Source organism: Mesorhizobium sp. M3A.F.Ca.ET.175.01.1.1, from assembly GCF_004791945.1.
GTDB lineage: Bacteria > Pseudomonadota > Alphaproteobacteria > Rhizobiales > Rhizobiaceae > Mesorhizobium.
In genome coordinates, this window is the sequence record NZ_SRTP01000003.1 from 114,178 (window position 1) to 171,720 (window position 57,543).

Consider the following 57,543-nt stretch of genomic DNA (forward strand, 5'->3'; position numbering starts at 1 on the left):
CGCGCCATTCGAGGTCTATCTGCCCGATGTCATCAGGCCGCTTGACAATCCTGTCGAGCCAGCCGGTGCCCTGGTCGTCCTGAAGGGCAGCCTGGCTCCCGACGGGGCGGTCATCAAGCGGACCGCCGCTGAGCCCCGGCTTCTGAAGCATCGTGGCCCAGCCTTGGTCTTCAAAGACTACAACGACATGACTGCGCGGATTGACGATCCGGGTCTCAATGTCGATGAGAATTCGGTGCTCGTGCTGCAAAACAGTGGCCCAAATGGCGGCCCCGGAATGCCCGAATGGGGGCAATTGCCCATTCCAAAAAAGCTTTTAGAAAAGGGCATTCGGGACATGATCCGCATCTCCGACGCCCGCATGAGCGGAACGAGCTATGGCGCCTGCGTGCTGCACGTTGCGCCGGAGTCTTTCGTCGGCGGACCGATCGGCCTGCTGCGCGACGGCGACATCATCGAGATGGACGTCGATGGGCGGCGCATCGATGTCCTAATATCGGCGCAGGAGATGGAGGCGCGCCGCAAGGCCTGGGTCGCTCCTATCCGCAGGTATGAACGTGGCTACGGCGTTATGTACAGCCGTCATGTCACACAGGCGAATCTTGGCTGCGACTTCGACTTCTTGACCGGTAACGCGCCGACGGCGGAGCCGGAGATCCATTAAGCTTCGTGGCACGTCTCCAATTCAGGTAGGATTGATAAGGGAGAACGAGATTGACGACCGTAGACCGCAGTCTGAGCACGCCCCTCCCGCTGGACGGTTTTCTTCCTCCGATTTCACAAATTGCCTATGTGGTGGATAATCTGGAGCAATCAGTGCTGTTCTGGGCCAGACACATGCGTGTTGGCCCGTTCCGCTTGATCCCGCACATCCGTTTCGTGGAGAGCGAATATCGGGGGGCGTTCACGGAGTTCGATCTGAGCGTCGCGCTTGCGTGGCGGGAAGGGGTCGAGATCGAGCTGATGCAGTTGCACTCAAAGGCCCCCAGCATCATCGATCACGCGCCACTTTCTGGAGGCGTGCATCATGTCGGCATGCGGACTTCGAACATCCTCGACGACGAGCGCAGGCTCGTTGCAGCGGGGATGCGTCGGCTGCAGCGGAATGTCTCGTCAACTGGGACCGAGACGATGTTCTTCGAGGGCCCGCTCGGCCTGGTCGAACTGATCGCGGTACCCGAAGGAAGCCCTCACGCTGAGAGGCTCAAGCAGGCCGCCCTGATATGGGACGGCAACGATCCGATCCTTCCGTGACATATTTGTCCTCCTCTTCATTTGAGCTTGCCCACGCCGGCTCCTGGGTGTAATTGGAATTAAAGTTCGATCCTGCCGCGTCGGTGATCTTTGTGCTATTCCTGCAGAGTAAGCCTTTTCCGACTTTGGCAGCACGGTTGGTGATTCTTTGAAGAAGGCGGCATGCTCCCATGACGGTGACGATCGAGAAATACTTCTTTGAAGGAAATGGGCGCGTTCCGAATTCCCGCCTTCCGCTTCTCATATACCGGAACGTCATCCGCTGGGATGTCCCGACGATGGAAGCCATTATGCGGCAGAACAAGTGGATCCCTGCTTGGCACGCTCACGATGGAATGTGGCCGCGACATCATTTCCACACTGAGGCCCACGAATTCATTTGTGTGACCAAGGGAGTGCACATCGGAAAATTCGGAGGCCACAATGGTATTAAATCGCAGCTCAATGCAGGCGACGTCATCGTTATTCCCGCTGGCGTCGGACATTGCGGCTTCGAATTCAGCGACGACCTTGATCTAACGGGCGGTTTTCACGAAGGCTTTGGCGTAGTCGATTTCCGGATGGGTTTCCCGGACGAGTATTACGAACTCTGCCAGCGCGCGCGCGAAATACCAGTGATCGATTACGACCCATTCTTCGGCGTAGCGGGGCCTCTTGCTCAGATATGGAAACGCGCCGACATCGGTATTCGCAATACCGAGCCAGAGACCTACTCGGCGGACTTGCTGTCGACGCTTCTTTAACACTCAAGATGATCGGAACTTACAAATGGCAATGAAGAGGGCAAATCCCGAGGATCTCGACACTCTCGCCCATCAGGCCGAATACGCCAAGGCAAGCGGAGGAGGGGAGCATCCCAACCACGCCGAAAACCTGCGCAACCTTCATTCCAAGCTCGTCCAGAGGAGACGAAATCTCGCGCAAGACGCGATGCATTATCCAATCGCCTATCTGGGACGTGGACTTGATATCGGCAAGTTGCAGCCGGTCATCGAAGCTGTCGAGCGCGCCATTGCCGACGAAGAGCGTCGCGCCGCGAACTGATCTTCTTCGAGAGCTGCCGCGGCCAAGCTTCGGTTGCATGCGCCGGAGCTGTCGCGCTGACGCCTGCTTCATCCTGCGATTCTGAAACTGATTGCGCGATATCGGCTAGCGCTTGCGACGCGCTGCCAGAACGGGACACAAAGCAATGGAACAATCATTCACGGTAACGGAAAATCATTTCGACGTCGGCGGTGGGATGAGTGTTTTCTATAAGGATTACGCACCCCGCACGCACTCGGACGCCGTTCCTCTTGTCTATCTCCCGGGTCTGATGCGCACAGCACGCGATTTCGATCGCGTTGCACCGCGGCTTGCCGCCGAAAGGCGGATCATCACCATCGATACGCGGGGCCGGGGAAAAGGTGGACGGTCTACGAATCCTGCTGACTATCGCTTCGACGCGCTCGTCGGTGATGTTTGGAGGCTGACCGAGGCTCTCGGTATCCAGCAAATGGTGCTGGCGGGCTTAGCAATTGGCGTTTTCATGTCCTGGCGCATGGCGGCGAGCCGACCAGGGCGCATCAGAGGCATCATTGCGAACGACACGGGAACCGAGACATTCAACCCGCTTGGCAAGAAGATGGTCGCCCTTGCCGATCATGACGAGTACAGCCTCGACGAAGCTGCGGAGAAACTGCGGGTACCGAATGAGAAGGGATTTCCGGACTTCGGTCTCGACGATTGGCGGATGTACGCGCGGCTGGTCTACGGGGAAATCTCCCCCGGCAAATGGGTGCGCGACTTCGATCCCGGAATTCACGTGGAGTGGGAGCGGGTCAAGACGGAGACTCCGAGCTTATGGGATGAGTTCGTGAAGGTCGGCGACATTCCAGTGGCGATTTGCCGGGGTGAGAACTCACGGTTCCTGACCCGCGAACACGCCGAGAAAATGGCGGCGGCGCTGCCGTCATCCTGGCTCGTGAACGTGCAGGGCCGCGCTCATCCGCTACTTCTCGACGAACCTGCTTCTCTCGCCGCCATCCGCAAAGTTCTCGCGCTGGCGGACGGCCGCTCGGCATAATCGGAGAGGTCAAATGCGCGTTCTCGTAACCGGTGCGGCCGGCATGCTTGGAAGCAGGTTAGTGAAGCGGCTCCTCGACCAGGGGGGCCTCGCTGGCCGTCCCGTGACGGCGATAGATCTTTTCGACGCCTTTCCCTGCACGCCGCCCGACGCTCCGGGGGTGGAGATCGGCACGTTCCAGGGTGACATCGCCGACGCTGCAATCTTAGACCGTCTCGCCGCGGCGAAGCCTGATTTCGTGTTCCACTTAGCGAGCATCGTTTCCGGCGAGGCGGAAACCAATTTCGATCTCGGCTATCGCGTCAATCTTCATGGCGGGCTCGCGCTTCTGGAAGCATTGCGGACCCAGGGCAATCGACCGCGCTTCGTCTTCTCCTCTTCGGGTGCGGTTTTCGGCGGGCCGGTACCGGACCTCATTGATGATGACTTCGCGCCGACGCCCCTGACATCCTACGGGTCGCAAAAGCTGATCGTTGAGGCTCTGGTCCAGGATTATACCCGTAAGGGCTTTATTGATGGCGTTTCGATCCGCCTCCCGGCGATCTGCATCCGTCCGGGCAAGCCCAACAAAGCTGCGTCCGGGTTTTACTCCGGCATCATCCGGGAGCCGCTCAACGGAGTCGAGGCTGTCGTTCCGGTACCACGGGACATTGTGCACAGCAGCGCCAGTCCGCGGTCGGCTGTGGGGTTTCTAATTCATGCGGCAGAAATTGACAGCGACCGCGTCGGCCATCGACGCAGCCTTAATATGCCTGGCGTCTTCTGCACCGTCGGCGAACAGATCGAGGCGATGGCGCGCGTCGCCGGACCTCAGTATCTGCGCTTGCTGCGCGACGAGATCGATCCCGCGATCGAGCGCATCGTGAGCACATGGCCGAAGGGTTACCAGGCCACGCGTGCCAAGGAGCTCGGGTTTACCGCGGAGGCGGACTTCGATGAGATCATTCGCATCTACATCGAGGAGGAAATGCCGAATGGTCTGGCGCCGGTGGGCAATCGGTAGAGAGACAGTCATGGCTACAGGCACTGCAATTGTTACTGGCGCGGGAACCGGGATCGGAAAGGCAGTCGCGCATGCCCTCCTCGGCGAGGGATGGAACGTCACCTTTTGCGGCCGGCGGCTTGATCGGCTGAACGCCGCGATCGCGGAATCTGGCGTGCCTCCTGGGAGAGCGCTTGCAAAGACGTGCGACGTCTCGAATTCGGCCGAGGTCGCAGAGCTGTTCGCTACCACGGTCGAGACCTTCGCGCGCGTCGACCTGCTCTTCAACAATGCTGGATCAAGTCATCCCTACGCCATGATCGATGAGGTGCCTGTCGATGCGTGGGAGAGGATCGTGTCGGTAAATCTAACTGGAGCGTTCTTGTGCGCGCGAGAGGCGTTCCGCATCATGCGCAATCAGAGCCCGATGGGTGGCAGGATCATCAACAACGGCTCCATTTCGGCCCACGCGCCGAGGCCGGGCTCCGTGCCTTACACGGCAACGAAGCACGCTATCAGCGGACTCACCAAGTCGCTCGCGTTGGATGGGCGGGCCTATTCTATCGCCTGCGGACAAATCGACATTGGCAATGCCGAGACGGATATGACGCAACGGATGTCCAGTGGTGTGCGACAGGCCGACGGTCAAATGCGATCCGAGCCTGTTATGGACGTCCATAATGTTGCGAGAGGGGTGGCCTACATGGCCGGTATGAGCCTCGATGCAAACGTTCTGTTCATGACCGTGATGGCGAGTGGCATGCCGTTCGTCGGGCGAGGCTAATTCTATCTTCCGATGTTCCCCGTGGCGCAGGTGGCCGCGCGCCCCTCGCCGGGCGAGGGCTGACGGCCGCTAGAGGGATGGATCCATGGGAAACAAAAGCGGATCGATGCGCGGGGGGCGGGTTGCCCTCATTGTGGCTGGGCCTCTGCCTCAAAGCGTGAAGTCCACGCTCGAACCGCAATTCCACCTTTTCGTCCTGCCTCGGCCTGACGCCGGCTTGGTGACTCGCGAAATGGCTGCGCTGGCGCGGGGGGCCGCGGTGATGGGCGGGGCCGGAGCTCCGTTCATCGCGGCCCTGCCGCAGCTTGAAATCATTTCGAGCCTGGGTGTCGGCTACGACAAGGTCGACGTCGATGCGGCACTGTCGCAAAACATCATCGTTACGTATACGCCTGACATTCTGAATGAGGAGGTCGCAGATGCCGCGATCGGCCTGCTCCTCAACACGCTGCGGGAGCTGCCCCAAGCGGAGGCGTTCCTCCGGGCCGGTCAGTGGCTGGAGGGTCCGTTTCCATTGACTAGGGGAACATTGCGCGGCCGCAAGCTCGGAATATACGGGCTCGGGCGCATTGGTCGGGCAATTGCACGGCGTCTCGAGGCGTTCGGCGCCGCGGTATCCTACCACAATCGCAAGCCAGTCCCTGACGTCCCCTGGCATTGGCAGCCGACCCTGCTCGATCTGGCACGCAGCGTGGATACGCTCGTCTGCGTTGTTCCGGGGGGACCAGGCACTACACATGCCATCAACGCAGAGATCCTCTCCGCCCTCGGCACGAATGGTGTGCTGATCAACATCGGGCGAGGCTCGACAGTGGATGAGGCCGCATTGGCGCACGCACTTCGCCATGGTGTGATTCTGGCGGCCGGGCTCGATGTGTTCGAGCATGAGCCGCGCGTTCCGGCCGAACTGCTCGACCTGCCGAACGCTTGCCTGCTGCCCCACGTCGGATCGTCGACGATCCACACGCGACACCTGATGGGCGAATTGGTGGCGCGGAACCTGGTCAGCTGGTTCAGCGAGGGGAGGGCGGTGACGCCGATTCCGGAATGTGTCGGCTCTAGATGAACACGGCCGGCGCGGCCGCTGGTTCAGTCGCCCGTCAGACCCGCTCCAGTGCCAAGGCGATTCCCTGGCCGACACCAATGCACATCGTTGCGAGCGCGAGGCGCTCGTTCCGTTCGCGCAGTTCGAGCGCGGCCGTTCCCGTAATTCGCGCACCCGACATGCCGAGTGGGTGGCCTAGCGCGATGGCTCCGCCATTTGGATTCACATGCTCCGCGCCTTCGGCGATGCCGAGATCGCGCAGCACTGCGATACCCTGTGAGGCGAACGCTTCGTTGAGTTCAACGACGCCGAAGTCCGATGGCTTCAGGCCAAGTCGCGCGCACAGCTTGTGCGTAGCCGGGGCGGGGCCGAAGCCCATGATCCGGGGCGCGACGCCCGCGGTTGCGCCGCCCAAAATACGAGCGATCGGGGTCAGCCCGTTTCGGGTCGCTGCGGCCTCCGAAGCGATGATCAGGGCTGCAGCGCCGTCATTGACGCCGGACGCGTTCCCGGCCGTAACGGTCCCGTTCTCGCGGAACGGGGTAGCCAGCTTCGCAAGAACATCAACGGTGGTGTCGGCGCGTGGGTGCTCGTCTTTGGATATGATGATAGGCTCTCCCTTCTTCCGCTGGATCGTCACCGCAGCGATCTCCCGGGCAAGCCGTCCGCTCGCCTGCGCTGCGACGGCCTTCGCCTGGCTACGGGCCGCGAAAGCGTCCTGCGCGACACGGGTTATGTCGAACAGCTCCGCGACGTTCTCGGCGGTTTCCGGCATGGGGTCGACACCGTACTGCTTCTTCATCAGCGGGTTGATAAACCTCCAGCCAATTGTGGTGTCGTAGATTTCGGCGTTGCGTGAGAACGCAGCTTCGGCCTTCGGCATGACGAAGGGGGCCCGACTCATCGATTCGCAGCCACCGGCGATCATCAGCTCCGCCTCACCCCCCTTTATGGCGCGTGCCGCGGTGATCACGGCATCCATTCCCGAACCGCAAAGCCTGTTGATGGTCGAGCCGGGCACTTCCTGCGGCAGGCCGGCGAGCAGGAGCGCCATGCGGGCGAGGTTGCGATTGTCTTCGCCGGCCTGATTTGCGCAGCCGAACAAGGCGTCGTCCACAGCGGCCCAGTCGACCGACGGGTTGCGCGCCATCAGAGCTTTCAGCGGTACCGCGGCGAGGTCGTCGGCGCGCACAGAAGACAGGGACCCGGCGAAACGACCAATGGGAGTACGGACATATTCACAGATGAAAGCTTCAGCCATTTCTTCCTACGACATCTAATTCGGGCGGTGTGAGCGTGAATGACCGCGCTCGCAAGGGGGTAGTCAGGCGCTGCAGCAACAACCATTCCCGGGCGAATGGGCGACCTCCGACATGCATCCTAATCGAGCTCTGACGTCAAAAACAACATCTAGGCGACGAAAATCGGAAATTAATTTCGGTCTAAATTTGAACCCGTACCGCCGTTTCCTGGCGACGCACCGGTCGGGCTCCGTCGCGGATTTTTTGCTTTAGCAGCTGCGACAAGAAGGGCTCCCGCGGCGATCGTCGCGGATCCTAACACCGCACCCAGACCGGGGATTTCGCCAAACAGTACTAGACCTACGAGGCAAGACGCGGCCAGAAGGGTGTGATCGATCGGCGCCACAACCGAAAGCGGCGCGATCATGTACCCCTTGACGACCAGGTACTGACCTACAAGGGCGAGCGGCCCCAAGGCAACAAGCAGCGAAAAGCTGCCAACGGAAACGTCGCTCCACGACAATAAGCAAGGGATCAATGTCAACCCGAAGGCAAACACGTTCATATGCGCGAGTGTCACTAGGGGGCTATCGGTTCGCGAGGATATCTTGAGTAAGAACCCGTCGAACGCGAACAGGAATGCGGACGCCAAGGCAGCCAGCGCCGGAATAAGCACGTCGGAACCCTCCCTTGAGAACGCTCCGCCTGATATCATGACGATCGCGCCTCCTGCCGTCGACAGCGACGCGCCGCCGAGTACTCGAGCGGTCAGCGGCTCACCGAGTATAATCGTGGCCAGCGCGACCGAGCCGATCACATGGAGCATACTGATAGCAGTGGCATCTAGAATCGGCATCCTGGCCGAGGCGTAGATGACAGCACCAACTCCGCCGACCGAGCACAAGGTGCGCAAGAGGTGCAATCCCCACCGACGGCTTTGCAGCGCGATGGGCCACTGACCCCGTAAGTACACGTAAGCCACCAGGGCGAGAATGCTCCCGAGATATCTCAGGAACATAATCGGCCCCAACCCTACGGCGCCGCCGGTCAGCTTCGACGACGCGAACACCAGGGCAAAGACGAGGGTTCCCGAAAAAACGTAGCAGACCGCTCGAAGATGCGGAAAGGCTTTGGCGTTCAAAGTGGTCTCCCGGCAAACGTGCATGTGCGCCTCCGAGATGAACGGCCCATCGTCATGCATCAGAATGTTGGTCGATAGATTTTCTGGGCACGGGATAACACCGTGCAATTGCATCCCAGTACGATCCTATGCAATGGCTAGAGTCAATAATCGAAATAAAATTCCATTGCTCAACGCGGGTGGCGACGCTAAATGTCAATCGCTCAATAGTGGACGCCGCGCCAATGCCCAATCTCCTATCCAACCTCCCGATTGACCAGGCGCTGCGCAGCAGGGAGCCTTGCCTGTGGACTAACTCCTGCGTGGCGCCGACCAATCCGGAGGCAGGTCTTCTCCGCCAGGCCGACGACGCAGCCGACCGTTTGAGGCGCGCCGATCGGCTGTTATCGGCTAGGTTCGGTATTCGGGCGAGCGACGAGCCGGTGATATCATCCGCACTGCTTGACGCAGGCCCTTATGGGCAGTCGGTGGGCATTGCCGGCTCCTGGATGGTAAAGGCGGATCACGCTTTACCGGTTGCTGGTTCCGTCAAAGCGCGCGGCGGCTTCCACGAGGTGATCGCGCTAGCTGAGCGTCTTGCGATCGCGAACAATCTGACCAGTGAGGGCGCCGATCTCATCGCACTCGATACACCATCGGCAAGATCGCTTTTTTCATCATACACGGTCGCTGTGGGCAGCACAGGCAACCTTGGCCTGAGCATCGGTATGATGGCGTCCGCACTGGGGTTCCGCGCAGTCGTGCATATGTCGAGCGATGCGAAGGAGTGGAAGAAGAATAGGTTGCGCGACCGCGGCGTCGAGGTTGTTGAGCACTTGGGCGATTACGCGCAAGCGGTGGCGAAGGGCCGCGAACTCGCTGAGCGGGACCCGCGGGCTCATTTCGTAGATGACGAACGCTCGATCGATCTTTTTGTCGGGTATGCTGCCGCTGCGCGGGAGCTCGCGGACCAGCTCGAGACAGCTGCCATTGCCGTCGATTCGGATCACCCGCTGTTTGTCTATATCCCATGCGGGGTGGGCGGAGCACCGGGCGGGATTACCTTTGGCCTGAAGCGGATCTTTGGCCCACACGTGCATTGCTTTTTTGCGGAGCCGGTGGCATCGCCCTGCATGTTAGTGCAGCTGCTTTCAGGGTCCGAAGAGCCAGTTTCGGTGTATGACATTGGCCTGGACAATCGAACCGAGTTGGACGGCCTGGCAGTTGGTCAAGCTTCCATGTTGGTCGCGCCGCTGATGAAGACTCGGTTGAGCGGTATCTTTACCGTATCCGACGAGGAGGCGTTCCGCCTCCTCGGACGCGCCCATGATGTCCTGGGACTTGACGTCGAACCATCGGCAGTGTCGGCCTTTGCCGGCCCGGTACGGTTGACGCAGAGCAATGTGGGCCGCGATTATCTGTCCCGGCACGGGATAGAGCACAAGGTCTCTGCATCAACGCATGTGATCTGGACGACTGGCGGCGCCCTGGTTCCTGGGCCAGAGCGCGAGCGCTTTCTCGTCCGGGCACACGCGCTTACTGACTGAGTGTCTGAACTATCCGACACCCCCGCATTGCTTACACCGTGTCACGCGTCGAAGCGTCAGGCGATCTCGCGCTCAGTCGTTTGCGTGAAACCCGAAATCACCCCCGCGGCTTCAAGGGAAACGATTGTTTTGTCGGAATAGCCGAGCACATCCTTCAGGATCGCGCGCGTGTCTTGGCCCAGCAGTGGCGGCGCGAGATAGTCCGCATCTTTCTGAGCTGCCAGTCCATGGGCGGGGCGGATCAGCTTGACGGGGCCGAGGTGCGGATTTTGCAGCGTTTGCACCATCGATCTCTCTTGGACCCCCCTGCTATTCAGCGCTTCTTCAACTGTCTTGACAATCCCGGCAGGTACTTCTGCCGCACTGCACGCCTCCATCCAATGTTGCCGGCTTTCCGAGCGGAAGGCGTCCTCGAGAATCGGGATGAGGACTTCCCGATTCTTGGCTCTTGCATTGGCAGTTTGGAATCTCGAATCTTCTGAAAGGCCGGGATTGCCTATCACCGACTGGCAGAGCGCCTTGAATTGGCGGTCAGTGCCGACGGCGAGGGCAAACGACCCGTCGGCGCAGTCGAATATCTGGTATGGCACGACAGTTGGGTGGGCGTTTCCATAGCGCTCGATCTTCGTTTCGCTGTTAAGAAACCCACTTCCGACATTGATAAGAAGATTGAGAGCGCAATCCATCAACGAAACGTCGATGTGCTGTCCCTCTCCGGTGCGCTCCCGATGAAAAAGTGCACCGAGAATTGATTGTGTTGCCACCATCCCGCACGCAATATCCGTAATGGCAATGCCAAAGCGGAGAGGCTGACCGCCTTTTTCTCCAGTTATGGCCATGAGACCGCTTTCGGCCTGTGCTATGAAATCATAACCGGGGCGCCTTGCCTCGGAAGTGTCTCGTCCATATCCGGTAATCGAGCAATACACCAGGTCAGGCTTGATCGCTCGCAACTGCTCGTAGCCGACGCCAAGGCGCTCAGCTGTGCCAACCCGAAAATTCTCCACGACCACGTCGCACTGCTCTGCGAGACCGCGCACGATCTCCTGTCCCTGTTCTGATTTCAGGTCGAGCGCCAAAGATCTCTTCCCACGGTTGGCGCTGAGATAATATGTACTGACGCCCTTATAGCTAGGTACAGACCAAGCGCGCGTGTCGTCTCCTCCATCGACGTTCTCGATCTTCCAGACTTCGGCGCCCAGATCGGCAAGGCTCATGGTTGCCCAAGGGCCCGCCAGAACTCGCGAAAGATCGAGAATCTTGATGCCTTCCAATGGAAGGCGACCTTTCGGCTTGTCTTGCGTAGTCACGTGAGTCCTCCCGGGTCGGCGTTGCGCATGCGGTTCACTATTGAAATTAAATTCCGTTTTGCTACCAATATAAGCAATGGCCGGGCGGTTCAATAGGGTCCGTCATTCAATGGCAACTTTGTGGGCGCGTCCGCTCTTTGGGTGGGAGGACTGCTCAAGGCTCGTGCCCGGTCGCTGGCGGGAAGATTTAAAGGTCATCTGAACTTAGCACGGCACGCAGAAGGCGGTGAACCAGATGAGCTATTCCGGGTCCCGAAGCCCCAACGACTCACTCACAAAATGCCGGCTGTCGGAATTATGTTTCATTTTTGTGTTGTGAAACTGATTGCATGTTGTAAGATCGCCTAACGAAAGAGGATCAGGTGCGATGCCACGTGAAATGCATCTCGTTGGCTACTGCTGCGTGACGCCGACGTGGCACAACAACGGTGCTTGGCGACACTTCGAAAGTGATGGCATCGAGGCGCTAAATCCGGAGCGCTACGAGAACATCGCGCGCATACTCGAGCGCGGAAAATTCGACGGCATGTTCTTCGTGGACGTGCTGATGCTCAATGACATGCATGGCGGATCATTCGCGCCAAACCTGCGGCAGCCCGGTCAGACCTGGATGCTGGAGCCGATGCAACTGCTGTCTGCAATTGCAAGGGTCACCACCCATCTTGGCCTCTCAGCCACCATGTCAACGTCCTTTTATCACCCGTATCATATCGCCCGTTCCTTCGCGACTTTGGATCACATGAGTGGCGGGCGTGCCGCTTGGAACATTGTCACATCAACCAACGACAACGAGGCTCGCAATTTCGGGAAGGACGCGCTCCTCGATAAGGCGCTTCGTTATGATTTTGCGGACGAAGTCGTGGAGGCCTGCCAAGCGCTTTGGAGGAGCTGGGACGAAGGCGCACTCATTCACGATCGCGAGAACGGCATCTACGCGGATCCTTCAAAAGTCCACTACGTAAACTACGAAGGCAAGTTTGTCCGAACCCGCGGGCCCTTGACGACACCGCGCTCGCCTCAGACGTCTCCGGTGCTGATGCAGGCGGGCTCGTCCGACCGCGGACGCCAGTTTGCGGCGCGCTGGGCGGAAGTCGTCTTTACGCTGCATGCCAATAAAGCGCACATGAAGGCATTCTACGACGATTTGAAAGGCCGCGTGGTAAAGGCTGGCCGCGATCCCGGCCACTGTGCCATTTTGCCTGGTATCGACGTGGTCATCGGCGAGACGGAGTCGATTGCGAGGGAAAAGGCGGATTACATCAATTCCCTGGTGAGCGCCGAACTTGGCGTTGCTGAGATTTCCAACGCTATTGGCGTCGACCTTTCGCAATACCCTCTCGATAAACCGCTCCAGGACATGGAGATCACCCAAGGCGCGCGTGGTATGCTCGACCTCATTCTCCAAGGCGCCGGGGACAAGACGTTGCGCGACGCGGGCTACATCTGGGGGGTACGCCAAATGGCACCCCAGGTAATCGGCACGCCTGTCATGATCGCCGACTTCATGCAGGAGTATTTTGAGGCCGACGCCTGCGACGGTTTCATCATTTCCCCGTCGCTGAGCCCTACCGCCTATGCGCAATTCGTTACCGGAGTTGTCCCGGAGCTGCAAAGACGAGGCATCTTTCGCAACGACTATAGGGGCCGGACATTCCGGGAAAACCTTCGCGATCACGGCGGTGGCTGATGGCTCGCTGCACGACGACAGACGCAATGGAAAATGCATGCTGACCAAAGAGCATCCTTTGTCCGATGAGGCGATAGATCGACTGTTCCGGTGCGCGCGGACCGCGAACGGCTGGTTGGACGAGCCCGTGCCTGACTCTACCCTGCACGATCTCTACGACTTGCTCAAAATGGGTCCGACATCGGCCAATTGTTCGCCGGCGCGGTTCGTTTTCGTTCGCAGCATGGAAGCGAAAGAAAGGCTCCGCCCCGCGCTCTCTTCCGGCAATTTGGCTAAGACGATGAGCGCACCGGTCTGCGTCATCGTCGCATATGACGAGGCCTTCTACGATAAGCTGCCGGTCCTATTTCCTCATACCGACGCTAGACCCTGGTTCACCTCATCGCGTGCGACGGCTGAGGAAACGGCGTTTCGCAACGGGACCCTCCAGGGAGCTTATCTAATCATGGCAGCTCGCGCCGTGGGGCTGGATGCGGGGCCGATGTCGGGTTTCAAGCGGCCGATCGTAGACGAGGCATTCTTCTCGGGCACGAGCTGGCGATCGAATTTTCTGGTGAATCTCGGCCACGGTGATCGGTCGAAACTGTTTGCCCGGCTTCCGCGCCTTCCATTCGAGGAGGCTTGCCGAATAGAATAGAAGACGGAAATGATCTGGGGATAAGCACAAAATAATTCCAGATCGGACTAATTAATTCCGCCTCACGTTGGAAGTATAACAGGAAAGAATGGGAGTAATTCAATGGAAAGAACTGGAAAAAATCTACAGCTGTCTCGCAGGCAGCTGCTTCAAGTTGGTGCTGGCGCTGCCGCATTTGCCGTAACGGCGGGCAAATCAGCGTTGGCTCAATCCTCATCGCCGACCGAACTGCTTGTCACGGGCGGCGGCGGTGACTTCGGCGTCAAGCTACAAAAAGCCTATTACGATGGCTTCCAGGCTGCATCCGGCATTAAGATAGTTCCCCAACCGTATAAGGGCCTAGCCGAACTGAAGGCCATGGTGGAGGCCAAAGCGTGGGGGCAGGCCGACGTCCTTCTAACTTCGGCGGGTGAAGCGGCTATGGCCGAAAAGCTCGGTCTGTCGGAGCCTCTGGACTATTCTTTGGTCAAGAAGGACGACCTCATGAAGGGCTCGTTCGGCAAGAACTATTTCTTGACCGACGTGGCTTCAAGCGTTCTGGCTTGGAACACCGATGCAGTGAAGCCGGGATCAGAGCCGAAGAACTGGGTCGATTTCTTCAATCCGTCAAACCGGGCGCCGCGGGCCCTCTTCAAGAACTGGAATCAGACCTTCGAGATCGCTCTGCTCGGCGCGGGCGTTCCGATCGACAAGCTCTATCCCATGGATGCGGATCTGGCACTCAAGACCCTGACTGCCATCCGCGACACCATCCGCTGGTACGAGGGAGGAGCTCAGTCGCAGCAGATGCTCGGCGGCGGCGAAGTTGACATGGGCATGTTGTGGGTCAATCGCGCTGACGGTCTTGTCACAGACGGAAAACCGGTGAAGTACCTCAACACCAACACGGTTCTTGATGGCGATGCGATCGTCATCCCGGCCGGTCACCCGAACAAGGACAAGGCGATGAAGTTCGCCGCCTATATGGCGACGCCAGAACCGCAGGCGAGGCTGACGAACCTTACACCGCTGGGGCCAACCAACGTTAAGGCGATCCCCTTAATTGAGCCGGACAAGCTTGCGAAAACAGCGACCGCTCCTGAGTTTGCGGCGACGAACCGATTCCAGGATTTTGCCTGGCTGGCCGACAATGGCGACAAGCTGACCGAGATGTTCAATAAGTGGTTGCTCGGCTGAGCTAGCGCTAAGATGGCTAATATTCGGGAGTGCCGCATCCAGCGCCTGCTGGAGCGCGGCGCTTCCGGTCATGAGGTTTGTCACGGAGAATCAGCAATGAGTGGCGGCAGGGCTTGGACGCCCGAGTTTTCACTTAAGTTCCTGATCTTGCCGCCGCTTCTATTCCTGGTGCCGACATTTTTGTTGCCGCTCGGAATTGTGGTCTATCGGAGCGTTGATGGGGTGGCATTTGATCTGCGTCAGTTCGCGGAAATCTTTTCCAATTCCACCTATCTTTATGTCCTTTCGCAAACCTTCAAGACGGCGGTCATGAGCACCGTTCTGGCCCTGCTCATTGGTTTCCCAATCGCCCATGTCATTTGTAATGCACGCCGGTTCTGGGCCGGTATCGCCTTTGCCTGCGTAATGGTTCCACTTTGGACCAGTGTGGTTACCCGAACTTATGCGTGGATCGCCTTGCTCGGCCGGCACGGGCTTGTCAACCAGATGTTGATCGACACAGGCGTGATCGATCAGGCCCTCCCACTGATGTACAATCCGCTCGCCGTGCAAGTCGGAATGGTGCAGGTACTGCTTCCGATGATGATCCTCCCCATATTGAGTTCGATGCGCCAGATGGACCGGACGAAGCTGATGGCCTCAGCAATCTTAGGCGCCAATCCGGTGCGGACCTTCATCCACATCTACGTGCCTATGTGCCTGCCTGGGATAATGGCAGGTTCCGTCCTGGTGTTCATCACCGCACTCGGCTTCTATGTGACGCCAGCTCTACTCGGTGGAGACTCGAACATGATGATTGCCGTTTTGATTGAGCAACAGGTTACCAAGACACTGAACTGGCCTCTAGCTTCGGCGTTGGCGACGGTACTGCTGATGATGGTGCTTCTTACCCTGTTGCTAGTCTGGCAGCTTGCAAGGCTGCGCGGTGTGAGGCTGGGGGTGGCATGAACTGGCGCATCTTCGACCGCATGGCGACAGGTGTCGCGATCGGTTTTTCGTTTCTGGGGCTGCTTTATCTGCTGACTCCAATACTGGTGATCATGCCGATCTCGTTTAGCGCGGACCGCTTCTTCACGCTGCCCATCAAGGCGGTGTCCTACCAATGGTACGATCGCCTCTGGAACAATCCGGGTTATCTATTGGCATTTGGTAACACCGCAGCCGTCGGATTGGCGACAGCGCTGATCTCGGCGACCCTCGGTACTCTAGCGGCGCTGGCTGTCGTGCGGGGCAAAGTTGTCTTCGGCCGGCCGATTTCTGGCATTGTCATGGCGCCGCTTGTCATGCCGCAGATCATCCTTGCAATCGGCGTATTCCCGGTTGTCGCAAGCGTCGGCATGATTGGATCGAAGCTTGCCGTCGCGGCTGTGCACTCGGCGGTCGCAACTTCGCTTGTCTTTACCACAGTCTCGGCCGCGCTCCGCGGTTACAGCCCGAATATGGAACTCAGCGCGATGACACTCGGAGCGGGTCACGTGAATACCTTCCGGCACGTCACCTTCCCGATGATCCGGCTAGGCATCCTGATTGGTGCGATTTTCGCGTTCGCCTTTTCCTTCGACGAGATCATAATCGCGCTCTTCCTTACGGACGCATCCTCTGTGACGCTTCCCGTCTATATGTGGAACGAAATCAGGTTTCAGATGGATCCTACGATTGCGGCCGCATCGGCCGTCGCGATCGTCTTTTCACTCAGCCTTCTCAGTGCGGTGGCGCTGCTCCAACGGGTCGGCCACCAACAAAACACAAGCGCAGAGGCTACACGATGAACGCGGTGGTCAGCGAAATGTCCCGTCTCTCGTCCCGATCAATGGGCATCGACAACCCAGGCGAACTCCAGTCAAACGGGCAGCCGATCGATTACCTCGGGATTTGCAAGCGCTATGGCGCGGCGGTCGCGCTGAAGCCGACAAACCTTCACATCGAAGCGGGCGAATTCTTCTCAATCATCGGGCCCAGCGGCTCGGGGAAGACCACGCTGCTTGGATTGACGGCTGGGTTCGTTGCGGCCAGCGAGGGGCATATCAAGATTGGCGGCGTCAGCATCGAAGGCGTGCCGCCCTTCAAGCGAAACATCGGAATGGTCTTCCAGAATTATTCGCTGTTCCCGCACAAGACCGTTGGCCAGAATATCGCGTTCCCGCTGCAAATGCGCGGGGTTCCGAAGCGCGAGATTGCCGCCCGGGTCGAAAGCGCTCTGCGGCTGGTGCGGCTCGACAATGTGGCCGACCGCCATCCCAATGCGCTTTCCGGCGGCCAGCAGCAGCGTGTCGCGCTAGCCAGAGCCTCCGTGTACAACCCCTCCCTGCTGGTCATGGACGAACCGCTGAGCGCGCTCGATAAGAACCTACGGGAGGAAATGCAGTACGAGATAAAACAGCTTCACTCCAAACTCGGCTGCACGGTGCTCTACGTCACGCACGACCAGGGCGAGGCTGCATCAATGGCAGAGCGCATCGCCATCATGAACCTCGGCGAAATCGTCCAGATTGGGTCCGCGAGAGAGCTCTACCGCAATCCACAAAACCGGTTTGTCGCATCATTCCTTGGGCAGGCCAACCTGATCCCCGTCGCCGGGCTGGAACAAGCGTCCACGGGCGTGATTGCAGTCACCGAGTTTGGCGACCGGATTGCGTCTGCTCGCAATTTTGTCGGGAGCGGGGCCTGTTGGATTTGTGTGCGGCCAGAAGCAATGCGGATCACACCCACGAGGCCGGAGATGGACAATACCGTCAAGGGCGTCGTCGTCGATTCGACCTTCATGAATGGCGTACAACGGCATCGTATAAGCATTCAGGGCCGCTTGGTGGTCGAGCAGTTTGAGCAAATCATAAGCGCTTCGTACACGCCGGAGATTGGCAGCGAGGTGTACCTGGGATGGCGCGCGGCGGACACGCTGGTCATCAGCGACATCTGAGGTTGGTGCGTCAAGCTTGAAAGACGACCTGAGGCGCAGCACGTTTGCAGCGCGATAGGGCCATGACTGTGGCCAGCTGAATCCTACCCTTGTTACGCTCTAGAGCGAGTGAGTGACTATGGCGGAAGGCCTGGCTCGTATGCGAGCGGCTGCGCGACTTACGCCGGAGGTGCCATCAGATCCAAAAAGATCGAGAGCAGTCGCAAGGGACTGCCGTTCAAAGGAACTTGTATGGAAAGTCAGTCGCAGCCAGGCGATGCGGCTGAAAACGGGCTAACTCACGGGATCGTGTGGAACGCGCGCTTGAAGTGGACCAGGGCTTCACCACCGAAATGTTCGATATCGAGTACATCGCCAACGATGAGCTCGTGGTCTCCGCCGGGCATGATTGAGTGAACTTCGCAAGTGATGCTCGCGACCACCCCATCGAGGATGGGCAGTCCCCATTGGGAAACCCTATGCTTCACCGAGGCCAACTTGTCGGTTGACTTGCTGGCGAACTGCATCGCGATGTCCGCTTGAGAGCTGCTGAGGAAGTTGATGCAGAACCGGCCTCCATCCTTGATGATAGGCAAGGTTAGGGATCGCTTGTCGACGGAAATGAGGAACTGCATCGGTGATAAGGAGAGGGCGATGACCGCACTCATGGTGAGGCCATTCAGCTTTCCGTCGCTGTCGGCCGCTGTGATGACGGCGACGCCGGAAGGCCAGTGGCTAGCAACCTCCTTGTAGAGAGCGGGCTCGATGGTGACTGTGGCTCGGGTTCCTACAGGCGTGGCCGTGCTCGCGTACATATTTCGTGTCCTCTCGCCGTTGAGCCTATCTAGCTGCATTTGAGATGACTGGTAAACTTGCATAAAAATCGTGTTTGCATTACTTTTGATTATGTCAAGCTTCCGCAAGTCGATCCCGTCGATTGCTTCTCTAGTGGCCTTTGAATCGTCCGCGCGCCTGCTCAGTTTCACCCGCGCAGCGGAGGAGCTGGGCGTTACCCAGGCCGCGGTAAGTCGTCAAATACGCGAGCTCGAGGAATTCCTAGGCGTATCGCTCTTCAAGCGAACTTACCGCTCCATCGAATTGACAGCAGAGGGCTTGTTATTGAATGGGGGGCTGCCAACGCAGCTCCAAGCGGTTGCGGCACTTTGCGAACGCGTCCGCGCCACACAGGAGCCCCGGGCCGTAGTAGTAGGGATGACCAGTGCCTTTGGTACGAACTGGCTGACACCGCGTCTGCCAGAATTCCGCCAGCTATATCCGGAGGTCGAGCTGCGCCTAGCTGTCAACGACGAGATTGTTGATCTTGCGCGGCAGCGGATCGATATAAGCATACGTTACGGGAGCGGCCGCTGGCCGAATCTGAGATCGAAATTCCTCCTCGGCGCGTCCGACATGCCGGTGTGCAGTCCATCCTATTGGCAAGGACGTCAGCCGCCCACCCAGCCCGAAGCACTTCTCGACGAGGTTCTGATTTCGCTTGAAGGGGCACCGGTCTTCATGGGTAGCACTTGGGCGGACTGGTTCGCTGCCAATGGGGTGACGGTCAGCCGCGGTAAGCGCGGGTTCACAGTCAACCATTTCACCATGCTTATCCAGGCTGCGCTGGGAGGGCAGGGCATAGCACTGGCAGGTTTCCCGCTCATTGACGATCTGTTGGCGAGCGGACTTCTTGTTCCGGCCATCAACGCGGAGCCCCTTAAGGTTCCGGGTGGCTATTTCGTCGTCGAGCCCGACGGCGAACCAGCCAGGGAAAGCAGCGCTCTGTTTCGTAGCTGGCTGTTCGACCGCGTGCGGCGTGACGCTTTGGCCAAACAGAATGGCGGCAGGATTCAGTGACGCGCGCTGAGATGGTCGGCGACCCGCAAGGCGTTCGCGGCGATGGTTAGCGCCGGGTTGGTCCCGGAACTCGTGGGAAGGAAGGAGCCATCCACGACGTAAAGATTGTCAAGTTCGTGAGCGCGATTGAAACGGTCAAGAACGCTCGTACGCGGGTCGTCGCCGAAGCGGCAAGTACCGCAGACATGCCCCAGGGTCGCGTTCTGTTCTGCCCGAAAAATCGATCGATATCGGTGTTCCCCGATGAGGTCTGGAATTTGGCGGCGGAATTCACGAAGGCGCCGCTGGTCACACGGATTGATCCTGTAGAACAGGTCGACGCCGCCGCTTCTCGAAGGCGTCACCCTGTTGGATTTGAAGGGGAGATCTTCGAGGAAGGCAGCGAGAACATGCGCTCTGGAAAGCATCATACCGATCCTGAACTCAATAGCCGGTCGTATGAGAGGAAACAGGTAAGCGAGAGGCGGCCATAAGGTCCTCAACTCTTCCCTTAAGAATTTTGCGATGGTGGAAGCGGGTGGCAGGCGGCCGTTCGACTGCACCGTGCCAAACTTTTTGCCGTCGGCGAGGTAGAGATCATTGAACGCGATTTGTTTCAGGAGACCGCTGGATGGCGCCTTCGGGTAGACCAGGTAATAGTCCAGCAGATGTCGCATGAGGTTCCGGCCAACTTGGTCCGACCCATTAGCCAACCCCTTGTTCTTCTCGCCGGAGTTGAGAAGCAGCACCGCGGTTCGGATGGCTCCCGCGCCAAGAATGATTGTCTTCGCGGAAAGCTTGATCTCCTGGCCCCGCCATCGGGCGTTTACGGCCGTGATCTTGTTATTGGCTGAGTCCAGTGAATGGATCTCGCACCCCGTGATCATGTCGGCGCCGTGATCGCGAAGCGCCGGCTCAAGGCATGAGGTGGCGCTATCGCGCTTGCACCGCTTATCGCAGATGAAGCCAACGCACTCCCGGCAACCCTCGACATAGTTGCAGGCCATCGGCAGTCGATATGGATGAAGGCCTTTCGCCTCAAAGCGGTTCATCAACTCGCCGCTTGCTGGCGTCAGTGGCGGCGGCGGGACAATTCCACCTGGACGCTGGTCCGGATGCAGGGGATCCTTCGTTGCCTTAACGCCGTAAATCCTTTCGGCCTGGGTATAATAGGGTGCGAGTTCGTCGTAAGTGATGGGCCACTTCTCTGGAAGGTTGGCCTCGGGACAGTCCCGAAAATACTGTCCTGGTTCGAAGTCGGATGGAAAGAACCGCTCCATCACCATGCCATAAAGAGCGCTCGTGCCGCCGATTCCAGTTCCGAGAACTGGGCGCATGAGGATTGGCTTCCCCGAACTGATGTCGTAAATATCGGTTCGTGACCGTCCTGCCCTATCTAGTTGCTCAGGCGAGGGGACCTTTCCTCCAGTGAGCGCATCGAGCCAGTCACCTTGCAGAGTATCCTGGGCAGTGAGATACGACCTTCCGGCCTCACAAAATAGGACAGAACGCCCCTGTCTCGCCAATTCATAGCCGATCGTTGCGCCTCCCATGCCGGTGCCGATGATGATAAAGTCCCAGGAGCGACTGGTCAGATCTTCGGGGCGAGATGACATAGGGTCTTCCTGTAGGTTTATCCCGGAGCGACCCGCTTTTTGGCGGTTGTCGACCTCTTAACGAAACCGCGTGAAGTCATCGATCATTAGCGGAAATTAATTTCGAATTCAACGCGAAGCTATCCTGCGAAGTTTTCGCTCCACCGCCTACGCTTGCACGAAGTCCAGCCTCCTTAATCCCTCGCGCACCTCGGCCGCGCTCATGAAGAGTTCCCAGAGCAATCCGCTGCGATGGTTTTCAATCATGGCTATGATGGGTCCCTGATTGATCGCTAGGTGCGTTCGCGCGAACCACCCTAAGTTTTCGCAGAAACTGTCGACAAATCCGAAGTTCCCCCAAATCCGATGCAGCGGCTTCGAGCAGAAATATCTCAGGGCACGCATGGACTCTGCCGGCGTGTAGGGAAGGCTCGACAGAGCGGCGCTCGGTGTAATCACGCCCCTGTCGTCGCAAGGCGAATGCGCTACATAGCCAAACGGGCCATGGCCGGAGGTAAGGCCCCAGCAATCGGCGCCGTAGCCAACGTGTCCGTGAGGGTTTGTGGGCGCAATAATTAATGCGCGTGTGGGACACATTTTGTTCCCAGTAATGCGCGTAGCGATCACGCAGGCACCGAGGGTCTAGACCGCAGAAAGAGTAGTGGGCCAAAAACAGGGGCCCGCGAACCGTCGTCCGGATGGTTTCGCGTTGTCCATCGCGATCCGAGCCTAAGCTCGCTCAGCGTTCAACTCGATCCCGAGCGCGGTTGAGACCGCTCGGAGGGAACAGAGCGCTTCAGAACCCGGTCGAGATCGGCGTAGGTGAAAGCCGGGGCGCGGCCGATCAGGAACGACGGCGCGAATACGTCGATCAGCTTCTGACCTGGTTTCAGAGATTCGCGTATCTTTCGCCGGGCTTGTTTCAATTGTGCGCCGGAAGGGTAGGCGATGCCGTCGCGTTGCAGGGCGGCCGTGACCATGCGCTCAAGGCGATCCTGCCGCACGCGCCCGATGCAGTAGGTTCGGATGTATCGCAACAGCGCCTGCAGGAACAAACCCTGGCAGTGAAACGACTCCATCGCCCCGCCCAGAGTCTTCTCGAATGCGGCCGTCACATTCGAGCTGCGATTCATCTCCCGATAGAAGGCCAGTGTTTGCGCCTCGAGGAAGCCGACGCTGATTTCCGCGGGCGGCGCAAAGAAAAGATAGGACGGCACCGGTCGCTTCAGGCTCACCTGCTTGTAGAGATGCAGCCCGAAGCACAGAGCAAAGATGCAGGTCAGATTGTTGGCCGTCGCAACATTCAGGGCACGGAGATCTTCGATGATCTCGCCCCAGCCGACGCGTTCGCCGCTCGGCGCAAGCAAGAGGCCTTCGGCAATCGTCCCGTGAGCATCGACATGGAGCACCGGCCTCAATCCCTGCTTGGCCTTCGTCGTCAACTGCCTGAAGAGATCGCTCAGTTGGGCACGGTCTCGAACCGCATATGTGCAGACGGGGAAACGCCGGCGGTGGCGAGGCCCTCAAGGTCTTCGAGAATGCGCCGACTAGGCCCCATCTCGTGTTCCGGTAGCGAATGGATCCAGATGATCGCGTTGGTCTGCAACGTTTCCGAGATCGTCAGTGCGGTGTCCGAGTACGATATCATTCTCGTGGGCCTCGCCTTGCTCTGGTGCCTGCTTGCCGATAGTCAACGCCCGGTCCGGTGTGATAGCGGCGGAAACCAAGTTACACGTGGTCTTCCTGTCTCACATGTTTTTGCCGTCCATCAGTGACGGTCGAAGGTCAACTGAAAAAAGGGCTTCCTTTGGAGGCAGTTTGACCGCTAACAGCGGTGCCATCGACTTTCAAGAAGTCGGCCAACGCATGGTTGGCGGCATCGGAGAGGGTGAGGTGAATGTCCAACGCCGAAAGACGGAAGCTGCCGGGGGGCACAAAGGAGTTGTTCGCTTCTTTTCTGAAGGAGCCTTCTCGAGAAAATTTTCGGAAGTTTTTCACCGAAAGCCTCGGTGAGAGCAGAGATCTGGACTACAAGCGCGAGTGGCCGAAAGGACCGATCTTAGCAAGGCACCTTTTGGGTATCGGGAATACCGGGCCGGGGTGTCTTATTGTGGGTGTGGAAGAAAACAAAAACGGTACAGCGGAGCCAGTCGGTCTTGATGAATTAACCGACAAGATGAAGGTGATCGACGGCCTAAAGAACTTCATTCCTGACGCGCTCAGGGATCGCATATCAATCCATGACCTTGATTTTGGTGCGAGCGAATACGAAAAGCTGCAGGGGAAGCTGTTTCAGATCGTCATAGTCGATTTCAGCGTGGAACATATCCATTCGTGGCGAGAAAAACCGGCGAGGGGATACGCGAAGGAGCTGTATACATCCGAGTAGAAGCTGGCACGGCCGAAGCGACGCACGACCAGATGCAATCGCTCATCAATCGGCGACTCGATACAGGCTATTCAACATCCGACGAAATGGATCTCAAGAACCACATCGAACAGCTTCGAGTGCTGTACGGCGAGCTGCCGCTTTATTCTCCCGTTACAGGGCTATCATCTAACCTGATGAAGTCGTTCTTCGGAAGCAATCCAAGCGTTCCCGAAGAGAGCTTGGAACAATTTCTACTCAGAATAATTGATTTCAAGAAAGGTCTGATTGCTAAAGTAGCGGGCGTCTCGTCAAGCTACGCTTCCGCGTTGCGCATTGAAAGTGCTCTTAAGACCGCGCGTTTGGGCAGGGATGGAAAGGCGACAAGCAAGCAAGAACCAATCGCCAAGTGATGGCATATCGGATCCCTACCTGAAAGGTAGGCGTCAAAACATGTTAACGCCGAGTGTCACATGAGCCCCTGGCGCTTGCGTGAGTTCCAGTTGTGGTGGCCGGTTCCTCTCATATTCTTCGTTGGCGGGTAGTTAGGCTAAGGCGATGGTCGCGTGGCTCGTTTAGGAGCCCAACCTGCAAGCAGACGCCACCAACCGAAATACAATCATCAACATAGTCGCCCGCAGCGATTGGAGGGGGCCGACTCCGTGCGGTGGCGACCGCTCTGCAAACGAGTCTTGCGATGGCTGGAGCTTCACTCGCCCACCAAGGCTCGATGTCGACTGCAAGTTTCTGTTCGAACTCATCCAGGTGTTCGCTACTATCGATCAGCATGCGGCCTATCTTGGCGAGTACTTGGTCGGCAGTCGCCAGGAGGAACCTCCGGCCGGCGGCATCGGACGATGTGGCTCGTAGCACGAAGTCGCTGAGATGAGTGATATCCCACGCCGCATTGCACACGCCAGCGAGGGCCCGGGCGCGATCCGGTGATTTCAAGTGCTTCAACATTCCCGCCCGAGACGCCCGCGGAGATAGATACATTGTTGCGAAGAGAGCGGCAGGCCCGGCCACAACGAAGTCGGACACCATCCAGTCGACCAGCGCTGCCATTCTATCGAATGGCGTTTGCTCGCTAAGCTCCAAGGCGGCAATGCGCAGCGTGACCGCATAGTTACGGCGCCAGCGAGATAGTGGAGCCGCCAGAGCAAGGTCGGTTCGAGGGCCTGGTTCAATCGCAGTCAGGCGATCGGAGCGGCCCCGCGCAACTTCAATCCAAGCATTTGCCTGGCCATGATCTGCCGCGCGGAACTGGCCTGCTGCCGGTTTCGTGGACACCGAGATAAGGTGTTTGACGGAACTGGAGAGTGGGAATGCAAAGAAGGAAGTTCAGCCGCGAGTTCAAGCTTGAGGCGGTAAGATTGATCAAGGATCGGGGCGTTGCGGTGGCCCAGGCTGCCCGCGACCTCGATGTCGACGAGAATGTGCTGCGCAAATGGGTGCGCGAGCTGTCGGCCGATCCGCAGCACGCCTTTCCCGGCCACGGGCAGATGAAGCCGGAGCAGCTCGAGATTGACCGGCTGCGCAAGGAAATCGCGAAGCTGAAGGCGGAGCGCGACATCCTAAAAAAGGCCGCAGCCTACTTCGCGAGGGAAGTGACATGAGGTTCGCTTTCATCGCGAGGCACCGGAACATCTGGCCGGTGGCATGGCTGTGCGACGCGCTGGATGTGTCCCGCTCAGGTTTCCATGCCTGGCTTAATCGCAGTCCCAGCGCTCGTTCCCGGCACGACGGGATTCTCATTGCCAAGATCGACCGAAGCTTCAAGAGCAGCGACCGAACCTATGGTGCACGTCGCGTCTGGCATGACGTGCTGGCCGAGGGTTTCTCCTGCGGCCTGCACCGCATCGAGCGGCTCATGCGGGAGAACGGTCTGCGGGCTCGGCCTCGGCGTCGTGGGCTGCCGAAAGATACTGGCCAGCGCTCGGCAGTGTCGGACAACCTCCTTGACCGTGCCTTCGAGGCATCGGCGCCAAACCAGAAATGGATTGCCGACTTCACCTACATCTGGACCGCAGAAGGTTGGCTCTACGTTGCCGCCGTCGTCGATCTGTTCTCCAGGCGTGTCGTCGGCTGGGCGATGAAGGCCGAGATGACGGCGCAGCTCGTCACCGATGCCCTGATCATGGCGATCTGGAGGAGAGGCAAGCCCGACAGCCTGCTGCACCACTCCGACCAGGGATCGCAATACACCAGCGAGCAGTTCCAACGCCTGATGGCCGACCACGGCATCACATGTTCGATGAGCCGGTCGGGCAACGTCTGGGACAATGCTGCGATGGAGAGCTTCTTCTCGTCGCTGAAAACTGAGCGGACAGCCCGCAAGGTCTACAGGACGAGAGATGACGCCAGGGCGGACGTGTTCGATTACATCGAGCGCTTCTACAACCCTCGGCGACGGCACTCGACGTTGGGCTATATGAGCCCTGTCGAGTTCGAGGAGAAAGCTATGTTAGCTTAACCTGGTGTCCGAAAAACCGGCAGCAGGCCACTCTGCAATTTCCGAGAAATTCGGCCCGCCGCTTGGTGCTGGCGGAGAGGGCGCTACTACCGAGAGGGCAGAGGTCTTGCTCAGTCGCTCTGATGCGTCGGTCGGTCCACTAAGCGCATCTTTGAGCAATCTGTCTCGCGGGTCGTGATTGAAGTCGCCATCCTGGCGTGCCCGTAGCTCACTTATAATGTCGATACTGGCCCGCAAGATCGCTTGGCGGATCTGATTATACTCGCCAGGACCGAGGTCGCCTTCAGCCAGCTTGCTGCGCGCCATCACCACCTGAGCCGCCGGATTGGCCTTCTCGAAATCATTCTTCCGCAGCGCGTCACGCTGCTCGGCGAGCGTATGCTCGAGATAATCCGATCGCGCTTGATGGTCCTCCTCGGACCACGGCTGCTCCGGGAAAAGTCGGCGATGGTCGTCAATCGTCAGGGTCAGCTGATAAAACTCTTTCACCAGCTGGGCAATTTTATCGGATGAGAGCATGGAGGCGGCGGCCGCGAAAAGTCCTTCAGAATATCTGTAGAGCAAATCAGCACGCATTCTGGCAGACGCCACAGCATTTGTGGATAGGCTTCGTACGAGTTCAGAACGTCCAATCCGAGACCGCAGCGGCGAGGGTACGACTCGTCGGAAATGGAACACGCCATCTCGTCGAACCACGTTGAGCAGACGACGTCCCCGCCCTGATTTGTAGCAGTCAATTGTAGCAAGGCGGTGTGATTGGCTTTCTTCGGATGAAGAAAGTGAGTCAGAACAATTGCTTAGAAGTTTGTTGGCTGGGGCGCCAGGATTCGAACCTGGGAATGTCGGTACCAAAAACCGATGCCTTACCACTTGGCGACGCCCCAGCAGCCGGGGCATGCCCGCTGCGCGCGGCCTTATAGGACGAGCCGGCGCAAAGCTCAATGCCGTGATGACAATTGCACAGGCTGATTTGCGGGTCAGAGTGTCGCTTGGCCGCCGCGAGAGCCTATCCCTCTATTCTCCCCAGACTGCGAGCTCGTTGCCGGCCGGGTCGGTGAAATGGAACCGCCGGCCGCCGGGAAAGGAAAAGATCGGCTTGACGATCGTGCCTCCGGCACTCTCGACCGCTTCCAGCGTCGCCTCCAGGTTCTCGGAATAGAGGACCGGCAGCGGTTTGGCCGGTGCCTCGCCGGCGTCGGCCTGGAAGCCGCCGTCGAGCCCCTCGGCAAAGGCCGAATAGGTCGGACCGTAATCGGTGAAGGACCAGGAAAACGCGGAGCTGTAGAAGGATTTGACGCTGTCCAGCGTGCTGCCGGTCGCCGGCAGTTCCAGATAGTCGAGTTTTCCGTTGAGCTTCATCACGCCACTCCAACTATGTTCCTGTTATGTTCTATATCGTGCCTTTTTCGCCGGCAAGTCTTTTTGACGCAGCTTTTGATTAATCGATTGTAGTTGCGACGCCGGTTCGGCGACGCCTTGCCTTTCGCACTGCAGCATCCTATCGCTCGCATCGGAAGGGCGGGGAACCGGGCCTTGGTCCGGATGTTGTCTATTCCAGGGACTTGGAGGGCGTGCATGACCAAGTGGGTTTACTCCTTCGGCGACGGTGCTGCCGAAGGCCGTGCCAGCGACCGCAACCTTCTTGGCGGCAAGGGCGCCAATCTGGCCGAAATGTGCAACCTGGGCCTGCCGGTGCCGCCGGGCTTCACCATCACCACCGAAGTCTGCAACGCCTACTACGCCAACGGCCGCAGCTATCCGGACGGGCTGGAGGCGAATGTCCTGTCGGCGCTCGACCATATCGGCAAGATCACCGGTCGCCGATTTGGCGATCCCTCGAAGCTGCTGCTGGTGTCTGTGCGTTCCGGCGCCCGTGCGTCCATGCCCGGCATGATGGACACCGTTCTCAACCTCGGACTCAACGACGAGACCGTCGAGGCTTTGGCCGCCGATGCAGGCGACGCCCGCTTTGCCTATGACAGCTACCGTCGCTTCATCCAGATGTATTCCGACGTCGTCATGGGGCTCGACCATGAAGTGTTCGAAGAAATCCTCGAGGACCAGAAAGCCAGCCTCGGCCATGAGCTCGACACCGAGCTGAGCGCCGTCGAATGGCAGGGCGTGATCGCGCTCTACAAGGCCAAGGTCGAGGAGGAGCTCGGCAAGCCGTTCCCGCAGGACCCGCATGAGCAGCTCTGGGGGGCGATCGGAGCGGTCTTTTCAAGCTGGATGAACAACCGCGCCATCACCTACCGCCGCCTGCACGAGATCCCGGAAAGCTGGGGCACGGCGGTCAACGTCCAGGCCATGGTGTTCGGCAACATGGGCGACACCTCGGCCACCGGCGTCGCCTTCACCCGCAACCCCTCGACCGGCGAAAGGCAGCTCTACGGTGAATTCCTGGTCAACGCCCAGGGCGAGGACGTGGTCGCCGGCATCCGCACGCCTCAGAACATCACCGAAGCGGCGCGCATCGCCGCCGGCTCCGACAAGCCGTCGCTGCAGAAGCTGATGCCGGATGCGTTCCAGGCTTTCGTCGACATCTCCGACCGGCTGGAGAAGCATTACCGCGACATGCAGGATCTCGAATTCACCATCGAGCGCGGCAAGCTGTGGATGCTGCAGACCCGCTCCGGCAAGCGCACCGCCAAGGCGGCGCTCAAGATCGCCGTCGAGATGGCCAAGGACGGGCTGATCACCAAGGAGGAGGCGGTCGCCCGGATCGACCCGGCTTCGCTCGACCAGCTCCTGCACCCGACCATCGATCCAAAGGCCGCGCGTGATGTCATTGGCAGGGGCCTGCCGGCCTCGCCTGGGGCCGCCACCGGCGAGATCGTCTTCTCATCGAGCGACGCGGAGGACGCCAAGGCGCAAGGCCGCAAGGCGATCCTGGTCCGTATCGAGACCAGCCCAGAGGACATCCATGGCATGCATGCGGCCGAGGGCATTCTCACCACCCGCGGCGGAATGACGAGCCATGCCGCCGTGGTGGCGCGCGGCATGGGCAAGCCTTGCGTATCGGGCGCCGGCTCGCTGCGCGTCGACTACAGGGCCGGCACCATGACCTCGATGGGCCAGACCTTCCGCAAGGGCGACGTCATCACCATCGACGGCGGCAACGGCCAGGTGCTGAAGGGCGCCGTCGCCATGCTGCAGCCGGAATTGTCGGGCGATTTCGCCGCCATCATGGACTGGGCGGATGCCGCGCGCCGCATGAAGGTGCGCACCAATGCCGAGACGCCGCTCGATGCGCGCATGGCGCGCTCGTTCGGCGCCGAAGGCATCGGGCTTTGCCGTACCGAGCACATGTTCTTCGAGGGCGACCGCATCGTCGCCATGCGCGAGATGATCCTGGCCGATACCGAGAAGGATAGGCGCGCCGCTCTCGGCAAGCTCTTGCCGATGCAGCGCTCGGATTTCCTCGAGTTGTTCGAGATCATGGCCGGCTTGCCGGTCACCATCCGCCTGCTGGACCCGCCGCTGCATGAATTCCTGCCGAAGACCGAGGACGAGCTCGCCGAGGTCGCAAGGGCGATGAACGTCTCGGCGGACAAGCTCAGGCAGCGCACCGAGGCGCTGCATGAATTCAACCCGATGCTCGGCCATCGCGGCTGCCGGCTCGCCGTCTCCTATCCCGAGATCGCCGAGATGCAGGCTCGTGCCATCTTCGAGGCGGCGGTCGAGGCCGGCCGCAAGGCCGGCGCGCTGGTCGTGCCCGAAATCATGGTTCCCCTGGTCGGTCTCGTAAAGGAATTGGAATACGTCAAGGCGCGCATCGATGCGGTCGCCCAAAGTGTCATGCAGGAGACAGCCACCAAGATCGACTATCTCACGGGCACGATGATCGAGCTGCCGCGCGCCGCCATCCGCGCTCATATCATCGCCGAGGCGGCCGAATTCTTCTCGTTCGGCACCAACGACCTGACCCAGACGACCTTCGGCATCTCGCGCGACGATGCAGCTTCGTTCCTTGAAACCTATCGCCAGAAAGGTATCATCGAGCAGGATCCCTTCGTTTCGCTCGACGTGGACGGCGTCGGCGAATTGGTGCGGATCGCGACGGAAAAGGGCCGGTCGACGCGGTCCAGCATCAAGCTCGGCATCTGCGGTGAACATGGCGGCGATCCGGCCTCGATCCGTTTCTGCGAAGAGGTAGGCCTCGACTATGTGTCATGTTCACCCTATCGCGTGCCGATCGCCCGGCTGGCCGCAGCGCAGGCCGCCGTGCAGGTCGCAGGACAGGCGTCGCAGCGTCGCTGAGAGGCCGCGGCGCGCTTACGCTTTCCTGGACAAAGCCACGCGAACCTGCGCGTGACGGCCCCGATGTCGACACTGTCTCCGCCCAGTTCTGCGGTCCCCAATCCGCCCGGTGAAAAGGAACAGACGTTGCAGGCTTCCCCCAGCACCGTGCGGTCGATCCTGATTGTGCAGACCAAGTTCATCGGCGACCTCGTGCTTGCATCGACGTTGGCGCGGAACCTGCAGCTCGAATATGCCGGTGCCCGGATCATCTTCCTTTGCGAAGCCCGCTTAGCCAGTTTTCTGACGGCCCACGACATCGCCGCGGAGGCCGTGACCTTCCGCCGTTCGCATATACGCGGCACCCCGTTGCGGCGCGCGCAGGAACTCGTTCGAACGGTGCTCAAACTGCGCCGCTACCGCTTCGACATGATCATCGACATCTCCGATTCCAAGACGTCGCGGTTCATCTCAGGACTGGTCAGCGCACCGATCCGCGTCGGATATCACCCACCCGAAAGGCCGTTGCGTTGGTTCGAGCGCCAACGTGCCAATGTCAAGGCAAAGCCGTTCGGCTATGGCGAGCAGCACTTTCTCTATCGCTATCTCTCGCCGCTGGAGGCGCTTGGCGTAGACCTGCGCGTTCGGGTTCCTGCCATCCAGCCGCTGCCGCTTGAGACAACACGGGCCTTGGCGTTGCTGGACACGTTCCATCTTCGGCCCAACGCCTATGTGGCGGTGCATGCCGGCGCAAGCTTCCCCGGGCGCCGATGGCAGCCTGAACGCTTTGCCGCGGCAATCGAGAGGATTGCCGACGACAGCGGACTGGCCATCGTTCTGGTCGGCGGCCCCGACGAGAAAGACACGGCCGAGCAGATCGTCGGGGGCACCAAGACCCCGATCGTCAATCTCGTCGGTGCCCTCTCGCTCGAAACGCTCCAGGCTCTGCTCAAACAAGCGCGGCTATTTCTCGGCAACGAGAGCGGCCCGATGCACATGGCGGCTGCGGCAGGCACGCCCGTCGTCGGCCTGTTCGGCCTGACCAACCCTGTCCGCTGGGGACCGGTGGGCGCTCCCAGCATCTCCTTGCAGCCGCCCATGCCTTGCGACTGCGTCGGCGGCGACCTGTGCCGCCGCAAAGATCCAAGCCGGTCGTGCTGCGTCTGGCGTCTCGAAGTGGATCCCGTGGTCCAAGCGGTGGGCGAACTTCTGTCGCGAACCCCCGTTGCGGTGCGGCAGGCGAGCTGATCGCCGGGCAAATCGCCGCGTCGGCTCCTTTTCAGATATGAACCGTCCCGATTTTTGCCTAGATGCCGGTTTTGTTGACGGCCTCTTGCGGTGAGCGGCGCGACGCGCCGGGGTTTGGGAAGAATGACGGGTCTGCTTCGGAAACATCTGTGCGCGCTCGCGCTGTCGCTCGCGGTCGTGTCGGCCGGCAAGGCCGGGACGCTGCTCGAGCCGACCTTGCACGTGAAGCCGCAGGGCGGCGGCGGTCGTGTCGCGCTGACGCTGGACGCCTGCGGCGGCAAGACCGATACGCGCATTCTCTCCGCCCTGGTAGAGAACAAGATTCCGGCAACCATTTTCGTCACCGGCATCTGGCTGAAACGCAATGCCGCCGCTGTCGAGATCATGCGGGCGCACTCGGAGCTGTTCGAACTCGAAAATCACGGCGGCCGCCACATACCGGCGGTCGACACGCCGCAAAAGATCTACGGCATCCGCAGCGCCGGCAGTCCCGAGGCCGTTCTGGCGGAAGTCGAGACCGGCGCCGCCGCGCTGGCGAGCGCCGGCGGTCCGACGCCAAAATGGTTTCGCGGCGCCACTGCCGAATACAGTCCTTCGGCGATCGCTATGATCCGCAAGCTGGGTTTCAGGATCGCCGGCTTCTCGATCAACGGCGACGGCGGCTCCCTGCTGGGAGCGAAGGAAACCACCCGGCGCATCGCCGCTGCCAAGGACGGCGACGTCATCATTGCTCATATCAACCAGCCGACCCACGCGGCCGGCGAGGGCGTCGTGCAGGGCCTGCTCGCCCTGAAACAGAAAGGCATGACCTTCGTTCGCCTCGACGATGCCGAGGACGTGGGCAATGACGGCACTACCGACTGACCAGTTCCCTTCAGCCGGCCCGCGAACAGTCGCCTGTCATTGCGGCGTGGCTTCCACCGTCACCTTGCTCGCGTAGAACGCGCCATGATTGCGGATATCTAGCACTTCGTCGAAGGGCTGCTCATAGGCCCACATCGCATTCGTTCCGTTCTCTCCGGCGGGCACAATGCTCCAATAGCTGGCATCGCCCTTGTAGGGACAATGCGTCGAGTGCCCGGTCTTGGCGAGGTTGCTGAAATCGATATCGTCGAACGGAATGTAGTAGACCGGGGCATAGGGCGGCTCCGACAGCAGCCAGGCCCGTGTCGACCTGGCGATGACCCTGCCACCTGCCAGCACCGTAACGCTGCCCCGATAGGTTTCGATGGTTATCAGCTTGTCGGGATTGCGCTGAAAGCCGGGTGCCGAATTGGCGCGCTTGTCCATGACGATCTCCTTTCCCGGCATAAACTGTGTCGGACAAAGGACTTGCACAAGCCCGAGCCCCTTTCTTGCACCCGACGCGACGTCAGGCGGCGGCCTTGAACGCATCCATCAGGCCGGCATAGGCGGCTGCGATGCCGGCCACCGGGTTGGTGCTTCTCGCCGCGGTCTCGACCTTCAGCGCGCCGCCTGCGGTCGGCAGGGTCAGCAGGAGGAACTGGCGATTGCCGGCGCCGCCGATGCAGGCGGCGGCGACATGCTCGGTTTCGCCGGCGTTGTCGACGCACATCTTGAACAGCAGCGTGCCGCCGACGGCCTCCAGCGCACCGCCGACGACTTCGGCAAATTGGTCGTCGGAAACGGCTTTAGGGTCCGGCGTCAGTTCGGCCAGGCTTTCGGCAAGCGAGCTTTCCAGGGTTTGGTCGTCGAACTGCGGTTCCATGCGAACTTCTCCATTCGCCAATCTCACCCAGCCCGTTAACAAAACTTAACGTCGACGATGGCCGGATTATGGCGAATCCCGGGATGCTTCGATCCTGCCGCCGCCTTGGACTTATGGCGGCTGGACAATCCGCCGGTTCGTCCCACAATGCGTGAAACAACGACGCAAAAGCGCAAAGGGGAGAACCGCGATGCTTGGATTGATGCAGGAATGGCCGCTGCTCTGCCATAAGCTCATCGACAATGCCGAACGGCAGCATGGTCGCCGCGAGATCGTGACGCGCTCGATCGAGGGTCCCGTCGTGCGCACCACCTACGCCGAGATCCACCATCGCGCCCTGAAGGTCGCGCAGCGGCTGGAGCGTGACGGCTTCAGCCTGGGCGACCGGATCGCGACCCTCGCCTGGAACACGGCCCGGCACATCGAGGCCTGGTACGGCATCATGGGCATCGGCGCGATTTATCACACCCTCAACCCGCGTCTCTTCCCCGAGCAGATCGCCTGGATCATGAACAACGCGGAGGACAGGGCGGTCTTCGTCGACCTTACCTTCGTGCCGTTGCTCGAAAAGATCGGCGGCCAGGTCAAGTCGCTGAGGCAGGTGATTGTGCTGACCGACGGGGCGCACATGCCGCAAACTTCATTGCCGAATGCGGTCGCCTATGAGGAATGGCTGGCCGAGGCCGACGGCGCCTTCGCCTGGAAGAGCTTCCACGAGAACACTGCCGCCGGCATGTGCTACACCTCCGGCACGACCGGCGACCCGAAGGGGGTCCTCTACAGCCATCGCTCCAACGTCCTTCATGCCATGATCGCCGCCATGCCGGACGCCATGGGCATATCCGCGCGGGACGTGATTCTTCCGGTGGTGCCGATGTTCCACGCCAATGCATGGGGCCTTGGCCAGAGCGGGCCGATGATCGGCGCCAAGCTGGTCATGCCCGGCTGCAAGATGGATGGTGCTTCGATCTATGAACTGCTCGACACCGAAAAGGTCACCTTCAGCGCCGCCGTGCCGACGGTCTGGATGATGTTGCTGCAATATCTGGAAGAGACCGGCAACAAGCTTCCCCATCTGAGAAAGGTCGTGATCGGCGGCTCGTCCTGCCCGCGCGCCATCACCAGGAAATTCCAGGACAACTACGATGTCCAGGTCGTGCACGCCTGGGGCATGACCGAAATGTCGCCGCTCGGCACGCTGTGCACCATGAAGCCGGAGTATGAAGGGCTCTCCGGCGAGGCGCGTCTGGATGTTCAGGGCAAGCAGGGCTATCCGCCCTTCGGCGTCGAGATGAAGGTGACCGACGACGACGACAACGCGCTGCCTTGGGACGGCAAGACCTTCGGACGGCTCAAGGTGCGCGGTCCGGCAATCGCGCGCGCCTATTACGGCAGTATCGGCTCCGAGCAGTTCGACGCCGACGGCTGGTTCGACACCGGAGACGTGGCGCATATCGACGCCAACGGTTACATGCAGATCACCGATCGCGCCAAGGACGTCATCAAATCGGGCGGTGAGTGGATCTCCACAATCGATCTCGAAAATCTTGCCGTCGGCCATCCCGACGTGGCGGAGGCCGCCGCGATCGGCGTGCCCCATTCCAAATGGGGCGAGCGGCCTCTGCTGGTGGTCGTGCGCAAGCCGGGCAAGGAGCCGAGCAAGGGCGACATCTTGGCCTTCATGAACGGCAAGGTCGCCAAATGGTGGATGCCGGACGATGTTGCCTTCGTCGGCGAAATTCCCCACACGGCAACAGGCAAGATCCAGAAGACCACATTGCGCCAGCAATTCAGGGATTATCGGCTGCCGACGGATTGAGGATTGTTCATTCTTTCGCCTTCAAGCCCGAGCCAAGAGCGCGCGGCGGTTTTCAGTCCGGAATTGCGTGAAGACAGACAGTTAGCGCAGTTCAGTAATTCCACGAAACGCTGAACTGCGCTAAGTCTCGACGCGGACTGGGGTGATGCGGCAGACGATGGCTACAATTCCTGAACGGCAGACGTCGAGAGCGGCCGGCTGGTCGCGGCGGATCGGAGCGTTCTCGCTGGTCCTGTTGCTGACGGTGGTTGCCGGCTATCGCCTCGACCTCGTCGACACGCCGCCCTTTCTGTGGGTGCTGGCGCTCGTCGCGCTGCTTGCCGCGTTGGCGTTCCTGCTCGCGGGGCTTGCGCTGTCGAGGCTGTGGAATTTCGGCGATCGCGGCGGCCGCGATCTCAGCGTCGGCGCGCTGCTGGCGCTGCTGGTGCTGGCGCCATACGGCCTCGCCGCCTACTGGGCAACGATCTATCCGCCGCTGCGCGACATCTCGACCGATCTCGAGAATCCGCCGGTGCTGGACACCAGCGACCGGACGAGCGACATGAACGCGCTGTCGTCGCCGACGCCCGGCGAGCAGGCCTTGCAGGCCGAGGCCTACCCGCTGGTCACCGGGCGCAGCTACAACCTGCCTTTCGAAACCGTGGTCGACGCCGCCGAAACCGTGCTCGACCGGCGCGACTGGCAACTGACCGCTCCCTATCCCGATATCAACGGCCAGAGCGAGGCGACGATCAACGCGGTTGCCAGGGGCTTCGCGATCGGTCTGCCCGCCGACGTCGCCATCCGCGTCACCGACGATGGCGACTCGGTCGTCGTCGACATGCGTTCGGCCTCGCGCTACGGCCGATACGACCTCGGCGACAATGCCGCCCGCATCACCGATTTCCTTGCCGAGCTCGACCAGCAGGTCGCCGGCCAGGTGGGTGCCGCGCCGGCCGAATAGGCCAGCCGCGCAAAAAATTGGTCAGCCAGGCTCGAAGATGCCGTCGATCGCCGGGTCGCCCGCGGTAGCAACCAGGCCGCGCGCCACCAGGTCCTCGAGATGGGCCAGCACCGACAGGCCGGCTGCTCCATGCAGCCGCGGATCGGTGTCGCGATAGATCGCCGCCACCATGTCCTTGACCGTTCGGTCGCCGTCGCGGATCCGTTCGAGGATCGCTCGCTCACGCATCTTGCGATGCGTCTTCAGGCCGCGCATGAACTTGCGCGGCGCGACGACAGGACCGCCATGGCCGGGCAAAAGCAGGCGGTCGTCGCGCTCGATCAGGCTGTCGAGCGATTCCATATAGTCCGCCATTGCGCCGTCGGGCGGCGCGACGATGGACGTCGCCCAGGCCATGACATGGTCGGCCGAAAACAGGATGCCGGTGCCTTCCAGCGCAAAGGCCGCGTGGTTGGCCGCGTGGCCCGGCGTCAGCACCGTTCGTATCGCCCAGTCATCGCCAGGCACGAGGGTGCCGTCGGCCAGCGCGACATCGGGAATGAAAGCCGTGTCGGCGCTGGCATCGAGCGGGTTGATCTCGCCGATGCGCAGCGCCCGCGCCGGGCGATGCGGCCCTTCGGCAAGTACGGTCGCGCCGGTGCGCGCCTTCAGCCGCGCCGCGAGCGGCGAGTGGTCGCGATGGGTGTGGCTGACGAAGATATGGCTGACCGGCCTGCCGCCGATCGCGGCAAGCAGCGTCTCGAGATGGGCGTCGTCGTCCGGTCCCGGATCGATCACCGCCAGTGTCTCGCGCCCGACAAGATAGCTGTTGGTGCCGTGGAAGGTGAACGGACTGGGGTTTGTGGCGGTGACGCGCAGCACATGCGGCGCGACGGTGACCGCCTGGCCGTAGGCCGGATCGAAGCGTGTCTCGAATTCGAGCGTCATGCCGGGGCCCTGCTGCTGCGCGGCAAAATGATTGCCGCTCGGTACGGAAGCCAATATAGGAAAATCACAGCCAGCAAATCAGCCACTACGGGGAAGACCATGGCAACTGCAACCACGATGCGTCCGCTAGTTTCTCTCGCTCTGCCAGAGCAGGGGGCTGCAAGGCTTGGGACACAGCTCTTTCTGGCCATTGTCGGAACCATCCTCCTGACGCTTTCGGCCAAGACGAAAATTGTGCTCGGCCCGGTGGATCTTTCGCTGCAGACGCTGGCCGTCCTGCTGATCGCATCGGCCTTCGGCATGCGCTTGGCGATCGCGACGCTTATCCTCTACCTCGCCGAGGGCGCTTTTGGGTTGCCTGTCTTCCAGGGCACGCCGGAAAAAGGCCTCGGCATTGCCTACATGCTGGGCTCCACCGGCGGCTACCTCGCCGGCTTCGTGGTGATGGCCGCCATTGCCGGCTGGGCCGCGGATCGCGGCTGGGACCGCCATGCGGTCAAGCTGTTCGGCGCCATGCTGGTCGCCGAGATCGTCATGATGGCGATGGGTTTCGCCTGGCTGGCGACGCTCATCGGGCCGGAAAAGGCATGGCAGTTCGGCGTCCTGCCCTTCGTCGTCGGCGACCTGATCAAGGTGGCGCTTGCCGCCAGCCTGGTCCCCGCCGTCTGGTCGCTGCTCAAGCGCGCCTGAGATAAGGCAAAATCATCAAAAGGCCGGCGGGCGCCCTGTCCGCCGGCCTTTTTCATGGCGCGGCGCGACGGCCTGTCCGAGCGGGTCGAAGAATCAGGGAGGACAATTGACAAGCCGGTGCGTCACTCCTAAGCACGGGCGACTTGATGGCTGGGCGGGGGCTTCGGCAGTTCAAGGAGAGCTTGTTGAAAGGAATTATCCTGGCAGGAGGCAGCGGAACACGCCTCTATCCGCTTACATTAGCGATTTCTAAGCAGATCCTGCCGATCTACGACAAGCCGATGATCTATTACCCGCTGAGCGTGCTCATGCTCGCGGGAATACGTGAAATCCTGGTCATTTCAACTCCGCGCGACTTGCCGGTCTTTCGCGACTTGCTTGGCGACGGCTCGGAGTTCGGTCTGAGCCTGGCCTATGCCGAGCAGCCGCAGCCCAACGGCCTGGCGGAAGCCTTCATCATCGGCCGCGACTTCATCGGCAGGGACGGCGTGTCGATGATTCTGGGGGACAACATCTATTTCGGCGACGGGCTGTCGCAGCTCTGCCGCATGGCGGCGGCGCGTGAAACCGGCGCCTCGGTGTTTGCCTACCATGTCGACGATCCGGAGCGCTATGGCGTGGTCTCGTTCGACAAGGCGACCGGCAACGCCCTGACCATCGAGGAAAAGCCGCAGAAGCCCAGGTCCAACTGGGCCGTCACCGGGCTCTACTTCTACGACAACGATGTCGTCGACATTGCTGGCTCGATCCGCCCCTCGGCGCGCGGCGAGCTCGAGATCACGGCGGTCAACAATGTCTATCTCGAGCGCGGCGCGCTGCAGGTGCATCAGCTCGGCCGCGGCTATGCCTGGCTCGACACCGGCACGCATGACAGCCTGCACGAAGCTTCCTCCTTCGTGCGCACCATCGAGCACCGCCAGGGGATCAAGGTCGCCTGCCCGGAGGAGATCGCCTTGGAACAGGGCTGGCTCGGCGCCGACAAGGTTCTGGAACGCGCCGCGCGCCTGGGCAAGAATCACTATGCCGCCTATCTGCGCAAGCGGGTCGCCGACCTGACGGAGGAACGTGGTGCTTGAGGTCAGGCCGCTCGGCCTCGATGGCGTGCTGGAGATCGTGCCGAAGCGGCATGGCGACGCGCGCGGCTATTTCAGCGAGACCTGGAATGCCGAGCGTTTCGCGGACGCCGGCATCGCCCTCGATTTCGTGCAGGACAACCACTCCTATTCGGCTGCGGCCGGCGTGCTTCGCGGGCTGCATTATCAGCTGCCGCCGCGCGCGCAGGACAAGCTGCTGCGCGTTATCAGGGGCAGCCTGCTCGATGTCGCGGTCGACATCCGCCGCTCTTCGCCGACCTTCGGCAAATGGCTGGCGCTGGAGATATCGGCCGAAAAGGGCAACCAGATCCTGGTGCCGAAGGGCTTCGCGCATGGCTTCGTCACTCTCGAGCCGGACACCGAGGTGCTCTACAAGGTGACCGACACCTATTCGCCGGAGCATGACCGGTCGATCCGTTTCGACGACCCGGCAATCGGCATCGAATGGCCCACTGTTCCAGGCGGGTTCCAGCTTTCGGACAAGGACCGAAAGGCGCCGTTGCTCGGCAACGCAGAGGTGTTTGCGTGAGGAAGGACGGCGGCATGAACTTTCTGGTGACGGGCGGTGCCGGCTTCATCGGCTCGGCCGTATGCCGGCATCTGTGCGCGAATCCGGCCTACCGCGTCACCAATCTCGACAAGCTCACCTATGCCGGCAACCTCGCTTCGCTGAGGCCGATCGAGAACGCGCACAACTACCGCTTCGAGCGGGCCGACATCTGCGACGAGCGCGCGGTGCTGGAAATCTTGCGCCGCGACGACATCGACATCGTCATGAACCTCGCCGCCGAGAGCCATGTCGACCGCTCGATCGACGGGCCAGGTGCCTTCATCGAAACCAACATCGTCGGCACCTATCGCATGCTGAACGCCGCGCTCGACTACTGGCGCGGCCTGCCGGAGACGCGAAAGGCGGGCTTCCGCTTCCACCATATCTCGACCGACGAGGTGTTCGGCGATCTTCCCTTCGATGCCGGCATGTTCGTGGAGGAGACGCCCTATGCGCCGTCCTCGCCCTATTCGGCGTCCAAGGCGGCGTCGGACCATCTGGTGCGGGCCTGGCATGAGACATACGGCCTGCCGGTGGTGCTTTCCAACTGCTCGAACAATTACGGCCCCTACCATTTTCCGGAAAAGCTCATCCCGCTGGTCATCCTCAACGCGCTCGACGAGAAGCCGCTGCCGGTCTACGGCGCCGGCGCCAATGTGCGCGACTGGCTGTTCGTCGAGGATCACGCGCGCGCCCTCGAGCTTGTCGCCACGAAGGGCCGGCCGGGCGAGAGCTACAATGTCGGCGGCAATTCCGAGCGCACCAATCTCGCCGTCGTCGAGGCGATCTGCGACCTTCTCGACCTGAGGCGGCCGCGCGCCGGCGGCAAAAGCCACCGCGACCTGATCAGCTTCGTCACCGACCGCCCCGGCCACGACCGCCGCTATGCCATCGACGCCTCCAAGATCGCCCGCGATCTCGGCTGGACGCCAAGGGAGAATTTCGACAGCGGCCTGGCCAGGACGGTCGACTGGTACCTCGACAACAAATGGTGGTGGGGGCCGATCCGCGAGCAGCGCTATGCCGGCGAAAGACTGGGACAGGTCGAAGCCAGGAAGGGGGCGGCGTGAGGCTTGCCGTCACCGGACGCGAGGGCCAGGTTGCCGCCAGCCTGATCGAGGCGGCGCGCAGCCGCCGCGACGTGGAAGTGGTCGCCGTCGGCCGCCCGGCGCTTGACCTGACCCGGCCCGACACGGTGTTTCCGGCGCTCGAGGCGGCACGGCCGGACCTCGTCGTCTCGGCCGCAGCCTACACCGCCGTCGACCAGGCCGAGGACGAGAGCGACCTGGCCTTTGCCGCCAACGCCGTCGGCGCAGGCAAGGTGGCAGAGGCTGCGGCGCGGCTCGGCGTTCCCGTCATCCAGCTCTCGACCGACTATGTCTTCGACGGCACCAAGGACGGCGCCTATGTCGAGACCGACGCGACCGCGCCGCTCGGCGTCTACGGCGCCTCCAAGCTCGCCGGCGAGCAGGCCGTGGCTGCCGCCAACCCGCGCCACCTCATCCTGCGCACTGCCTGGGCCTACAGCCCCTTCGGCACGAATTTCGTCAAGATCATACTCCGGCTTGCCGCCGAGCGCGATGAGATTTCGGTCGTCGCCGATCAAACAGGAACGCCGACCTCCGCGCTCGACATCGCCGACGCGATCCTGCACGTGGCCGCAAGGCTGCGCGACGACCAGAATTTCGCCGCTTGGGGCATCTACCACCTGGCCGGCAGCGGTGAGATAAACCGGAGCGGCTTCGCCCGTCATATCCTGGACACAAGCCGGGCGTTTGGTGGCCCCCATGCGCAGGTTCGCGACATCGCGTCCAAGGATTATCCGACAAAGGCGCTGCGCCCAGCCAACTCAACACTTTCAACGAAAAAATTTGCCTCGGTGTTTGGCTGGAGTGCACCGGATTGGCACCGATCGACTGAAGAAACTGTGTCCCGATTTGTGCTTGAAGCGGCAAGGCAGGCCCGCACGGAGAATGAGCCAGTAGGCAACACGCAACACTGGAGAAATTTATGACTGTTCAGCTATTCGTACCGACTTTCCGTGTCGAGGAATGTCTTTCGGAAATCCGTGAGTGTCTCGAAAGGGGCTGGACCGGGCTCGGCTTCAAGACCGCTGAATTCGAAACGGCGTGGAAGAACTATACCGGGCTGCCCCATGCCCACTTCCTGAACTCCAACACGGTTGGACTTCATTTGGCTGTTCAGCTTTTCAAATCGAAATATGGATGGAATGACGGCGATGAGGTCATCACGACGCCTCTAACATTCGTTTCCACCAATCACGCTATCCTCTATGCAGGCCTGAAGCCGATTTTTGCAGACGTTGACGAATACCTTTGCCTCGATCCTGAAAGCGTCAGCCAACGCATCACGGACAAAACGAAGGCTCTTATTTTTGTTGGGATGGGAGGCAATGTCGGCAGATATCAGAAGATACTCGAGATCTGTCGCGCACATGACATAAAGCTCGTGCTCGATGCAGCCCACATGGCAGGCACTCGCGCCAGCGGCAAGCATGTAGGCGGCGATGCTGATGTGTCGGTGTTCAGCTATCAGGCCGTGAAAAATCTTCCCACTGCCGACTCTGGGATGATTTGCTTTAAGGATGCCGAGGACGACGAGCGGGTCCGCAAGCTTACGTGGTTGGGCATCAACAAGGATACATATGCCCGCACGGCCGCCCAAGGGGCCTACAAATGGATGTATGATGTTGAGGAGATTGGGTACAAATTCCACGGCAACTCCGTCATGGCTGCCATGGGACTCGTCCAGTTGAAATATCTCGATATCGACAACTCATTCCGACGCCAACTGGCCGTTTGGTACCGTCAGCATTTTGACGGGCACAACAGGGTCAGCGTGGTGCCGACCGCCAACGGTTGTGAGTCTGCACAGCATCTTCTGCAGATACGTGTAAAGAACCGCGACATGCTGATGCTCGCCTTGAACGAGCACGGCGTCTATCCCGGCGTTCACTATCGCGACAATACCGACTATCGGATGTACGCTTTCGCCGCGGGCTCATGTCCCAACGCGGCGGTAGCGAGCCAGGAAATAATCTCGCTGCCACTTCATCTTCGTATGAGCAAGGCGGATGTGGACCTGGTAGCCGAACTGGTCCTCAAATACGCACAATGAAGCAGCACGTCGTTCCCTTTGGAGATGGAACTGTCGTCTTGCGGCTTGTGGAAGAGCGCGATCTGGAGACGATCCTCGCTTGGCGAAACCGCGACGAAGCGCGCGTTTGGTTCAAGAACTCTGACAGGATTGCTTTCGATGACCACCTCGCCTGGTACAAAAGGTACCTTCAAAGGGAGGACGATTTTTTCTTTCTGGTGGAGGCGAATGGGCAGCCGGTCGGCCAATGCGGCATCTATGATATCGAAAACGGCGCCGGAAGAGCCGAAGTTGGCAGATTTCTCATCGCGCCGGAGATGGCGGGGAAAGGCTACGCCAGCCGTTCGTGCCGCGAGATCGTTCGCTTCGGCACGCAATTCTTGAAACTCCCATATCTCTTCCTGGAAGTTATAGAGCAGAATGCCAGGGCTATTCGCCTTTACGCACGCCAGGGATTCGTCGAGGAGAGTCGCCAGGGAGGCCTCATTCGCATGGGCCTTTGCCAAGATAGAGCGTTATGACCGTAAGGGGCACCTTCAAGCCAATGCTGTGCCCGCCATATCGAGCCGCTATGCGAGCCAGATATGGCTAGCATTCTAATGGTTATAGAATCAAAGATTGCTACCACATATTTGCTAGAGCAAATCATGGGAGCTTGTCGAGAACATGGCGTAGATCACGAAGTAAAATTCCTTAATGAACTTCAGATCGACGATATTACTCCCGACACCATTCCAATGTTTGTACGATGCGCTGACCCGCTGGTTCTATCGTGGGCGCAATTGCTCGTCGACGCAAACAGGTCGTACATATACTATATTGACGATAATTTTTGGCGAATCACGGGGGACAATCCACTTGCGGTGTATTATCGGCACCCAATTGTTAGAAAGTCACTGGAATTTGCAGTCTGCCATGCAGAAACCGTGATCGTTAACTCCTCCGAACTGGCAACATTCGTTTCCAGATTTAATACTCGCGTGACGATGTTGCCGGCGTTTTTCGATTTTTCAATTATTGATGGTGTGGCTCAATCCTCCAGCGACGAGATCCGGATCGGATTTGCAGGAAGCCCCTCACGTGTCGACGATTTGGATTTAATCGCACCGCTTATTGAATCGGTTTTGAAGAGTTTCCCGAAAACGGTATTCGAGTTTGCTGGTGTTTTTCCAAAGGGGGTCGCGCCTGGAGCGAGAGTGCGCTTTTTTCCGCATACCGGTGACTACGCTACTTACATCAGATTCCAGGCTTCGAGAAATTGGGCGATTGGGTTGGCGCCACTGATTGACCATGAGGCAAACCGGAGCAAGACCGACAACAAGTATCGTGAATATAGCGCCTGCCGCATAGCTGGCATTTACTCCAACATTCCTCCTTACAGAGATGTTGTAAAGAGCGATGAGACCGGTATTTTGGTGCCAAATACCCTGGATGGTTGGTTTGAAGCGCTGTCATTATTGATAATTTTCCCGGAAAAAAGAAATCGATTGGCGGATTCGGCATTCGCTCACGTCAAGGGGCGGTATGATTTGCCGGCAGTTTCACACGCGTGGGCAAATGTATTCATAGGTGTTGATAAGAAACGCTCAAGAGACATAAAACCTCTCATCAATTGGCGATTTTTGTGGAAAAAGTGTTGCGGGATAGTGGAAAGATACACAATTCATGTTATAGTAACCTATAAGCAGGGGGGTCTATATTTAGTAACAAAGAGAGTAGTCAGAAGGTTATTGGCGGGTGCTTGATGCCTCAGTTACCTTTGTTTAGCCGGCTTGTGGCAACCGGTCCGGTTGCGTCATCTGTCGACGGTCAGCGTGCCGCAGGCTTGTACGTCCCCGCGGCAACATCGTGTGGGCTAACGTGGAGTCGCGCTACCCTGCACACCTTGGAATTGCCCGAAATGGCGTCATGACTCGAAACGCAACGACCTTCGGCATATCCGGTTCGGTTCGATGAGACATAGCTATTCAAGTGTGGACAAGAGCAGGTTGCTCCGCGATGTGATTCGCTCGGTTCTGCTATATCGCGTCTGGTTTTTTATCGGCGTGCAGGATATCAAGCGCCGCTACCGCCGTTCCTTCATCGGGCCATTATGGATCCTTCTCAATCTGGGCGTGTACGTAGGCGCTATTGGCTTCGTTTATGGCGTCATGTTCGGGCAAGATCTGAAGGCCTTTCTCCCTTACCTGATGCTGGGTTTTGTTACCTGGGGACTGATTTCATCATCTATAGTCGACGCAGGTACGGTCTTTATAAGCGCCGAAGGTTACATCAAGCAGTTCTCGTACCCGAAGCAAATATATATCTTGCGCGCGCTTGTTAGCAATAGTATGAACTTTGTGATGGGCCTAATAGCTGTGGCTATTGTCCAGATTTTTCTCGGCACGTTCGCATTTGGCGGGTGGCTGACGGCTATCCCAGGCATTGTTCTATTGTACTTGGCGCTACTGGGGCACACAACCGTTTTTTCTTATCTTGGTACCGCCATCCGCGATCTGCCGCACGCGCTGGCAAGTGTGTTGCAGGTTGTATTTTATCTGACTCCGATAGTCGTTCCAGCCAGCGTTCTCAAGAGCCATGGCCTAGAATTGGTTTACCTCGTCAATCCGATCTACCATTTGATTGAAGTCATTCGTCAGCCAATCTTGACTGCAACGTTGGCGCCGATGTCGACCTATGGCTTTATCCTTGGCTATGTCCTGATCGTGTATTGCATTGCCTGGTACGTGGCTTCACGTTTGGACAAGAGGGTGGTGTTTCTCCTTTGACCCAGAACTTCATACGACTACAGAACGTCGGTGTGCGTTTCACCGGGGATATGAACACCGACGGTCTCATAGGCTGGCTGGCTAGAAAGCGGAGCGGGGTGGGCGCCTCTTCGAGTTACACTGTAGACGCTCTGAAGGACGTGACTATTGCTATTGAGCAGGGCGAACGGGTGGGACTTATCGGCCTCAATGGTGCGGGTAAGAGCACTCTGTTGAAGGTCATGGCGGGCATCTATATGCCGACCACTGGCGTCGCGGAAACCGAGGGGCATGTTTGCCCGATGTTCGAGTTTGCGACTGGGTTCGAAATGCATCAAACCGGTCGAGACAATATCCGCATCCGGGGTTTGCTGCTTGGCATGACGCCCGATGAAATTGAGGCGAAACTGCCGGAGATTGAAGATTTTACTGAACTTGGCGAGTTCCTAGCATATCCAGTCCGTACCTATTCGGCCGGCATGTTCATTCGCCTTGCGTTTGCAGTGTCGACTAGCATAAATCCGGAGATCTTACTAATAGACGAGGTTATGGGAGCGGGAGATATTCGCTTCGCCAACAAAGCAAAACGCCGCATGTTCGATTTCATGGAACAAGGCAAAATACTTGTCTTTTCGTCCCACAACTTTGATCTACTGAAGAGCTTTTGCGCTCGCACGATATGGCTGGAAAAAGGACGAATTGTGATGGACGGCAGGACTGAGGATGTGATCGCTGAGTATGAGGCTTCACAGAGATAACTAGGGCCCGCCGCAACGGTTCAATTAGTGTACACCCGCGGTTGCGGGTTCGGGGGTAACATGAAATTCGGCGATTGCAGCCACGATCTTTCCATAAGGCGCACCGGCAAAGGTAAGTCGGTACCCAAGGTGACGGTAATCCTGCCAACGTTTGCACGTGCAAACGGGCTTCTGCAGATTTCGATTGAGAGCGTCCTATCGCAGAGTTATGGCGACCTCGAGCTCCTTGTGGTCGATGACGGTTCGCGTGATGGCACCGCCGATGTGCTAGATGATTTTCAGCGCGCCGACCCTAGGGTCATCATTCACTCGTATAAACATAACAGTGGCCTTCCCGCCCTGCGCGTGGATCAGGCTGCGCTCCACGCTCGCGGCAAGTACATAGCGTACCAGTTCGACGACGATCGTTGGACGAACGACAGTTTGAAAGTGCGCATGGAGTGGCTTGAGCACCAATCGATACCAAGCGTCGTCTACGGGAGCTGTGATATCTATCGCGCGATGGATGAAGGCGAAATTTTTCAGCGTGTACTGGGACAGGAGTTCAATTACGCCCTCCTTCTGCACGGCAACTACATCGCGAACAACACAGTCGTCCACCATGCTGCTCTTTTCGATAGGCACGGCATGTACGATCCCCACGTGGCGGCCAGGCGTTATTCGGACTACGATCTTTGGCTGCGTTTTGGGAAAAGCGCTCCCTTTCAATGGGTCGATGCGACGTGTTCGATCGTTCGGTCCAATATGGAGAACTCGCTTGGCAGGGATGTGCCTTCCAATTTAACACGTACGTTGAAATACTTGCAGCTCAATCGGGATAGGCACCTGCTTCCTGTGAATATTGCTCAGTACGATTTGATTGCAGCCGATGATTGGGGAAATAGATTTTCGGTCGAAGAGATTCGACGATACTATAGAGAGGATGTTTTACCGTTTATTGCAAAATATAATGAATACTGTGACAATTCGGAATTGGCTGCGGTGGCATCTGGGGCGATGGCGCACAAGCGTGTGCTAATAACAAAGCCAGATTATAGCACATCTGTAGATGTTACCGTCAAAAATTTTGAGAATATCATTAAACAAAAAGGGTTTACAAGTACTTTTGTAAGAGAGCGGGAGGTTGCATCGTTCGATACGTCGGATACTGACGTCGCCGTCCTCTATCGCACTGTGGGACCGGCGGAAAAATTGTTAAAGGACAAGGAGCGAAAGAGCATTCCCTGCGCCTATCTCATGGATGACAACATGCTTCGCTTCCATGAAATGGGGCCGGAACATTCCTCTATAGCGCCTGATACGCCAGCATACCGGAGCATAGTGGCGCAGATATCCGCAGCTGATACTGTGATCGGGTACAGCGACGAAATAATTGATGATGTCATAGAATTAAATTCTCATGCAATCCGTCTTAGATCAAACATCAAATCAAGATATATAAAATATCGCGACTTCAACAGATTTGGAAAATTGCGAATAGCGATTTTCAGCAATAAGTTCCGAGGGGAAGTCGTTGCCAAACTGTGGCCGGGATTGCAGCGTGTCGCGTCTCGTTACAAGAAGGAGGTCGAATTTCATTTTTGGGGCATCGACCCGAGGAAATTTCCCGTTCTGGATTGCGATGTCCATTTTAGACCTTTCACACATTCCTACGAAAAGTATCTAGCGGAACTAAGCAGCACCTATTTTGACATCTCGCTCACACCTCTTGAGGGTGAGACGCGTGCAGAACGGAGCAAAAGTCCGGTCAAACTGCTGGAATCGGTTGCCGCTGGTGCAATCAGTGTAATGAGCGACGTGGCGCCCTACAGCCATTTACCTGATGCGGTTTGTGTCAAGGTGCGCAACCGACCTGAGGACTGGGCAGATGCGATTGAGGCTCTGCTTAAACTAAAGGCAGAGCAGCGTGACCAAATGTTGGAGCGAGCACGCGCCTATGTTGAAAACTGCTACACCACCGAAATCCAATACTATGATTTTTATGGCGCTCTCGCTGCTACAGAACTTCATGCGCAATTAAAGCACAAGGCAGTTCTCTACGCTTTCCACGAGGCTGCACTGGGAGGCGCAACGCTTCATTTGCTGCGGCATGCGACGCTTGTATCCTCGTTCGGCTTCAGGGTTGTTGGTCTGGTGCCGCAGAGCGAGAAGTTTGGACCGGAGTTTGGTCGTCTCTGGCGGGAGGCGACGAAGGACGCCCCTCTCTTGGAGGAACGTTGGCAGCATGGGATGGATCACGCCGATGTCTCCAAAGTGCGCTCACGGCAGGCGGCGGATATTGATGTTGCTCGACGCATTCGAGAAAAATTGGTGGAACTTGAAATAGGTCTGCTTCACTTCGCCACCTGGCAGCCAGCCATGACGGCGCTCGGATTGGAACTGGGCGTTCCCGTTGTGGCCAGTGTCCACCAATATTATGAGGGCGCTGATACACGGGGCTTCGCCCATGCTGTTCATTGCTCGTCGGAAACTCATGGTGAACGATGGAAGAGAACTTCAGGGGTCCCTGTGCGCCGTGTTGTCTGCCCAGTCGACGAGGCTTACTTCTCGCTTTTTCCTGTGCGCGAGGCCAAAAAGTTCGCGATGCAAGATCCGCTGCAAATAGTCGTCTCGGGGACTTTGCAGCCTCGCAAGAACCAACTCGCTGCCATCAAAGCGGCTCTACTTCTGCGCAAGGCCGGGAAGGATGTAACAGTCCACCTGATTGGATACCACGATCTTCACACTGAGTACGCGAAGGCTTGTCGCGACTATGTGGCGGAACAAGGCCTAGAAAACCACGTAGTTTTCCACGGGTTCGTTTCCCGTCCGGAACACTTCTACAGGAACTGCGACGTATTGCTTATTTCCGCATTGGACGAATCCATGCCGCAGACGATGCTTCAAGCCATGGCGTCTGGTGTGGCCGTTATATCGCCTAGCGTAGGGGGCGTATCCGAATTGATCAAACATCGCTACAGCGGTTTGATCGCTAGGGGCAACTCCCCTGAAGAACTGGCGAATGCCGTCAAGGAGTTTCTGGAGTATTCCACTGAACGGCGAGCCGAGATTTTGCGCAGCGCCCACCGGACAATAGGGATTCTGGGTCGCTCAAGCTACGTCCGCGCGGAATTAATGGACCTTTATCTGAACGCTTTCAAACGTTCGGTATCCACAAGCACGACCGAAAGGATGGCTGACACCTCCATGGCTCGATTGGGCATGCTCTCCGAAAGGATCGAGCCCGCTGTGGCTTCCACGATTGCCCGGCTGCATTCTGAGGTGGAAGCCCAACATTTCTCGCGTCCGCTCAGGCTTGCCAGAGCCGTCAATTGGCGGTCAAGCGAGATGTGGAACATGGTTTCCCCCGTATTTGCTCCACTTGATGTGTTCAGCCGTCAGCAGTTCGGCAGGGGGCGACTTGATGAACTGCGCCTGAGCGAGGATCTTTCGGGCATATCCTACAGGGAGTATAGTATCCATTTCGCGGTTCCGTCGCTGGCGGCCATCTATCTCGGCGTCGTGCCGCTCGTCCGGGCCTCGGCAGGGCTTATTGGAATCGAGATCGTGTCAAGCAAAGACAAGATTCTCGGTTCGACAGTGCGTTCCCTAGCTGATATTGAAGAAGATCTGCCCGCGAAATTCTCGCTGAACATGCCTGTCGTCGATCTTGAGGCAGGATGGCGACTCAGGGTCTTTGTGCGTGAAGCGGACGTACCGGTCACCATCTATGAAGTAGTGCGCCCAGCGGTGCTTTACGGCGCCCTGAAGCGGCTCCCGTTCGCCAGGTTCGAGTAGCCAAGGCGGACGTACGAGTTTGCAGGATTTCGGAGACGGGAGAGTAGCGCACATATGGCTCCGTGAGCGCTGCACAACCGCAGAGATCGCCATTTGCGTCGAACATGACGACGGTGACCGCGATTGTTTGCTTCTAGATCAAGTAAAGCCTCCAAAAAACCTCTAGCCCTCCCCCCAACTCCGCGCTAATTGCCGTAGCGGGGCGACGGGGCTGGGGATTTGCAATCTGAAATAGCAGTTGGCGATGTTCGCCGGTGCTATCCTGGTAGTAATATCCCTGCGCCTGGAGTTTAGTACTGCCTGATGACCTTCTATGTAGAAGCCGTATCGGAACTCCGACCGAGGATGCGGCGCGCCATCATCATGATCCAGGACCTCGTCATGGTTCTGGTCGCTGTGGCGCTGAGCCTCGTCCTGTCGCAGTCGCGGCTCTCCTTCGAGGCGCTTTCCTATGGCGGGCTGGTCTGCTGGGCGCTCATCGTGCTGGTGGCGCATGTGCTGTTCCGCTCCTGCGGGCTCTACAACACGGTCTGGCGCTTTGCCTCCACGCCCGACTTCTTCAACATCCTGAAGGGCTGCGGCAGCCTCACTGTCGTCCTCTATCTCGCTTCGCTGGGCTTTCGCTTCTTCGAGCCAGTCGCCGGCCTCAACGAACGCCAGTTCATCGTCTTCTTCCTGGTGTCCTTCACCATCATTTCGGCGCCGCGGCTTTACTATCGCTTCCTGCGCGACGGCGCGAGCTGGCGCATCCTGCGCCGCGCGCCCGGCGACGCTCCGGTCAAGCAGGCGCTGTTCATCGGCCGGCTGAGCGAGGCCGACGTCATCGTCCGCTTCACCCGCACCGCAGTGCCCGCCGAATATGCCATCGCCGGCATCATGGCGACGGGGAGCGACGCGCCGCTCGGCACGCAGATCCAGGGCGTGCCCGTGGTCGCGGTCCGGCCGCGCCTGGTCGAGGTGCTGGAGGACTATGTCAACGGCACGGAGAACCTCGACCTGGTGATCTTCGGCAACGGCGCCGAGCGCGACATCGAGGACTACGCCGAGCTGGTGCGCATCGCCCGCCACAGCGGCATCGCCGTCGTCCAGTTCTCGGGCCTCTCGGAGCTGGGGCAGGGCGGCAAGCTGGTGCTCGACGCCGTCGAGATCGAGACCATCATGCGCCGCTCGGCCGTCGCCACCGACATCGAGCGCATTTCCGCCTTTGTCGGCGGCAAGCGCGTGCTGGTCACCGGCGGCGCCGGCTCCATCGGCCGCATCCTGGTCAAGCGGGCGCTGGAACTCGGTGCCGAAGCGGTGCTCGTCGCCGACCTCTCGGAATTCGGCATCTTCCAGCTCGACCAGCTCATCGAGGAGGAGGATCGCGATCGCCTGACCAGCCGCATCGTCGACGTCACCGACCGTCGCCACATGATGCGCCTCGTGGGCGAGTTCAAGCCGGCGATCATCTTCCACGCGGCTGCGCTCAAGCATGTGCCGCTGCTCGAGGAGAACTGGGAAGCGGCGATCCAGACCAACATCTTCGGCACGCTCGCCTGCGCCGAGGTCTCCGCCAAATGCGGCGTGCCGCAGTTCCTGCTGATTTCCAGCGACAAGGCCGTTGACCCCACATCGGTGCTCGGCATCACCAAGCGGGCGGCCGAGCAGATCGTGTCCTCGCTGCACGAGGTCCATGCCGCCCGGCCGGCGTCGCAGGCCGGCGAGGCGAGTCACGCCGCCCCCGGCACCAAATTCATCGCCGTGCGCTTCGGCAATGTCTTCGGCTCCACCGGCTCGGTGGCGACCATCTTCCAGGCGCAGATCGAGGCCGGCGGTCCGGTGACCATCACCGACCGGCGCATGACCCGCTATTTCATGACGGTGTCCGAGGCCGTCGACCTGGTCATCATGTCGGCCGCCGATGCCGAGCAGCGCCAGGGTGCGGACGACTACGCCATTTACATGCTCGACATGGGCAAGCCTGTGCCGATCCTCGAAGTCGCCGAAACCATGATCCGCATGGCCGGCAAGAGCCCCTACACCGACATCCCGATCCGCTTCACTGGCATCCGGCCCGGCGAGAAGCTGCATGAGACGCTGCAGGGCGAGGGCGAGGAGGTCGTCAAGCTCGACATCGCCAAGATTTTCGGCCTCAGGACCGATGTCGTCGAATGGCCGCGCATCCAGGCCGCGCTGACGACGCTGCAGGCCGCCATGCGCGACCAGGACAAGGCCGCCGCCCTTGCCGTCCTGGCGGGACTGCACCGGGTCGAGCAGGCTGCCGGCGGCGCGCGCGACCAGGCGCTGCCGAAAGCGGTGGGACGCTCGGGCTGATTGGGTCTGTGCTGCCGGTCCATGTTTGGGTATTTGAAGCCCGTGCGAACGCCCTTAGGTGAGTGATTCTGAACCCGTGACCAGACAAGACCAGCGCGTCGCCGTCCTGCTGGGCACCAAGGACGGCGCCGCCTTCATCGACGAGCAGCTCTCATCGCTGGTGGCGCAGTCCTGGCCTGCAATCGATCTATGGGTTTCCGATGACGGCTCCGCGGATGGCACGAGGTCCATCATCGAGGCGTGGCAGCCACGTTGGAACAAGGGCTCGCTGACGCTGGTCGACGGTCCGCGAAAGGGCTTCGCGGCGAATTTCCGCTCGATGATCGTCGATCCCCGCATTGACGCCGACTACTACGCTTTCTGCGACCAGGACGATATCTGGGAGGCGGACCGGCTGGAGAGCGCCATCCGCTGGATGGAGGCCCTGGACGCGGAAATGCCGCTTCTGTTCTGCTCGCGCACTGCGACCATTTCGGAGACCGGCGTCCCGGCCGGCAATTCGCCTCTGTTCCGGCGCCCGCCGTCGTTTCGCAACGCGCTGGTGCAGAGCATCGCCGGCGGCAACACCATGCTTCTCAACCGCGCGGCGCGCATGCTTCTGGCCAAGGCCTCGGCAAGGGCTGAATTCGTCAGCCACGACTGGTGGGCCTATCTGATCATTACCGCGGCCGGCGGCAAGGTCCGCTACGAGCCGCGGCCGCTGGTCAGATACCGGCAGCATGGGGCGAACCTCGTCGGCGCCAATGTCTCGTGGAAGGCGAGGCTCTCGCGGCTGGGGCGTTTGTTCCAAGGCCAGTTCGCCACCTGGACCGACAGCAATCTCACTGGGCTCGCCGCCAATCGGGATCTGCTCACGCGCGAGGCCGCGCTTTGCCTTCGCCTGTTCATCAGGGCGCGCAAGGGCAACGTTTTCAGGCGTTTGAGCCTGCTCAGCAAAAGCGGCGTCTACCGGCAGACCTTGATGGGCACGCTGGGACTCTATCTCGCCTTCCTCTGGCGCCGGATCTGATGCCGTGACGGCAAAGCGGGCTTTTGACGTGATCGTGGCGGCTGTCATGCTGGTGCTCACATCACCTGTCCTGTTGGTCGCCATGCTGGCGATCCGTCTGACGTCGTCCGGGCCCGCCATTTTTTCGCAGCCTCGCGTCGGCCGCGGCGGCGTCCCGTTTGCCTGCCACAAGCTGCGCACCATGTATGCGGGAACGCCGTCCCTGCCGACCCATGAGGCGCCGTCCAGCTCGGTCACCGCCGCCGGCAAATTTCTGCGCAGGACCAAGATCGACGAATTGCCCCAACTCTGGAACGTGTTGAGGGGCGAGATGAGCCTGGTCGGCCCGCGTCCATGCCTGCCGGCGCAGACGGAACTCATCGAGCGCCGCCGGCAACTCGGCGTGCTGGCCGCGCTCCCCGGAATCACCGGCCTTGCCCAGATCCGCGGCATCGACATGTCCGACCCGAAGCTCTGCGCCGAGACCGATGCCGCCTATCTGCAGGCGGCCTCGATCGGACTCGATGTCAAGATCTTGCTCGGCACGCTCTACCGGGATTGACCAGCCCGTCGCGCCAGTTCCTCGAGCCGGCCGAGCGTGTCGGCCTGCGGTCTCCAGCCCTCCGAGACCAGCAGCGATGGGTCGCAGGTCTGCGACGCGGTCAAGGCCCGCCATGATGCCTGCTTGCCGAGCAGCCTTGCCGCCAGCACGAGCGGCCGGGCGGGCAGGGGCAAAAGGCGAGCCGGGCGGCCGAATCCTTGTCGAAACGCGGCGATGATGTCGGACATCGCGACAGGAGACGCATCGCTCGCGACATAGGCCGGGTGCAGCGATCCAGGTCGGGTCAACAGATGCACCGCTGCACCCGCCGCAGCGTCGGCCGAGATCAGCGAGCGAAGCCCGGTGAGGGCACCTGTCGGCACCGGCAGGGCAGTGTCGGCAAGCCGCATCAGCGTGGCCAGGTTTCCTTTCATGCCTTCGCCATACACCGGTGGCAGGCGCAACGCGGCGGCGCGGCCCACTGACGCGAAGGCTGCCTGCACTTCGATCTCGCCCTGGCGCTTAGAGCGGCCATAGGCGCATTGTGGGGCAGGGGACGTCGCCTCGCTGATCGTGCCGCTGAAGCCTGGGCCGGCAACAGCGCGGATCGATGAGAAATAAATGAAACGCCCGTCGGCGCGCCCGGCCGCGGCTTTCGCCAGCCGTCCGCTCAGCGTCGCGTTGGCGGCCAGATACTCGGTCTCGCCGGCGGCGCGGTCGTTGTTGAGCGCCGCGCAATGGACGACATGCGTCACATCGCGCATGAGCGCCAGGAAGTCCTCGTCCGAAGCCTCGGCTTCCGGTAGCCGGACCACGTCGTTCCCGCTCGCTGCCTCCGGGCGGTGCGAAGCAATCCGGACGTCGAATTGCGCTTCGCGCAGCCGGTCAACGAGCCTACGTCCGATGAAGCCGGTCGCGCCGGTGACCAGAACCTTCATCGCAGCTGGCCGGCGGACGGCGCCACGGCAGGCGCGCTTTTTCCGGTCGGCGACACCGTTCGCCCACAGGCCAGATAGGTGCCGGAGACCAGAAACACCATCAGCGTCGCGTCGAGAATGTCATGGCCGAGCAAGATACCGGTCAGCCCGCCGACAAGGTAGGTGATGACGGTGACGATCACCATTGTCGCGCCGAGCCGCTCCGTCGCCTCCGCGCTGGCCCGCAGCACCCGCGCCGCATTCCACACCGCGACGACGAAGATCGCCACCAGGGCGATGGCGCCCAGCAGGCCGGCCTCGACCAGCGCGGTCAGAAAGCCGTTATGGAAATGGTTGAAGCCTTGCTCCATTGCGAACTGGTCGTGAAAACCCTGTTTCATCAGCTCGCGGCTGGCCGTGATGCCGTGTCCGAAGATCGGCGCGTTGCGGAACGCCTCGGCGCCGATCTCCCACATGGCCACGCGCAGGCCGAGCGCTGTCGAGTGATCGCCCTTCGTGGCCAGTGCGGTCCAGTCGCTGAACAGGAAGTCCGCCCGATCCATGAAGACGGGAAAGCCGATGGCGGCGACTGCCATGCCGGCCGCCCCGGCGATCATCGCCAGGCGCCTTAGCTTCGGCCCGCCCAGCCTGCTTCGGTTGATCAGGAGCACGGCAATCACCGCCAGCAGCAGCGCCAGCCAGATGATGCGCGAGCCCGAATAGAGGATCGCGACGGTGCCGGCGAGCGCCGCGACGGCGAGCCGCTTCCAGTTCCGCCTCTCGATCCCGGACAGCGGCCCGGCAAGGCTCGTTGCCACGGCAAGGCAGGTGACCGTTGCGAACACGATCGCGTTCCCAGCGCCGCCTTCGGCCCTGATGCCGATGCGGTAATACTGCACGATGGCGAGCGCCAGGGCGCCGATGCAAGCGGCAGCACTCGCGAGTACGGCGCTGCGGGCAAGCGTCGTCTTGTCCGTGATGCTCCATGTCGAATAGGAGATCGGGAAGAACATCAGCGTGACCAGCGGCAGGAAGAACCTGAAGTCCGCTTCAAGCGTGCCGTTGACGATCGAGGCGAGCACCACTGCCGCGCAATAGGCATAGATCGCGATCGTCATGGCGAGCATTGGCCTGTCGATGTTGAGGCGCCGTCGCTTCAAGGCGAGCAGCATCACCGACCACAGCGCGCCGCCATGGAAGACGAAGCTGACCGCCGATCCCAGCACCGGCGGCGAGAAGAAGCAGCCGATCGAGAAGTAGATGTTGATCTGTGCGGGCGTGAAGTGCCGGCGGAGGGATGAAAGCGCGTTCAATGCTCTGCTTCGCAGTTGGATTAAGCTGCCCTGCCGGCTGGTGTTGCCAGGTCCCCGGGCCGGTATAGCGGCTGCCACAGCTCTGCGATAGGGCGGCTGGCCTTGCCCGGAACCACAAGATGGGCGGCATGATCGCACAGCGACCTCCAGAAATGCGGGAGATTGCGGGCGCGGCAACAGTTTTCTTCGCTCTTTTGGCCCCACTCACTCCGCGGGCAGGATTTTTCGCAACGTGAGGCTTGCGTGGAAAATTCATTCCGTAACTGGTCACCGACTGGCCTGTCTGGCATTGTTCTAAACCAGAGCGATCTGCTAGAACGCCCGCCAAAAGGGTCCAGGACTTGCCGGGCTGTTTCACGAAAACGGCGCCAACGTCTCATGCAAGTCCGCCCGGCACGAAAGAACGTTCAACAGTCCATGAATATCGCGCTTACGCACCTGCAGCGGCTCGAGGCCGAATCCATCCACATCTTCCGTGAGGTTGCAGCCTCTTTTTCCAAGCCGGTGATGCTTTATTCGGTCGGCAAGGATTCTTCCGTGCTGATGCACCTGGCGATGAAGGCCTTCTATCCAGCCAAGCCGCCCTTTCCCTTTCTGCATGTCGACACGACGTGGAAGTTCCGCGAGATGATCGCCTTTCGCGATCAGATGGCGCAGAAGCTCGGCTTCGACCTGCTGGTCCACGTCAACGAGGACGGCGTGCGCGACAACATCAACCCCTTCGACCATGGATCCAACACCCACACCCATGTAATGAAGACGGTGGCGCTGCGCCAGGCGCTGGACAAATACGGCTTCGACGCGGCCTTCGGCGGCGCCCGCCGCGACGAGGAGAAGTCGCGCGCCAAAGAGCGCATCTTCTCCTTCCGCAATGCCCATCACGCCTGGGATCCCAAGAACCAGCGGCCGGAGATGTGGAAGATCTTCAACACCCGTATCGCGCCGGGCGAATCGATCCGCGTATTTCCGCTGTCGAACTGGACCGAACTCGACATCTGGCAGTACATCTTGCAGGAGAACATCCCGATCGTGCCGCTCTATTTCGCCAAGCAGCGGCCGGTGGTCGAACGCGACGGCATGCTCATCTTGAAGGACGACGACCGCATGCAGCTGCGCCCCGGCGAGACGGTCGAGAACCGGCTGGTGCGCTTCCGCACGCTGGGCTGCTACCCGCTGACCGGCGCCATCGATTCGGATGCCGACACGCTTGAAGCCATCGTCGGCGAGATGCTGACCGCCCGCACCTCCGAGCGCCAGGGCCGCCTCATCGACCGCGACGAGGCGGGTTCGATGGAAAAGAAGAAGCGCGAGGGGTATTTCTGAACATGCGCCACATCATGGCCAAAAGCCTCGCCCCGACAGACTCGATCCGCGACTACATGGCCGCGCAGGAGAAGAAGTCGCTGTTGCGCTTTCTCACCTGCGGCTCGGTCGACGACGGCAAGTCGACGCTGATCGGACGGCTGCTGTCCGACACCAAGCAGATATTCGAGGACCAGCTCGCCGCGCTCGAGCGTGATTCGCGCAAGCACGGCACCACCGGCGATGATGTCGACTTCGCGCTGCTGGTCGACGGGCTGGAGGCCGAGCGCGAGCAGGGCATCACCATCGACGTCGCTTACCGCTTCTTCGCCACGCCGAAGCGCAAGTTCATCGTCGCCGACACGCCCGGCCACGAGCAGTATACGCGCAACATGGCGACCGGCGCCTCGACCGCCGACGTCGCCATCGTGCTGATCGATGCACGCCAGGGCGTGCTGCGCCAGACCAGGCGCCACTCGATCATCGCCTCGCTGCTCGGCATCCGCCACATCGTGCTT

The 57,543-nt window shown here is 60.0% G+C and carries 55 protein-coding genes, 1 tRNA gene and 1 pseudogene (2 of these 57 cut by a window edge); 40 read left to right on the top strand and 17 right to left on the bottom strand.

Translation table 11 applies throughout. The annotated features are described in order from the left end of the window. From araD to EN818_RS08535, 8 genes are all read left to right on the top strand, one after another. Window positions 1-664 carry the final stretch of an L-arabinonate dehydratase gene (araD, locus tag EN818_RS08500; protein WP_135904280.1) on the top strand. Its footprint begins 1,061 nt before the window's first position, so the window shows 664 of its 1,725 coding nt (coding positions 1,062-1,725); the start codon falls outside the window, past its left edge; it ends in the stop codon at window positions 662-664. A 50-nt stretch (window positions 665-714) separates the two neighbouring features. Next, window positions 715-1,254, top strand: a complete 540-nt coding sequence (locus EN818_RS08505) for a VOC family protein (RefSeq protein ID WP_135904282.1) — start codon at window positions 715-717, stop codon at window positions 1,252-1,254. 170 nt (window positions 1,255-1,424) lie between these two features. Further along, window positions 1,425-1,997 carry a cupin domain-containing protein gene (locus tag EN818_RS08510; protein WP_135904284.1) on the top strand — a complete coding sequence of 191 codons (573 nt, stop codon included), beginning with the start codon at window positions 1,425-1,427 and terminating at the stop codon, window positions 1,995-1,997. A 25-nt stretch (window positions 1,998-2,022) separates the two neighbouring features. Further along, window positions 2,023-2,298 (top strand): hypothetical protein, encoded by a 276-nt coding sequence (locus tag EN818_RS08515; RefSeq protein ID WP_135860119.1) that lies wholly within the window; start codon window positions 2,023-2,025, stop codon window positions 2,296-2,298. Window positions 2,299-2,443: 145 nt separating this feature from the next. Next, entirely contained in the window at window positions 2,444-3,319 is an 876-nt protein-coding gene (locus tag EN818_RS08520) for an alpha/beta fold hydrolase (RefSeq protein ID WP_135904286.1), read from the top strand. 13 nt (window positions 3,320-3,332) lie between these two features. Then, window positions 3,333-4,322: a D-erythronate dehydrogenase gene (denD, locus tag EN818_RS08525; protein ID WP_135904288.1), complete on the top strand. Its 990-nt coding sequence runs from the start codon at window positions 3,333-3,335 to the stop codon at window positions 4,320-4,322. Between the two features lie 10 nt (window positions 4,323-4,332). Continuing rightward, window positions 4,333-5,085, top strand: coding sequence for an SDR family oxidoreductase (locus tag EN818_RS08530; protein WP_135904290.1), 753 nt, complete (start codon window positions 4,333-4,335; stop codon window positions 5,083-5,085). Window positions 5,086-5,317: 232 nt separating this feature from the next. Then, window positions 5,318-6,151, top strand: coding sequence for a 2-hydroxyacid dehydrogenase (locus EN818_RS08535; protein ID WP_348631405.1), 834 nt, complete (start codon window positions 5,318-5,320; stop codon window positions 6,149-6,151). 34 nt (window positions 6,152-6,185) lie between these two features. On the opposite strand, the gene pcaF is transcribed toward EN818_RS08535, so the two are convergent. Further along, window positions 6,186-7,391, bottom strand: a complete 1,206-nt coding sequence (gene pcaF / locus EN818_RS08540) for a 3-oxoadipyl-CoA thiolase (RefSeq protein WP_135904291.1) — start codon at window positions 7,389-7,391, stop codon at window positions 6,186-6,188. Between the two features lie 170 nt (window positions 7,392-7,561). After that, window positions 7,562-8,512, bottom strand: a complete 951-nt coding sequence (locus tag EN818_RS08545) for a DMT family transporter (protein ID WP_189523781.1) — start codon at window positions 8,510-8,512, stop codon at window positions 7,562-7,564. Window positions 8,513-8,736: 224 nt separating this feature from the next. On the opposite strand from EN818_RS08545, the gene EN818_RS08550 reads away from it, so the two are divergent. Further along, window positions 8,737-10,038 (top strand): D-serine ammonia-lyase, encoded by a 1,302-nt coding sequence (locus EN818_RS08550; RefSeq protein WP_135904295.1) that lies wholly within the window; start codon window positions 8,737-8,739, stop codon window positions 10,036-10,038. Between the two features lie 56 nt (window positions 10,039-10,094). Here EN818_RS08550 and EN818_RS08555 read toward each other — a convergent pair whose 3' ends face one another. Beyond that, window positions 10,095-11,348: a CaiB/BaiF CoA-transferase family protein gene (locus EN818_RS08555; protein ID WP_245518809.1), complete on the bottom strand. Its 1,254-nt coding sequence runs from the start codon at window positions 11,346-11,348 to the stop codon at window positions 10,095-10,097. A gap of 367 nt (window positions 11,349-11,715) precedes the next feature. Here EN818_RS08555 and EN818_RS08560 point away from each other — a divergent pair, with 367 nt between their 5' ends. The 6 genes from EN818_RS08560 to EN818_RS08585 all read left to right on the top strand — a co-directional run bounded on the left by EN818_RS08560 (window position 11,716) and on the right by EN818_RS08585 (window position 17,765). Continuing rightward, window positions 11,716-13,035 carry an LLM class flavin-dependent oxidoreductase gene (locus tag EN818_RS08560; RefSeq protein ID WP_135904297.1) on the top strand — a complete coding sequence of 440 codons (1,320 nt, stop codon included), beginning with the start codon at window positions 11,716-11,718 and terminating at the stop codon, window positions 13,033-13,035. 40 nt (window positions 13,036-13,075) lie between these two features. Continuing rightward, window positions 13,076-13,672: a malonic semialdehyde reductase gene (locus tag EN818_RS08565; RefSeq protein ID WP_189523788.1), complete on the top strand. Its 597-nt coding sequence runs from the start codon at window positions 13,076-13,078 to the stop codon at window positions 13,670-13,672. A gap of 102 nt (window positions 13,673-13,774) precedes the next feature. Beyond that, a complete protein-coding gene (locus EN818_RS08570; RefSeq protein WP_135904300.1) occupies window positions 13,775-14,848 on the top strand; it encodes an extracellular solute-binding protein in 1,074 nt (357 codons plus the stop codon). Window positions 14,849-14,860: 12 nt separating this feature from the next. Then, window positions 14,861-15,796 carry an ABC transporter permease gene (locus EN818_RS08575; RefSeq protein ID WP_135904303.1) on the top strand — a complete coding sequence of 312 codons (936 nt, stop codon included), beginning with the start codon at window positions 14,861-14,863 and terminating at the stop codon, window positions 15,794-15,796. Next, the gene (locus EN818_RS08580; RefSeq protein WP_135904305.1) at window positions 15,793-16,617 is read left to right on the top strand and encodes an ABC transporter permease; all 825 of its coding nucleotides are present in this window, start codon (window positions 15,793-15,795) and stop codon (window positions 16,615-16,617) included. Before EN818_RS08575 ends, EN818_RS08580 begins: the two co-directional genes overlap by 4 nt. After that, window positions 16,614-17,765, top strand: a complete 1,152-nt coding sequence (locus EN818_RS08585) for an ABC transporter ATP-binding protein (RefSeq protein ID WP_135904307.1) — start codon at window positions 16,614-16,616, stop codon at window positions 17,763-17,765. The genes EN818_RS08580 and EN818_RS08585 overlap by 4 nt, the downstream gene beginning before the upstream one ends. A gap of 278 nt (window positions 17,766-18,043) precedes the next feature. Here EN818_RS08585 and EN818_RS08590 read toward each other — a convergent pair whose 3' ends face one another. Next, on the bottom strand, window positions 18,044-18,559 hold the full coding sequence (locus tag EN818_RS08590) for a flavin reductase family protein (protein WP_189523782.1): 516 nt from the start codon (window positions 18,557-18,559) through the stop codon (window positions 18,044-18,046). 70 nt (window positions 18,560-18,629) lie between these two features. On the opposite strand from EN818_RS08590, the gene EN818_RS08595 reads away from it, so the two are divergent. Further along, window positions 18,630-19,598: a LysR substrate-binding domain-containing protein gene (locus EN818_RS08595; protein ID WP_135904310.1), complete on the top strand. Its 969-nt coding sequence runs from the start codon at window positions 18,630-18,632 to the stop codon at window positions 19,596-19,598. Here the strand turns inward: EN818_RS08595 and EN818_RS08600 are convergent. From EN818_RS08600 to EN818_RS08615, 5 genes and pseudogenes are all read right to left on the bottom strand, one after another. Beyond that, entirely contained in the window at window positions 19,592-21,193 is a 1,602-nt protein-coding gene (locus tag EN818_RS08600) for a GMC family oxidoreductase (protein ID WP_135904312.1), read from the bottom strand. The genes EN818_RS08595 and EN818_RS08600 overlap by 7 nt on opposite strands. A gap of 147 nt (window positions 21,194-21,340) precedes the next feature. After that, a complete protein-coding gene (locus tag EN818_RS08605) occupies window positions 21,341-21,769 on the bottom strand; it encodes a glucoamylase family protein (protein WP_348631407.1) in 429 nt (142 codons plus the stop codon). Window positions 21,770-21,782: 13 nt separating this feature from the next. Further along, window positions 21,783-21,842: pseudogene (locus EN818_RS34420) on the bottom strand (hypothetical protein); the annotation flags it as partial. Window positions 21,843-21,918: 76 nt separating this feature from the next. Further along, window positions 21,919-22,614 (bottom strand): hypothetical protein, encoded by a 696-nt coding sequence (locus EN818_RS08610; protein ID WP_135904314.1) that lies wholly within the window; start codon window positions 22,612-22,614, stop codon window positions 21,919-21,921. Between the two features lie 17 nt (window positions 22,615-22,631). Next, window positions 22,632-22,820: a hypothetical protein gene (locus tag EN818_RS08615; RefSeq protein ID WP_135904316.1), complete on the bottom strand. Its 189-nt coding sequence runs from the start codon at window positions 22,818-22,820 to the stop codon at window positions 22,632-22,634. Between the two features lie 249 nt (window positions 22,821-23,069). Between EN818_RS08615 and EN818_RS08620 the strand changes: the two genes are divergently transcribed. The 3 genes from EN818_RS08620 (at window position 23,070) to EN818_RS08630 (ending at window position 26,013) form a co-directional block, all read left to right on the top strand. Beyond that, window positions 23,070-23,561, top strand: coding sequence for an RNA-binding domain-containing protein (locus tag EN818_RS08620; RefSeq protein ID WP_135904318.1), 492 nt, complete (start codon window positions 23,070-23,072; stop codon window positions 23,559-23,561). A 32-nt stretch (window positions 23,562-23,593) separates the two neighbouring features. Further along, a complete protein-coding gene (locus tag EN818_RS08625; RefSeq protein ID WP_135904320.1) occupies window positions 23,594-23,953 on the top strand; it encodes a hypothetical protein in 360 nt (119 codons plus the stop codon). Window positions 23,954-24,865: 912 nt separating this feature from the next. Beyond that, window positions 24,866-26,013 (top strand): IS3 family transposase gene (locus tag EN818_RS08630; RefSeq protein WP_135904322.1). Its coding sequence is split into 2 segments (ribosomal slippage): window positions 24,866-25,115 and window positions 25,115-26,013, totalling 1,149 coding nucleotides; the frame shifts between segments, so codons are not numbered across the junction. On the opposite strand, the gene EN818_RS08635 is transcribed toward EN818_RS08630, so the two are convergent. From EN818_RS08635 to EN818_RS08645, 3 genes are all read right to left on the bottom strand, one after another. Then, on the bottom strand, window positions 26,005-26,709 hold the full coding sequence (locus EN818_RS08635) for a DUF6538 domain-containing protein (protein ID WP_348631406.1): 705 nt from the start codon (window positions 26,707-26,709) through the stop codon (window positions 26,005-26,007). The genes EN818_RS08630 and EN818_RS08635 overlap by 9 nt on opposite strands. 113 nt (window positions 26,710-26,822) lie before the next feature. Beyond that, window positions 26,823-26,897: transfer RNA gene (locus EN818_RS08640), tRNA-Gln, on the bottom strand. Window positions 26,898-27,027: 130 nt separating this feature from the next. Next, complete coding sequence (locus EN818_RS08645) at window positions 27,028-27,372, bottom strand: VOC family protein (protein WP_135904325.1); 345 nt, start codon at window positions 27,370-27,372, stop codon at window positions 27,028-27,030. 216 nt (window positions 27,373-27,588) lie between these two features. On the opposite strand from EN818_RS08645, the gene ppdK reads away from it, so the two are divergent. The 3 genes from ppdK (at window position 27,589) to EN818_RS08660 (ending at window position 32,364) form a co-directional block, all read left to right on the top strand. Next, the gene (ppdK, locus tag EN818_RS08650; RefSeq protein WP_135904327.1) at window positions 27,589-30,273 is read left to right on the top strand and encodes a pyruvate, phosphate dikinase; all 2,685 of its coding nucleotides are present in this window, start codon (window positions 27,589-27,591) and stop codon (window positions 30,271-30,273) included. Window positions 30,274-30,438: 165 nt separating this feature from the next. Next, a complete protein-coding gene (locus EN818_RS08655; RefSeq protein ID WP_245521422.1) occupies window positions 30,439-31,500 on the top strand; it encodes a glycosyltransferase family 9 protein in 1,062 nt (353 codons plus the stop codon). Between the two features lie 123 nt (window positions 31,501-31,623). Next, complete coding sequence (locus EN818_RS08660) at window positions 31,624-32,364, top strand: polysaccharide deacetylase family protein (RefSeq protein ID WP_135904329.1); 741 nt, start codon at window positions 31,624-31,626, stop codon at window positions 32,362-32,364. A 36-nt stretch (window positions 32,365-32,400) separates the two neighbouring features. Here the strand turns inward: EN818_RS08660 and EN818_RS08665 are convergent, their stop codons facing one another. Next, window positions 32,401-32,790, bottom strand: coding sequence for a DUF427 domain-containing protein (locus EN818_RS08665; RefSeq protein WP_135904331.1), 390 nt, complete (start codon window positions 32,788-32,790; stop codon window positions 32,401-32,403). Between the two features lie 82 nt (window positions 32,791-32,872). Continuing rightward, window positions 32,873-33,229, bottom strand: a complete 357-nt coding sequence (locus EN818_RS08670; RefSeq protein WP_135904333.1) for a hypothetical protein — start codon at window positions 33,227-33,229, stop codon at window positions 32,873-32,875. 190 nt (window positions 33,230-33,419) lie between these two features. Here EN818_RS08670 and EN818_RS08675 point away from each other — a divergent pair, with 190 nt between their 5' ends. Beyond that, on the top strand, window positions 33,420-35,048 hold the full coding sequence (locus EN818_RS08675; protein WP_135904335.1) for a fatty-acid--CoA ligase: 1,629 nt from the start codon (window positions 33,420-33,422) through the stop codon (window positions 35,046-35,048). Between the two features lie 157 nt (window positions 35,049-35,205). Continuing rightward, window positions 35,206-35,991, top strand: a complete 786-nt coding sequence (locus tag EN818_RS08680; RefSeq protein WP_135904502.1) for a DUF1499 domain-containing protein — start codon at window positions 35,206-35,208, stop codon at window positions 35,989-35,991. Between the two features lie 21 nt (window positions 35,992-36,012). Here the strand turns inward: EN818_RS08680 and EN818_RS08685 are convergent, their stop codons facing one another. Then, the gene (locus EN818_RS08685) at window positions 36,013-36,918 is read right to left on the bottom strand and encodes an MBL fold metallo-hydrolase (protein WP_135904337.1); all 906 of its coding nucleotides are present in this window, start codon (window positions 36,916-36,918) and stop codon (window positions 36,013-36,015) included. A 99-nt stretch (window positions 36,919-37,017) separates the two neighbouring features. Between EN818_RS08685 and EN818_RS08690 the strand changes: the two genes are divergently transcribed. From EN818_RS08690 to EN818_RS08755, 14 genes are all read left to right on the top strand, one after another. Beyond that, window positions 37,018-37,608, top strand: a complete 591-nt coding sequence (locus tag EN818_RS08690) for a biotin transporter BioY (RefSeq protein ID WP_135904339.1) — start codon at window positions 37,018-37,020, stop codon at window positions 37,606-37,608. A gap of 185 nt (window positions 37,609-37,793) precedes the next feature. Further along, on the top strand, window positions 37,794-38,684 hold the full coding sequence (rfbA, locus tag EN818_RS08695) for a glucose-1-phosphate thymidylyltransferase RfbA (protein WP_135904340.1): 891 nt from the start codon (window positions 37,794-37,796) through the stop codon (window positions 38,682-38,684). Then, window positions 38,677-39,231, top strand: a complete 555-nt coding sequence (rfbC, locus tag EN818_RS08700) for a dTDP-4-dehydrorhamnose 3,5-epimerase (RefSeq protein WP_129553025.1) — start codon at window positions 38,677-38,679, stop codon at window positions 39,229-39,231. Before rfbA ends, rfbC begins: the two co-directional genes overlap by 8 nt. Window positions 39,232-39,245: 14 nt before the next feature. Continuing rightward, window positions 39,246-40,322: a dTDP-glucose 4,6-dehydratase gene (rfbB, locus tag EN818_RS08705; RefSeq protein ID WP_135904342.1), complete on the top strand. Its 1,077-nt coding sequence runs from the start codon at window positions 39,246-39,248 to the stop codon at window positions 40,320-40,322. Next, entirely contained in the window at window positions 40,319-41,266 is a 948-nt protein-coding gene (rfbD, locus tag EN818_RS08710) for a dTDP-4-dehydrorhamnose reductase (RefSeq protein WP_135904344.1), read from the top strand. The genes rfbB and rfbD overlap by 4 nt, the downstream gene beginning before the upstream one ends. After that, window positions 41,263-42,390, top strand: a complete 1,128-nt coding sequence (locus tag EN818_RS08715) for a DegT/DnrJ/EryC1/StrS family aminotransferase (RefSeq protein ID WP_135904346.1) — start codon at window positions 41,263-41,265, stop codon at window positions 42,388-42,390. The genes rfbD and EN818_RS08715 overlap by 4 nt, the downstream gene beginning before the upstream one ends. Continuing rightward, window positions 42,387-42,890: a GNAT family N-acetyltransferase gene (locus EN818_RS08720; protein WP_189523783.1), complete on the top strand. Its 504-nt coding sequence runs from the start codon at window positions 42,387-42,389 to the stop codon at window positions 42,888-42,890. The genes EN818_RS08715 and EN818_RS08720 overlap by 4 nt, the downstream gene beginning before the upstream one ends. A gap of 63 nt (window positions 42,891-42,953) precedes the next feature. Further along, window positions 42,954-44,114 carry a glycosyltransferase gene (locus tag EN818_RS08725; RefSeq protein WP_135904348.1) on the top strand — a complete coding sequence of 387 codons (1,161 nt, stop codon included), beginning with the start codon at window positions 42,954-42,956 and terminating at the stop codon, window positions 44,112-44,114. Window positions 44,115-44,357: 243 nt separating this feature from the next. Then, a complete protein-coding gene (locus EN818_RS08730; RefSeq protein WP_245518811.1) occupies window positions 44,358-45,137 on the top strand; it encodes an ABC transporter permease in 780 nt (259 codons plus the stop codon). Then, on the top strand, window positions 45,134-45,874 hold the full coding sequence (locus EN818_RS08735; RefSeq protein ID WP_135904353.1) for an ABC transporter ATP-binding protein: 741 nt from the start codon (window positions 45,134-45,136) through the stop codon (window positions 45,872-45,874). The genes EN818_RS08730 and EN818_RS08735 overlap by 4 nt, the downstream gene beginning before the upstream one ends. Window positions 45,875-45,934: 60 nt before the next feature. Beyond that, a complete protein-coding gene (locus EN818_RS08740; RefSeq protein ID WP_135904355.1) occupies window positions 45,935-49,651 on the top strand; it encodes a glycosyltransferase in 3,717 nt (1,238 codons plus the stop codon). A 303-nt stretch (window positions 49,652-49,954) separates the two neighbouring features. Continuing rightward, window positions 49,955-51,964, top strand: coding sequence for a nucleoside-diphosphate sugar epimerase/dehydratase (locus EN818_RS08745; protein WP_189523784.1), 2,010 nt, complete (start codon window positions 49,955-49,957; stop codon window positions 51,962-51,964). 76 nt (window positions 51,965-52,040) lie between these two features. Then, on the top strand, window positions 52,041-52,973 hold the full coding sequence (locus EN818_RS08750; protein ID WP_135904357.1) for a glycosyltransferase family 2 protein: 933 nt from the start codon (window positions 52,041-52,043) through the stop codon (window positions 52,971-52,973). Between the two features lie 4 nt (window positions 52,974-52,977). Next, window positions 52,978-53,514 (top strand): sugar transferase, encoded by a 537-nt coding sequence (locus EN818_RS08755; protein WP_281036003.1) that lies wholly within the window; start codon window positions 52,978-52,980, stop codon window positions 53,512-53,514. Here the strand turns inward: EN818_RS08755 and EN818_RS08760 are convergent. Both EN818_RS08760 and EN818_RS08765 read right to left on the bottom strand, forming a co-directional pair. Then, window positions 53,502-54,431 (bottom strand): NAD-dependent epimerase/dehydratase family protein, encoded by a 930-nt coding sequence (locus EN818_RS08760; protein ID WP_135904359.1) that lies wholly within the window; start codon window positions 54,429-54,431, stop codon window positions 53,502-53,504. The two genes, EN818_RS08755 and EN818_RS08760, sit on opposite strands and share 13 nt — an antisense overlap. After that, the gene (locus EN818_RS08765; protein ID WP_135904361.1) at window positions 54,428-55,723 is read right to left on the bottom strand and encodes an O-antigen ligase family protein; all 1,296 of its coding nucleotides are present in this window, start codon (window positions 55,721-55,723) and stop codon (window positions 54,428-54,430) included. The genes EN818_RS08760 and EN818_RS08765 overlap by 4 nt, the downstream gene beginning before the upstream one ends. Before the next feature lie 417 nt (window positions 55,724-56,140). Between EN818_RS08765 and cysD the strand changes: the two genes are divergently transcribed. Both cysD and cysN read left to right on the top strand, forming a co-directional pair. Beyond that, window positions 56,141-57,046, top strand: coding sequence for a sulfate adenylyltransferase subunit CysD (gene cysD, locus EN818_RS08770; protein ID WP_245420323.1), 906 nt, complete (start codon window positions 56,141-56,143; stop codon window positions 57,044-57,046). A gap of 2 nt (window positions 57,047-57,048) precedes the next feature. Next, window positions 57,049-57,543 carry the beginning of a sulfate adenylyltransferase subunit CysN gene (gene cysN / locus EN818_RS08775; protein ID WP_145971898.1) on the top strand. The gene runs 1,443 nt beyond the window's last position, so only the first 495 of its 1,938 coding nucleotides appear in the window; its start codon is at window positions 57,049-57,051; the stop codon falls past the right edge of the window.

What these genes read in the sequence shown, in the direction of transcription:
- EN818_RS08520 (WP_135904286.1), top strand. Translation starts at nt 2,444, where the DNA reads ATGGAACAATCATTCACGGTAACGGAAAATCATTTCGACGTCGGCGGT.
- cysD (WP_245420323.1), top strand. Translation starts at nt 56,141, where the DNA reads ATGAATATCGCGCTTACGCACCTGCAGCGGCTCGAGGCCGAATCCATC.
- EN818_RS08550 (WP_135904295.1), top strand. Translation starts at nt 8,737, where the DNA reads ATGCCCAATCTCCTATCCAACCTCCCGATTGACCAGGCGCTGCGCAGC.
- EN818_RS08515 (WP_135860119.1), top strand. Translation starts at nt 2,023, where the DNA reads ATGGCAATGAAGAGGGCAAATCCCGAGGATCTCGACACTCTCGCCCAT.
- EN818_RS08685 (WP_135904337.1), bottom strand. Translation starts at nt 36,918, where the DNA reads ATGACGCTCGAATTCGAGACACGCTTCGATCCGGCCTACGGCCAGGCG.
- EN818_RS08715 (WP_135904346.1), top strand. Translation starts at nt 41,263, where the DNA reads ATGACTGTTCAGCTATTCGTACCGACTTTCCGTGTCGAGGAATGTCTT.
- EN818_RS08580 (WP_135904305.1), top strand. Translation starts at nt 15,793, where the DNA reads ATGAACTGGCGCATCTTCGACCGCATGGCGACAGGTGTCGCGATCGGT.
- EN818_RS08645 (WP_135904325.1), bottom strand. Translation starts at nt 27,372, where the DNA reads ATGAAGCTCAACGGAAAACTCGACTATCTGGAACTGCCGGCGACCGGC.
- EN818_RS08605 (WP_348631407.1), bottom strand. Translation starts at nt 21,769, where the DNA reads ATGTGTCCCACACGCGCATTAATTATTGCGCCCACAAACCCTCACGGA.
- EN818_RS08560 (WP_135904297.1), top strand. Translation starts at nt 11,716, where the DNA reads ATGCCACGTGAAATGCATCTCGTTGGCTACTGCTGCGTGACGCCGACG.
- EN818_RS08760 (WP_135904359.1), bottom strand. Translation starts at nt 54,431, where the DNA reads ATGAAGGTTCTGGTCACCGGCGCGACCGGCTTCATCGGACGTAGGCTC.
- EN818_RS08585 (WP_135904307.1), top strand. Translation starts at nt 16,614, where the DNA reads ATGAACGCGGTGGTCAGCGAAATGTCCCGTCTCTCGTCCCGATCAATG.
- denD (WP_135904288.1), top strand. Translation starts at nt 3,333, where the DNA reads ATGCGCGTTCTCGTAACCGGTGCGGCCGGCATGCTTGGAAGCAGGTTA.
- EN818_RS08625 (WP_135904320.1), top strand. Translation starts at nt 23,594, where the DNA reads ATGCAATCGCTCATCAATCGGCGACTCGATACAGGCTATTCAACATCC.
- ppdK (WP_135904327.1), top strand. Translation starts at nt 27,589, where the DNA reads ATGACCAAGTGGGTTTACTCCTTCGGCGACGGTGCTGCCGAAGGCCGT.
- EN818_RS08720 (WP_189523783.1), top strand. Translation starts at nt 42,387, where the DNA reads ATGAAGCAGCACGTCGTTCCCTTTGGAGATGGAACTGTCGTCTTGCGG.
- EN818_RS08590 (WP_189523782.1), bottom strand. Translation starts at nt 18,559, where the DNA reads ATGTACGCGAGCACGGCCACGCCTGTAGGAACCCGAGCCACAGTCACC.
- EN818_RS08535 (WP_348631405.1), top strand. Translation starts at nt 5,318, where the DNA reads ATGGCTGCGCTGGCGCGGGGGGCCGCGGTGATGGGCGGGGCCGGAGCT.
- EN818_RS08725 (WP_135904348.1), top strand. Translation starts at nt 42,954, where the DNA reads ATGGCTAGCATTCTAATGGTTATAGAATCAAAGATTGCTACCACATAT.
- EN818_RS08620 (WP_135904318.1), top strand. Translation starts at nt 23,070, where the DNA reads ATGTCCAACGCCGAAAGACGGAAGCTGCCGGGGGGCACAAAGGAGTTG.
- EN818_RS08530 (WP_135904290.1), top strand. Translation starts at nt 4,333, where the DNA reads ATGGCTACAGGCACTGCAATTGTTACTGGCGCGGGAACCGGGATCGGA.
- EN818_RS08665 (WP_135904331.1), bottom strand. Translation starts at nt 32,790, where the DNA reads ATGGACAAGCGCGCCAATTCGGCACCCGGCTTTCAGCGCAATCCCGAC.
- EN818_RS08675 (WP_135904335.1), top strand. Translation starts at nt 33,420, where the DNA reads ATGCTTGGATTGATGCAGGAATGGCCGCTGCTCTGCCATAAGCTCATC.
- EN818_RS08575 (WP_135904303.1), top strand. Translation starts at nt 14,861, where the DNA reads ATGGCTAATATTCGGGAGTGCCGCATCCAGCGCCTGCTGGAGCGCGGC.
- pcaF (WP_135904291.1), bottom strand. Translation starts at nt 7,391, where the DNA reads ATGGCTGAAGCTTTCATCTGTGAATATGTCCGTACTCCCATTGGTCGT.
- EN818_RS08570 (WP_135904300.1), top strand. Translation starts at nt 13,775, where the DNA reads ATGGAAAGAACTGGAAAAAATCTACAGCTGTCTCGCAGGCAGCTGCTT.
- rfbB (WP_135904342.1), top strand. Translation starts at nt 39,246, where the DNA reads ATGAACTTTCTGGTGACGGGCGGTGCCGGCTTCATCGGCTCGGCCGTA.
- EN818_RS08660 (WP_135904329.1), top strand. Translation starts at nt 31,624, where the DNA reads ATGACGGGTCTGCTTCGGAAACATCTGTGCGCGCTCGCGCTGTCGCTC.
- EN818_RS08510 (WP_135904284.1), top strand. Translation starts at nt 1,425, where the DNA reads ATGACGGTGACGATCGAGAAATACTTCTTTGAAGGAAATGGGCGCGTT.
- EN818_RS08615 (WP_135904316.1), bottom strand. Translation starts at nt 22,820, where the DNA reads ATGATATCGTACTCGGACACCGCACTGACGATCTCGGAAACGTTGCAG.
- EN818_RS08690 (WP_135904339.1), top strand. Translation starts at nt 37,018, where the DNA reads ATGGCAACTGCAACCACGATGCGTCCGCTAGTTTCTCTCGCTCTGCCA.
- EN818_RS08600 (WP_135904312.1), bottom strand. Translation starts at nt 21,193, where the DNA reads ATGTCATCTCGCCCCGAAGATCTGACCAGTCGCTCCTGGGACTTTATC.
- EN818_RS08740 (WP_135904355.1), top strand. Translation starts at nt 45,935, where the DNA reads ATGAAATTCGGCGATTGCAGCCACGATCTTTCCATAAGGCGCACCGGC.
- EN818_RS08670 (WP_135904333.1), bottom strand. Translation starts at nt 33,229, where the DNA reads ATGGAACCGCAGTTCGACGACCAAACCCTGGAAAGCTCGCTTGCCGAA.
- EN818_RS08745 (WP_189523784.1), top strand. Translation starts at nt 49,955, where the DNA reads ATGACCTTCTATGTAGAAGCCGTATCGGAACTCCGACCGAGGATGCGG.
- EN818_RS08680 (WP_135904502.1), top strand. Translation starts at nt 35,206, where the DNA reads ATGGCTACAATTCCTGAACGGCAGACGTCGAGAGCGGCCGGCTGGTCG.